This window comes from Microcoleus sp. S13C4 (assembly GCF_036700865.1).
In the GTDB taxonomy this organism is placed as follows: Bacteria; Cyanobacteriota; Cyanobacteriia; order Cyanobacteriales; family Microcoleaceae; genus Microcoleus.
On record NZ_JAUBPS010000050.1, the window covers coordinates 1 to 50,014 of the forward strand.

The 50,014-nt window shown below is 45.9% G+C and carries 24 protein-coding genes; 16 read left to right on the top strand and 8 right to left on the bottom strand.

Translation table 11 applies throughout. The features are described 5' to 3' along the window. The first annotated feature begins 137 nt into the window (after window positions 1–137). The gene (locus QT996_RS19845; RefSeq protein WP_333048480.1) at window positions 138–1,148 is read left to right on the top strand and encodes a glycosyltransferase family 4 protein; all 1,011 of its coding nucleotides are present in this window, start codon (window positions 138–140) and stop codon (window positions 1,146–1,148) included. Between the two features lie 167 nt (window positions 1,149–1,315). Here the strand turns inward: QT996_RS19845 and QT996_RS19850 are convergent, their stop codons facing one another. The 3 genes from QT996_RS19850 to QT996_RS19860 all read right to left on the bottom strand — a co-directional run bounded on the left by QT996_RS19850 (window position 1,316) and on the right by QT996_RS19860 (window position 3,778). Next, window positions 1,316–1,669: a DUF1257 domain-containing protein gene (locus QT996_RS19850; protein WP_006635781.1), complete on the bottom strand. Its 354-nt coding sequence runs from the start codon at window positions 1,667–1,669 to the stop codon at window positions 1,316–1,318. Window positions 1,670–1,799: 130 nt separating this feature from the next. Beyond that, window positions 1,800–3,320 (bottom strand): stress-responsive protein Ycf46, encoded by a 1,521-nt coding sequence (gene ycf46, locus QT996_RS19855; protein WP_333048481.1) that lies wholly within the window; start codon window positions 3,318–3,320, stop codon window positions 1,800–1,802. Window positions 3,321–3,427: 107 nt separating this feature from the next. Next, window positions 3,428–3,778: a hypothetical protein gene (locus QT996_RS19860; RefSeq protein WP_190737673.1), complete on the bottom strand. Its 351-nt coding sequence runs from the start codon at window positions 3,776–3,778 to the stop codon at window positions 3,428–3,430. Between the two features lie 727 nt (window positions 3,779–4,505). Here QT996_RS19860 and QT996_RS19865 point away from each other — a divergent pair. Then, window positions 4,506–4,970, top strand: coding sequence for a hypothetical protein (locus QT996_RS19865; protein WP_333048482.1), 465 nt, complete (start codon window positions 4,506–4,508; stop codon window positions 4,968–4,970). Between the two features lie 136 nt (window positions 4,971–5,106). On the opposite strand, the gene sds is transcribed toward QT996_RS19865, so the two are convergent. Next, complete coding sequence (gene sds / locus QT996_RS19870) at window positions 5,107–6,078, bottom strand: solanesyl diphosphate synthase (RefSeq protein ID WP_333048483.1); 972 nt, start codon at window positions 6,076–6,078, stop codon at window positions 5,107–5,109. Window positions 6,079–7,696: 1,618 nt separating this feature from the next. On the opposite strand from sds, the gene QT996_RS28695 reads away from it, so the two are divergent. The 9 genes from QT996_RS28695 (at window position 7,697) to QT996_RS19910 (ending at window position 21,065) form a co-directional block, all read left to right on the top strand. Continuing rightward, window positions 7,697–7,879, top strand: a complete 183-nt coding sequence (locus tag QT996_RS28695) for an ATP-binding protein (protein ID WP_445304582.1) — start codon at window positions 7,697–7,699, stop codon at window positions 7,877–7,879. 159 nt (window positions 7,880–8,038) lie between these two features. After that, window positions 8,039–10,576: a CBS domain-containing protein gene (locus QT996_RS19875; protein WP_333048484.1), complete on the top strand. Its 2,538-nt coding sequence runs from the start codon at window positions 8,039–8,041 to the stop codon at window positions 10,574–10,576. A gap of 68 nt (window positions 10,577–10,644) precedes the next feature. Then, on the top strand, window positions 10,645–11,043 hold the full coding sequence (locus QT996_RS19880; RefSeq protein WP_333048485.1) for a response regulator: 399 nt from the start codon (window positions 10,645–10,647) through the stop codon (window positions 11,041–11,043). Then, window positions 11,040–14,198, top strand: a complete 3,159-nt coding sequence (locus QT996_RS19885) for a PAS domain S-box protein (RefSeq protein WP_333048486.1) — start codon at window positions 11,040–11,042, stop codon at window positions 14,196–14,198. The genes QT996_RS19880 and QT996_RS19885 overlap by 4 nt, the downstream gene beginning before the upstream one ends. Before the next feature lie 286 nt (window positions 14,199–14,484). Beyond that, window positions 14,485–16,428 (top strand): response regulator, encoded by a 1,944-nt coding sequence (locus tag QT996_RS19890; protein ID WP_333048487.1) that lies wholly within the window; start codon window positions 14,485–14,487, stop codon window positions 16,426–16,428. After that, window positions 16,429–18,336 (top strand): PAS domain S-box protein, encoded by a 1,908-nt coding sequence (locus QT996_RS19895; RefSeq protein ID WP_333048488.1) that lies wholly within the window; start codon window positions 16,429–16,431, stop codon window positions 18,334–18,336. It begins immediately after the preceding gene. 319 nt (window positions 18,337–18,655) lie between these two features. Next, window positions 18,656–18,826, top strand: a complete 171-nt coding sequence (locus QT996_RS19900; protein ID WP_333048489.1) for a hypothetical protein — start codon at window positions 18,656–18,658, stop codon at window positions 18,824–18,826. Next, window positions 18,823–19,275 carry a response regulator gene (locus QT996_RS19905; protein ID WP_333048490.1) on the top strand — a complete coding sequence of 151 codons (453 nt, stop codon included), beginning with the start codon at window positions 18,823–18,825 and terminating at the stop codon, window positions 19,273–19,275. Before QT996_RS19900 ends, QT996_RS19905 begins: the two co-directional genes overlap by 4 nt. Window positions 19,276–19,403: 128 nt before the next feature. Further along, window positions 19,404–21,065, top strand: a complete 1,662-nt coding sequence (locus QT996_RS19910) for a diguanylate cyclase domain-containing protein (protein ID WP_333048500.1) — start codon at window positions 19,404–19,406, stop codon at window positions 21,063–21,065. A gap of 233 nt (window positions 21,066–21,298) precedes the next feature. Here QT996_RS19910 and QT996_RS19915 read toward each other — a convergent pair whose 3' ends face one another. The 3 genes from QT996_RS19915 to QT996_RS19925 form a co-directional block, all read right to left on the bottom strand. Next, on the bottom strand, window positions 21,299–26,320 hold the full coding sequence (locus QT996_RS19915; RefSeq protein WP_333048491.1) for a PAS domain S-box protein: 5,022 nt from the start codon (window positions 26,318–26,320) through the stop codon (window positions 21,299–21,301). Window positions 26,321–27,001: 681 nt separating this feature from the next. Then, window positions 27,002–28,207, bottom strand: coding sequence for a hybrid sensor histidine kinase/response regulator (locus QT996_RS19920; RefSeq protein ID WP_333048492.1), 1,206 nt, complete (start codon window positions 28,205–28,207; stop codon window positions 27,002–27,004). A 266-nt stretch (window positions 28,208–28,473) separates the two neighbouring features. Next, window positions 28,474–34,968, bottom strand: a complete 6,495-nt coding sequence (locus QT996_RS19925; RefSeq protein ID WP_333048493.1) for a PAS domain S-box protein — start codon at window positions 34,966–34,968, stop codon at window positions 28,474–28,476. 762 nt (window positions 34,969–35,730) lie between these two features. Between QT996_RS19925 and ppsA the strand changes: the two genes are divergently transcribed. The 4 genes from ppsA to QT996_RS19945 all read left to right on the top strand — a co-directional run bounded on the left by ppsA (window position 35,731) and on the right by QT996_RS19945 (window position 47,912). Further along, the gene (gene ppsA / locus QT996_RS19930) at window positions 35,731–38,208 is read left to right on the top strand and encodes a phosphoenolpyruvate synthase (RefSeq protein ID WP_333048494.1); all 2,478 of its coding nucleotides are present in this window, start codon (window positions 35,731–35,733) and stop codon (window positions 38,206–38,208) included. Window positions 38,209–38,658: 450 nt separating this feature from the next. Next, window positions 38,659–38,979: a DUF6464 family protein gene (locus QT996_RS19935; protein ID WP_333048495.1), complete on the top strand. Its 321-nt coding sequence runs from the start codon at window positions 38,659–38,661 to the stop codon at window positions 38,977–38,979. A 1,166-nt stretch (window positions 38,980–40,145) separates the two neighbouring features. Beyond that, entirely contained in the window at window positions 40,146–41,306 is a 1,161-nt protein-coding gene (locus QT996_RS19940) for a hypothetical protein (protein WP_333048496.1), read from the top strand. 648 nt (window positions 41,307–41,954) lie between these two features. Further along, a complete protein-coding gene (locus QT996_RS19945) occupies window positions 41,955–47,912 on the top strand; it encodes a DUF4347 domain-containing protein (RefSeq protein ID WP_333048497.1) in 5,958 nt (1,985 codons plus the stop codon). A 47-nt stretch (window positions 47,913–47,959) separates the two neighbouring features. Here the strand turns inward: QT996_RS19945 and QT996_RS19950 are convergent, their stop codons facing one another. Next, window positions 47,960–48,520: an NUDIX hydrolase gene (locus QT996_RS19950; RefSeq protein ID WP_333048498.1), complete on the bottom strand. Its 561-nt coding sequence runs from the start codon at window positions 48,518–48,520 to the stop codon at window positions 47,960–47,962. 90 nt (window positions 48,521–48,610) lie between these two features. Here QT996_RS19950 and QT996_RS19955 point away from each other — a divergent pair, with 90 nt between their 5' ends. Continuing rightward, a complete protein-coding gene (locus QT996_RS19955) occupies window positions 48,611–49,942 on the top strand; it encodes an AMIN domain-containing protein (RefSeq protein WP_333048499.1) in 1,332 nt (443 codons plus the stop codon). The last annotated feature ends 72 nt before the right edge of the window (window positions 49,943–50,014 follow it).

The following is a 50,014-nucleotide window of genomic DNA, read 5'->3' on the forward strand; positions in this document are numbered from 1 at the left end:
AGCTCGTCAGCAGGGTTTTGACATCACTGTTAGTGGTTGGCAGTATGGCTAATTGAGAATGGTGCAAGATCTCAGTTGTACCCGACACTTGGCTGCACCGGCTGCTTTATAATTACGGGCGATTTATCCCTGCAAGAGTGAATGAATTTACTTTTGGACTGCTCAGTCACCTGTACACCCAAGTGCTACAGCGTCGTATTGTCCGCCGGCTCGTGAGCGAACACCAGATTGGTATTGTACACGAAGCGATACCAGTCTCGGCAACAGTTCCTTCGTTGATGTTCGGATTGGGGGTGCCGGTAGTTATCGGGCCGATGAACACGTCGGTTAAATTTCCTCTGGCTTTTCGATCGCGCCAAAATCCTACCATTGATATTTTAATCGAGCTCGGTCACAAGTGCGTCGATTTCTTCAATCGCCTTTTTCCAGGTAAAATCAAAGCCGAGACGCTGTTAGTGGCCAACGATCGTACGAAGCAGGCACTTGCATCTGGGGTCCAGGGTAAAATTATTGAACTTGTGGAAAACGGCGTCGATTTCTCGGTGTGGCGATCGGACTGTAGCTTATCAAGAGCAGCGACCGGGCAGGTTCATTTTATTTTTTTAGGCCGGCTGATCGACTGGAAAGCTGTAGATTTGCTGCTGGAAGCCTTCGCGCCCGTCGCTGCTCAAACCGATGCAGTCTTGGAAATCATCGGTGATGGGCACATCCGAGGGGAACTTGAAGCTCAAACAGCTCGTTTAGGCATCGACAGCAGCGTTGTATTTAGTGGCTGGCTGTCTCAGGAGGAGTGCGCTATCAAACTGAAACAAGCTGATGCAATGGTTTTCCCCAGTTTGCGGGAATGCGGCGGGGCAGTGGTGATGGAGGCAATGGCAATGGGCTTGCCCGTCATAGCAACGAACTGGGGCGGTCCAGCGGATTATCTGAATTCCAGTTGCGGTATTTTAGTAGAACCAGCTTCTAAAGAAGGCTTTGTCAAGGGACTGACAGATGCGATACTCAAGCTAGCCCAGTCGCCTGAATTGCGGCAGAGTATGGGTTCTGCGGGGCGGGAGCGCGTTCGGGAGCATTTTGACTGGGAACGGAAAGTCGATCGAATACTTGAAATTTATCAACAAACGATCGACGATTGCCCGAAGCATTAGGTAGCCGACCATTAAAGCATAAAGCAGCTTTCAACCTGAAAGCTGTTGCTTGGGGGTGCTAAAAAAGTATGTGGCTGTCCAAAGACCCCCCTCTACATCCTAGCGATCGAAAAACGGGTTAACCCGTTTGTTTGGTTAACCCGCGAGCTTGGAAACCTGCAGATCAATTAGTTTTGCACTACCAGCTTAACGTTGGCATTTTGCAAACCGCGCTGCTTGACTGCGGCCAAGGTCTTGTTAACTGCGTACTTCTGGTTGATGGAGTTGATTAACTCAGTTTGATTGTGTTTTTTGGCGACGCCCCAGAGGTCGGCAATTAGGTCAAAAGAACCATCGCTATTGCGAGACCAACCTAGGTCATATTCGCCTTCGAGAATCGCTACGATGTCGGAGCGAACGCGCTGACCGTTATAGCCACGAACATCAGCTTCTGACTTGACTGAAATGCCCAAGTCGCGCAGGGAAGCTTTCAGGATTTCGGCATCGGTGATTTTGGTACGCAGAGTGCTAAAGTGAGACATTGGATTTCCTCCTAATAAAACTGAGAGAGAAACAACAACGGTCTGGATTTAACGGTGCCGCTGGGCGGCTCTTGAATCGAACTGCTAGCTGTTGCTAGCCTTTGCTCCTGTTTGGACCAGGAGAAAGCTTTTAGAATTCCATTCGCTGGTATTCAGCGACGGAAGACGCAGCGGGCCGTGCACGCTGTCTCGCCCAATCTCGGAGGGCGGTGACCTGTTCGGTCATTGTTTTAGACAGTGGCATTGTGGATTTAATGGCCGCTATAATGTCGAGCTGCGTAAACTCTCGATCTTGAGCGAAGGCTTCGTACATTGCTGCTACTAGCGCTTGCTCAATCTCTGCACCTGAAAAGCCGTCGGAAACATTAGAAAGTTGCTCTAAATCGAAGCGAGTGATTTCCCGACGCCGCTTTGAGAGGTGAATCTTAAAAATATCTTGGCGTTCTTCTTTGGTAGGCAGATCAACAAAGAAGAGTTCGTCGAATCGGCCTTTCCTCAAGAATTCTCCCGGCAACCGCTCGATTCGGTTGGCTGTTGCCATTACGAAGACTGGGGAAGTCTTTTCTTGCATCCAAGTGAGGAATGAACCGAAAATCCGGCTGGAGGTGCCTCCGTCTGAGTCGGCCGAACCAGTGCCTCCTGCAAAGGCTTTGTCTAGTTCGTCGATAAAGAGGAGGGCTGGAGAGATGGATTCTGCGGTTTTGAGGGCATTGCGGAGGTTGGCTTCCGATCGACCCACCATCGAGCCGTCGTAGACTCTACCCATATCTAGCCTCAGCAGCGGCAGTCCCCAGAGTCGGGAGGTGGTCTTGGCAATCAGGGATTTTCCGCATCCCGGTACGCCGAGAATTAACATCCCTTTTGGTTGGGGCAGACCGTATTCTCTCGCCCTTTCTGTAAAGGCGTTGGAACGCTGCCTGAGCCACCTTTTGAGTTCTTCTAAACCCCCCACTGCATCCAGGGTTTCGTCTTCTTCTATGAACTCTAGAATCCCGTTGCGCCGAATTAATTGCTTTTTCTCCGACAGAACGATGTCTACTTCTTCTTCTGTTAGGCGCCCCGTAGAAACTTGGGCTTTGCGATAAACTTTTTCAGCTTCGTCCTTGGTCAATCCCAAGGCTGCTTTTAAAAGTTTTTCTCGCGCTTCTGTGGTAATGCGTCGCGATTTCGTTTGCTCCAACTGGTTAGACAATACTTGGTTGAGTTCCTTCATGTCTGGGAGCGCGAAGTCTAAAACCACTACTTCCTTTTCTAGCTCGATCGGAATTTGCTGCAAAGGAGACATCAGTATAATTGTCTTTTGCGTTCCTTTGAAGTTGGCGATCGCATCCCGCAACAACCTTGTTACAGTGGCATCATCTTTAAAAGGATGCAGGTCTTTGAAAATGTAGATACTAGCGTTGCTGTTTGGTTCTCGCTGCCTGATCGCCCATTCCAGTGCTGCCTGTGGCGAGAGGGTGCTTTGCTGAGTGTTCGCACGAGGTTGACCGTACTCTATCATGCCCTGGGTTACAGTCCAGACAAAGACTCGCCGCTGCGGCTTGGCTTGAGCTATTGCCGATATTGCTTGCTCACACCGCTCTTCCTCGGATGTCACGAGGTAGATCAGAGGATATTGAGCTTGGATTAGAATACTGATCTCTTCTTGCATAGTCCTCGACCCACTAGAGACGGTGCTATCTTTGCTGAATCTCAATGCTGCCCTTGGCTCTGTTACTGAAAATTTCAGTTCTAGCTTTTTGGGGAAGCAAGGCATTCTTAGCAGGGAACCAATTCTTCCTCTCCCGGTTTGGCCGTGCTGGCACTGACGCCCGACACCTGCTTTACTGGAAGCTCCTGTTCAGCCAATACGCTCGGCTGACTTGTTATGGATGCCAGTTCTCCATCTCGCATTACTACTGAACCCGTGCATTCTGGACAGTTGTATACCCGATGGGTTTGTCCGTAGGACGCTTCAACTTCGTCAACCAGTTCGGGATTTCCTAGGTAGAAGACAATTGCCCTTTCTGCAATTGATGACATCGGTTCTGTTTCGACTGCGGCTCGGATTTTGAGCTGGCGATGCAGTTCTGGTGGAAGATACAATGTAACTTTTTGCTTTTCTTGCATATGACAGTGAATTGACTTACCCGGGTATGTATATCAGATTAGCCGCTTCATTCTTTGCTGTCAAGCCTCTATGCTGCTTTAGCGTCATCTTGTAATATTTCGTTACATTTGAGGTAACTCTGGGGCAGTTAACAACGAAAAAGTTAGGGGTGTAGCTGATGAGGCCGAGGTGTAGCGGCAGGTATGGGTAGCGTCAAGGACGATCGACCCATTATAAATATCAACAATAGATATATAGAACCCATTTGAGATCTATTGCTGTAAGCGTAAGCCCTGTGCGATATGGATTTGGGTTCTTTTGCCACCATCGCCCCATGATTTCTCGTCTTGTGGCTATTGAGTTATGTGAGACGACTTGTTTGTCTGCCTGATTTTTTCAGAAAAGATCTCAAATGGGTTCTATAGTGGGCGTTGCTGAATACAGGTATGAATAAAGTTTTATGGGAAGTTACAGAACTCACCATACTTGGCTTATAGCAATTCCTAAATCTTCCATTCATACCTGTATTCAGCAACGCCCTGTAGTGGAAATAGTTTGATGTGGCAAGTCTGTTTTGTAGAGCGCAGGGAATCAAGCCGTTCGTGCCGTTTTCCCGGCGCCCTCGCGAGCGAGACGCTCGTTCCCCACATGGCGTACTATCTCTATGGGGCAGTGCTGGGTAATATATACTTGGACGCGCACCTGCTAACCTGAAATTTTTAATTTTAGATATCAAAGAACTGACTGATGGATTTAGACCAACAGATTCAAGCATTGATCGAAAAAGCTCCGCCCGACGGTTCGACGCCACAAATCTTAAAGGCGATCGCCCCGGCCCTGGTGTTAATTGCCCAACAGCTACAGCACCTCGAATACTCGATCCTGCAAGCGGTAGACCAAAGTTGGGCGATCGTGGTTTTGAGCAATCTCAAGCAACCGGGACGGGAGAAGAGGGTGATTTATGCTTGGACCAGTATTAAAGATGCGTCGCAGGCTGCCGCTGCAGGGGGCGATCGCCTGAGACCGGTGGTTTTGCCTGTCACTCACATTTTATTTCAGATGATAGCTCTGGAAGGTCTTGACAGCATTGTTTTTTTTGAAAGCCCCGGCAATCAGGAAGTCGGGACGGAAATCCCTCGCGAGCAAGTACAGAGTTTAATTAACGTTTACTTGCAACAGTATCGATCGGCTCCACCGCCCGATATTGCTTAAACAAGTTAATTTCCTATTAATTGGTAATAGGGCATTAGAGACTGGGCATCGGGCATCGGGCCTTACTCATTACCCCTCCCCCATTACCAATTCCCCATTACCAATTCCTCGTAAAGTGTATGTAACTTTTTCACCTCTAATAAAGTCGGCTCAAAACGTAATCTGCCAAGTCAATCAAAGCTTGGCGGGACTCTGAATGCGGCAGCGGAGCTAAGTATTCGACGGCTTTCTGTGCGTGATGGGTGGCTAGTTCTCGCGATCGCTCTATGCCTTTAGAATCTTCTACCAATGCCAGGGCCTGCTCTATATCTCCTTCTTCGGCGAACTCGCGTTCTATGAGAACTTCCAAGTAAGGCTTTTCTTCTAAGCCAAATAGCGCTGGCGCTGTCAGATTCCCGCTTCTGAGATCCGAGCCTGCGGGTTTCCCCAAAGTTTCCGTTGAAGCGGTGAAATCTAATATATCATCTACTATTTGAAAGGCTAAACCAATATTGCGGCCGTAGTTGTACAAATCGTCTGCTATTTCCGCTGAAACCTCGCTCAGACAGCCGGCTGCTTTGGAACTGTTGGCGATTAAAGACGCTGTTTTGTAGTAACTTTTTTCGAGGTACGCTTCGATCGACAAGCTGGTGTCAAATCCATTTAGTCCCTGTTGAATTTCCCCCTCCGCTAAATCCATAATCACTTCGGAAAGCAGCTTGACTACTGGCAGGTTGTCCAGATTTGCCAAATGCCAGGAAGATTGAGCAAACAGAAAATCTCCCGCCAATACTGCCACTCGGTTGTTAAACCTACTGTGTACCGTCGGTACTCCCCGCCGCAGATCCGACTCGTCAACCACGTCGTCGTGAACCAAACTTGCTGTGTGGATCATTTCCGTGATTTCAGCGAGGCGCCGGTGTTTTTCTGTGATTGCACGATCGGGCATAGTCGCCTTGGCCATCAACAGAACGATTGCGGGTCTCACTCGTTTTCCCTTTGTGCCGAATAAGTATTCTGCAGCCGCGTACAAGATGGGATGACGGGCACCCACTAACTGTTTTAAGTTTTCTGTCAACAGTCGCAGGTCTTCTTCAACCGAGGAAAATAGGAGAGTGCTAGAGATCATGGATACGCCGACTCAAGCCGTAAAGTAACAAAATTTTACAAATCATATCTTTATTTTAAGGTAATTCTCTGCAATAGAAAAGAAAAATCTAGGCGATCGGCAGCTATTTGTCATCGGCCGCCCGATGGGAGTCACCCGCCTGCCAGAGGCGAGTAGCCGGCTGCCAGAGGGGTTGCCCCTATTGTATCGAATTGTTAAGGGCACGGCCAAAAAATCTCTAAATCCCAGAAACCCTGTGTTATTATGGGTATTAAGGATTTAAACAATTCTATACATTAAGTACAGCCAGACTGGCAGGTAGCTTTTAGGTGCCTGTAAAAGTTTCGTAGAGCCAGCCTTGTTAGTCGATCGCAGCCCAAATTTCTGGGACAGATTTTTAGTTCCTCGCGGCTAAAAGTTTTCAGAAGTTAAGAGTAGCGCATCTTATGTGCACGGTAGCTCAAAGCAGCTAAAGTGGATGGTTTTAGGCTGTTTAAGCATCTGTAAAGCAGTAAATCATTATTGATGACCGGGAACGCCTAAATGTTCCCGCAGGCTTGATATGGAAAAACAGCCTTCAGAACCAAGGCATGGTCTTGCGTGCTGACTTAATGTAGTAGGTCTTGAACTTGTCCTGCTCCTCCTCGTCCTTGACTTTTGGTTCTAATTATGATTTATCGCGATATTCCTCTAATTATTCCCATTCTGGCCGCCGGCTATGTAATGACTATTTATGTACTGCTGATGTTGGCCCAACGCAGCGCTAAAATAACTCGACTGGGCGAGTAGTGCACTGCTGGGCAGCCGAAGTCGGCAGCAGCGCCCTCGCTTCACAGTTGAGAATTCGGAATACTCAATAATAACCCTGCCTTGAATGCTTGCGCGCAAAGGCAGGGTTATTATTTACAATTGCCGGCACCGTGATTTTCTGGGCTGCTAGTTACTGCAACACATAGCTACAGTTATCGATGTTCAATGCCCACAGCCTCTGAGGCAGGATATTAGATTTAGTAGCAGCTTGTATCGCTCACAGCAAGTTTCATGTGAGGGAAACCCGGCCAATATTGCGAGAAAGCTATTAAAGTGTTCTCAAAAAAGCTGAGTTTGAAGTTGTAGATGATTGTGCCAAAACTCTCAATATTCCTATTTTGTAGGGCAAGAACTTACAGAAATAAAACGCGAATTTTCTAAAGTTAGCAACCTGCTTGCTCAACAGAAGGAATCCATAAACTTGCACTGCAATCCAATATTTCATCAAAGGGTGCTTAAATGGCTGATTCAGTCATATATTTTCTGCCATTTATTCACAGTTTACCAAGAAGAGGATTTGCTTGAGAGAGCAACAAAAGTAATTTTTAATAATTTAAAAAAACCTTGTTATAACTATAGGAGAAATAATTAATTGCGAATATTAATGACCGCATTAAAACTCTATTAACTTTTAATTAAAATAACTAAAACACAGACTATAAGTTGTCAGATATTCTCAAGCTCCACGGCCTAAAGTGTTGGGTAATCCCGACGAACTCAAACAAGTTGCCATAAATATGATGCACAATGGTTTACAAGCGATAGACAATTGCCGAGTTTTAAAAGTAGAGGTGAGAGCCGACAATCAGAGCCTGCTCGTCAGTGGCAAGTGAATTACTCGGGAATTTGGCCACGAATATTTGATCCGTTCTTTACTACAAAACCCGAGGAAGGCAGCGGGTTGGATCGGGAGATTGTTAAAAAAAGTGTGGAAAAACATTCGGGTAAAATAGAAATAACATCAGTTATCGGTCAAAGGACGTGTATGGTGTTACTTCCGATCGCCGTTTAGCGCGATCGTACTAAAAATCATACCAATACGCGACTAAAAATGCAACTCTAGACTGATGTCAAACCTGGATTGCGGTCAGGGTACCGCCACTGTAAAATCGGAAATCTAAAATGGTATTAAGTGGCGGTTCCGCCTGCATCTATCCCCCTTGATTTGCCCATGTCAACAACAGTTTCTGATACCCACAGCTTGCTAGAACAGGCGATCGACCCCAAACCGCCGGTGCTGCCTCCAGACACACCCTTGAAAGTCGCAATTGCTGCCATGAGTCAGGCGAGTGCCAGTTGCATTTTAATCGCGTTTGAGCAGCAATTGCTCGGAATTTTGACAGAGCGCGATGTTGTGAAAATAACTGCTAGCGAAATACCGCTAGCAGGGGTGGCAATTTCTGAGGTGATGACTGAAAACCCGATCGCCATTTCCCTCGATAAAGCGGGGAATATCTTCAAGGTATTGAGCATATTGCGATCGAAAACAATGCGTCATTTACCCCTCACAGACGAAGGTGGCAAGTTGCTAGGCGCTATCACCTGCGAAAGCATCCGTCAAATCCTCAAGCCGACCGACTTGCTGAAAACGTGGCGGGTTCAAGAAATTATGACTACACAAGTAATAGTTACCTCAAGCAGCGCCTCAGTTTTAGAAGTCGCAAAACAGATGAGAACCCAGCGGAAAAGCTGCATAGTCATTTGCAGTGAAAGTGACAACAAAAATCAAAAACCTGTGGGCATAATTACAGAACGCGACATTGTTAAATTCCAAGCTTCTGGGCTCGATTTCGCCAGCACTCCAGTCACCGCCGCGATGAGTTTTCCGCTGATAGCGTTGCAGGTAAAAGCCACCTTGTGGCAGGCTCACCAGTTAATGCAGCAGCACCGCATCCGCCGCTTGGTGGTGGTGGACGAGGAAGGATATTTAGCCGGAATTGTGACTGAAATTAGCCTGCTGCAAGCCTTAGATCCGGTAGAAATGCACGCAAATGTCGAGCTTTTGCAGGAAACAGTTGCCGACAAAATTCAGGAGTTGAACAAAATGAACGAAGAATTGCAAAAAGAAGCGTTGCGGAGAACAGAAGTAGAGGAAAAATTGCGAATTTTAAATGATAATTTGGAAGAACAAATCAAGCAGCGAACTTTACAATTAATTAATGCCAACAGTCAATTAAAAAAGGAAATACAAGACCGCAGCACCGCTGAAGCTGAAGTTCGCCGCCTCAACACCGAACTCGAACAGCGAGTTCTAGACCGCACAGTTCAACTAGCAGCCAGTAACGAAGAATTGCAGCAACAAATTAGCAGTAGAAAATTGCTCGAAGAAAAATTGCACTTTTCTGAAAGGAAAGTCCGCACCGTTTTTGAAGCTATGACCGACATCGTTCTCGTGCTAGACCATCAGCGGAACATAGAAGTTTTGCCAACGAATGTGGCAGCGGCTTCTGAGCCTGATTGTGATATAGTCAGCTTGACCATAGAACATTTTTTTGACGAGGAAAACCCAGATGATTGGTGGGTGTTAGTTCAGCAAGTGTTAGAAACACAACAAACTCTCAATTTTGACTACAGCTTAACAGTTTGTGGTCGCGAAATTTGGTTTTCCGCCTGCATTTCTCTGTTCTCAAAAGATGCAGTCATTTGGGTTGCCCGCAACATCAACGCCCGCAAAATAGCCGAGTCAGCGCTGTGCCAAAAAAATGCAGAATTATCTCATACCTTAGAAGAACTGAAGCGGACTCAAAAAGAACTCATTCAATCAGAAAAAATGGCAGCCCTTGGACAGTTAATTGCCGGAGTTGCTCATGAAATCAATTCTCCTTTAGGGGCGATTCGCTCTTCTGTGCAGAACATCGCCGACTTCTGGACGGAACAATTGCAGCAGTTGCCGATATTTTTTCAACAACTATCCCCGGAACGGCGGCAGGATTTCTTTGCTTTGCTACACAAGTCCAGCCAAGAAACAGATACATTATCTAGTAAAGAAAAACGTCAGTTAAAAAAAATTTTGCAGGGGCAATTAGAATCAGAAAATATTGACGACGCCGCCAGTCTTGCCTGTACTTTATTAGATATCGGTATCGGCAATAATCTAGAAGGTTTTTTGCCTTTGTTGAAAGACAGCCAAAGTCGAAATATTGTTGTACAAACAGCCTACCAATTTGCTACGGTTCAAAAAAGCACTAAAAATATTGCTACTGCCACAGATAGGGCAGCCAAAATCGTTTTTGCTTTGAAAAGCTACTCTCGTTACGACCAGTCGGGTTCCAAAGTAATCGCTAATATTACCGACGGTATTGATACTGTTTTAACGCTTTACCACTACCAAATCAAACACGGTGTGGAAGTAGTCAGAAACTATGGTACTAATTTGCCCTCTGTGCTATGCTATCCTGATGAACTTAATCAAGTTTGGACAAATTTGGTTCACAATGCTTTACAAGCGATGGGCAACAAAGGAGTGTTAAAAATTGATGTCAAACACCAAGCGAACGCAATATCAGTCAGTATTACCGACAGTGGTCCAGGCATTGCCCCAGAGATTATGCCGAGAATTTTTGAGCCGTTTTTCACAACTAAACCTCCAGGGGAAGGCAGTGGTTTGGGATTAGATATAGTTCAAAAAATTCTGGAAAAACACCAAGGTGAACTGCAAGTAGAAAGCGTGCCTGGTCAAACAAAGTTCACTGTATCCTTGCCCATTTAAATCTCTGAGTGAAATTTAAAAACTGAGATAAAACGCCCCCATTTAAAAAATTAAATAGAGGAAATACTATGCCCAAACCAGTAATTTTGTGCGTTGACGATGAAGTTGTGGTATTAAATAGTTTAAAAATTCAACTAAAAAAAGAATTTGGCGATGCTTACCTCTATGAAGTAGCAGAAAATGCAGATGAAGCTCTGGAAATAATCGAAGAAATTCAAAAAGAAGATGAAAGTAATATTTTGGTCATAGTATCTGACTGCTTAATGCCTGGTATTAAAGGAGAGGAGTTTTTGATTGTAGTTCACCAAAAATATCCAAATATTGTGAAAATCATGCTGACCGGGCAAGCCGACGACTTAGCAATAGCACGGGTGAAAGAGCAAGCCAACTTGCACAGTTGTTTGTACAAGCCATGGGATCGAAAAGAATTAGTAGAAACTATAAAATCGGGTTTGGCAAAAATATGAATAATAAACCTGTGATTATTTGCGTGGATGACGAACCGATAATTCTTGAAAGTTTAAAAATAGAGTTAAAAAAAGCCCTGGGAGAAGAACACTTATTAGAAACCGCTGAAGGTGGCGAAGATGCTTTAGAGTTAATGGAGGAATTACTGGCGGAGGGCTGCGAAATTGTGGCAGTAATTTCTGACTATTTGATGCCCAATATCAAAGGGGACGAATTGCTGAAGCAGATTCACATAATCTCGCCAAAAACTATCAAAATTATGCTAACTGGGCAAGCAGACCTCGAAGCCGTGGCAAATACTATTAAATATGCTAAATTGTACCGATACATATCCAAGCCTTGGCAGTCCGAAGATTTGAAGTTGACGGTAAAAGAAGCGATAAACAGCTATTTTAGGGAGAAGCAATTAGCGGAACAAAATGCTCAACTCCAAAAGCTGAATCAAGAATTGGAAACTTTAGTTGAGGAGCGGACTGCACAACTGCGCTTGTCTGAGGAAAAGTTTGCTAAAGCTTTTCGTTCTTCTCCTAACCCAATTACTATTACCCGACTTAATGACGGTCGTTATTTAGAAGTTAATGAGGCTTTTTGCCAGACAATCGGTTATTCGGCAGCAGAAATTCTCGATTGCACGGCGCTGGAGTTGAATTTTTGGGAAAATATACAAGCCCGCGTCGAGTTGTTTAAAATTTTAGACGAAAAAAAAATTGTTCTCAACTACGAATTTGATTTTCGCACTAAAACTGGGGAGCTCAGAACTGGGCTGCTGTCCGCAGAAATCATTGACATTCATGGCGAAACCTGCGTGATTTCTGTGATTCAAGATATTAGCGATCGCAAATTAGCTGAAGAAAAACTCCGAGCTGTAGCGGCTTCTTTAGCAGCAGCGCAAAGAATCGCCCGCGTCGGCAATTGGGAATACGATTTCTCGGCCAACACAACTACTTGGTCGGAAGAGTTATCTCGGATTTTTGGGTTCGATCCAACCCAGCCTGCGCCAACACTAACTGAGTTTTCGCAATACGTGCATCCCGGCGATCGACAAAAGTGGCAAACAACGATCGACGCTGCTATTGCTAGCGGGCAATCCTACAGTTTGGAATACCGAATCCTGCGGGCGGAACCGACAATTGGTGCCGATAATTGCCGGTCAAAAACAAGTGAAGGCGGCTTCATCCGCTACATCGAAGCCAGAGGAGAAGCAGTTGTCAACCAACAAGGGCAAGTGACAAAACTCTTCACAACTTTGATGGACATTACCCCTCGTAAACTTGCAGAAATAGCCCTAGCAGAGAGCGAAGAAAAATACCGGCATTTAGTTGAAACTTCTCAAGATATTATCTGGTCTTGCGATGCTGAAGGACACATTACTTTTGTGAACCAAGCAGTGAAACAAATCTACGGTTACGACCCTGAAGAAATGATGGGGTGTTCTTTTAGCGATTTTTTAGCGCCCGCACAAATAGACCGGAACAGGGAACTTCAGCAGCGCTTACTGACGCCAGATGCGGTGTTTCAGTACGAAAGTATAGTTTTAGGAAAAGACGGCAGACCAATTGATGTAAATACAAAGGTAATCGCGCGTTTGGACGCTGAAGGAAACATCATCGGCACAACAGGCACAGCTAGCGATATTACCGAGCGCAAACAAGCAGAAATAGCCCTGAAAAAAGCAAAAGAAGAAGCCGACAGAGCCAACAGGGCGAAAAGCGAATTCCTCTCGAATATGAGCCACGAATTGCGAACTCCCCTCAACGCAATTCTAGGTTTCAGCCAACTGCTGGCTCGCGACCCAGCCCTCGGTGCCGACCAACAGCAATACTTAGGAATTATTAGCCAGAGCGGGGAACATTTACTCGTCCTGATCAACAATATTCTACAAATGTCAAAAATTGAAGTCGGACTGCTGACGCTTAATAACAGCACCTTCGGCTTGCACAAAATGCTAAAAAATATTGAAAATATGTTGAAGATCCAAGCCGAAAAAAAAGGGTTGCAGTTAATTTTTGATTTCCCCCCCGACCTACCTCAATATGTAGAAACAGACGAAAGCAAATTGCGCCAAGTGTTGCTCAATATAGTCGGAAATGCTATTAAATTTACTGCGGAAGGTGGTGTTAATTTGAGAATCAAACATGAGCTGTTAAAAAATCCACGTCACGCCGAGATGCCGCTAAGTGACAATGGCTGTTTGCTATTTGAAGTGGAAGACACGGGTTCGGGAATTTCTCCGGAAGAAATGGACAATTTATTTAAACCTTTTGCCCAAACAGAAAGCGGAAAAAAAGCTCAAGAAGGAACCGGTTTAGGCTTGCCAATTAGCAAACAATTTGTCCAGTTAATGGGAGGGAAGATGACGGTAACAAGCACCATCGGTCGCGGCAGTATTTTTAGATTTGATGTTAAAGTTTCGCTCCCTAATGCAGTGGAAATTCAGGTGGTTCAAACAGCTCGCCGCGTTGTGGGTCTCGAACCCGGACAGCCAGAATACCGGATTTTAGCTGTTGACGATCGCCTGGAAAGCCGATTGCTGTTGGTCAGAATGCTGAAATCCCTTGGCTTTGCGGTGCAGGAGGCTGAAAATGGCGTTCAAGCTGTGGAAATGTGGTCGAGTTGGGAACCTCATTTGATTTGGATGGATATGCGGATGCCGGTGATGGACGGTTACGAAGCTACTAAACAGATTAAAGCGCATTTGAAAGGTCAAGCAACGGTGATTATTGCTCTGACTGCAAGTGCTTTTGATGAGGAGCGATCGCTGATTTTGTCTGCTGGTTGCGATGATTTTGTAGCGAAGCCTTTTCGGGAGCCAGTGATTCTGGAAAAAATGGCTAAGTATTTGGGAGTCCACTATGTTTACGATCGAGAAGCTTCGCTAAGTTCTGATGCGGTGGCGTCCAGCGAGGTTCCCACGGCAAATGAAACGGCTGATTTGGCTTTTACGCTCAATGCTTCATTTTTTGAAGCTATGCCTGCTGAATGGATTAATGAATTGTATTTTGCGGCGGATGCAGTTGATAACGAGCGGATTTTTCGCCTGCTGTTGTCGATTCCTCCTATTAATGCTAGTTTCCGCAGCGCGATTGCCGATTTGGCGAATAACTTCCGGTGCGATCGGATTATTGATTTGATTGAGGAGTTTAGAAATTGTTGAAGGAAGAAGGAAGAACGGAGAGTGGCAAGTTTAGGATTATAGATGATTTAGCTTGAGCGCCTATTTGTAGAGTAGCCCGCAGGCGATCGGCTAATTTACTTCTAGCCAAGCTGCATACCCTGATAATCATAAGTCATTCCCAATTCTTTAATCTCAAATCTTAAATCTCAACTAAGATAAGTTCTGTAAATATAAAAGGACTTGCTCCCGGAGGGAGTGCTATAATTAATATTTAAGCCGTTTTCCTAATTTCAACTATTCTTAAATTAACAAAAAATAGAGAGAGATGACCAGCACTCAAACAAAAGAGAATAAAGGCAACATATTAATTGTTGACGATACTCCCGAAAATTTGCAAGTTTTATCAGCAACGCTGTCAGATCGGGGCTACACAGTCCGAGGCGTAATTAACGGCAAAATGGCAATCAGAGCCGCGCGATCGGGTCCTCCAGATTTAATTTTGCTCGACATCAAAATGCCAGAAATGGACGGCTACGAAGTCTGTATGCAGCTCAAGGCAGATCCGCAAACATCAGAAATTCCCGTTATTTTTATTAGCGCTTTAGATGAAGTATTGGACAAACTAACCGCCTTTAAGGTGGGAGGAGTAGATTTTATTACAAAACCCTTTCATGTAGCAGAAGTTTTAGCGCGAATTGAACACCAACTGACTATCCAAAGACTGAAACAACAATTGATTGAGCGCAACAAAGAACTGCAAGAAGAAATAATAGAACGCAAAAAAGCCGAAGAACTAGCGGCTGCTGCATCCCTCGCAAAAAGTCAATTTGTTGCCAACATGAGCCACGAATTGCGGACTCCCCTGAACGCCATCCTCGGTTTTACCCAAGTCATGAGCCGCGACTCTTTACTCAACCAAGAAAATCTCGAAAATCTCCGCATTATTAACCGCAGCGGTCAACATTTGCTGGAACTAATTAACGATGTTTTAGACTTGTCGAAAATAGAAGCAGGGATAATTGGCTTAGATGAACGTAGCTTTGACCTTTATCAGCTCCTCGACACTCTCGAAGAAATGTTTCATGTCAAAGCTGAAACAAAAAAATTGCAACTGAAATTTTCCGTGGATGCGAATGTTCCCCAATATATAAAAACTGACGAAAAAAAGCTGCGCGTCTGCTTAATTAACCTGCTGGGAAATGCCATAAAGTTTACTCTCGACGGCGGCAGCATTTGGCTGCGCGCGAGCTTGGCAGACAAGCAACCACAGCCCGCCGCAGCATCGGAGATTGATCCTAACTCTACCTCGGCCCAGGAAAGTTTAATTTGGTTTGAAGTTGAAGATACGGGAGTTGGCATAGCAGCAGCAGAAATTGATACTTTATTTGATGCTTTCGTGCAGACACAAGCGGGGAGAAAAGCGGCTGAGGGTACGGGATTGGGTTTGACAATTACTAAAAAATACGTGCAGATAATGGGGGGAGATATTGGGGTAGTCAGTGTGTTAGGTGAGGGAACGAGTTTTAAATTTAATATCCGAGTATTTCCCGCTAGTTCGTCTGAAATAACAGTCGCGACATTGCAGCGGGTGATCGGACTAGAAATAAACCAACCAGTTTATCGGATTTTAGCAGTTGATGACAATCAAGAAAATCGTCGGCTGCTGGTTAAAATGTTGCAACCAATTGGTTTTGAAGTCCGAGAAGCGGAAAATGGCTACCAAGCTGTTGAACTTTGGGAAAGTTGGCAGCCTCATTTAATTTGGCTGGATACGCGAATGCCAGTAATGGACGGTTTTGAAACTGTCAGACAAATTAGAACTAAAGAGAAACAAACTCAGCGACGAACTGTAATTATTGCTCTGACTGCTAGCACTTTTGAGGAAAAAAAAGGCGAAATTATCGCCGCAGGTTGCGACGATTTTGTGCGAAAACCTTTTCAAGAACAAATTCTCTTTGATAAGATGGCTTGCTACTTGAGAGTGCGCTATCTTTATCAAGAGTTGCCCCGGCTTCCTGTCGGGGCTTTACGGCGTTATTGTGTGAGCGAAAAACCCGATTCATTTTTCCGAGGGCTGCTGGCTCAGATGCCTCAAAGTTGGGTGCAGGAACTCTACGACGCGGCTAATGATGTTAATGAAGAGCTGGCGATTCAAATTGTCGATCGCATCTGGGAAAGTCATCCAACTTTAGCTGATGCTTTAAAAGATTTGCTTGCCGATTACCGACTCGACAAAATCATGGATTTAACTCAATCGAGTTTAAAATAAATGGATAATAGCGAAATTAAAGTATTGGTGGTTGATGACCAACCAAGCAATCTGCGGTTCTTATCCAAGCTGCTAATATCTCAGGGGTATCAAGTTTATCGAGCTATTTGCGGTCAACTGGCGTTGAATGTTGCGATCACCCATTGCCCGGATTTAATTTTGCTCGACATTAGAATGCCGGAAATGAACGGTTATGAAGTTTGTCGGAGACTGAAAGCGAAAGCTGAAACTGAACAAATTCCGGTGATATTTTTAAGCGTATTAGATGAAATGAGCGATAAATTACAAGCTTTTCGTGTTGGAGGTGCCGACTATATTACTAAACCATTTCAAGTAGAAGAAGTTTTAGCGCGCATCGACAAGCAAGTCGGTTTGCAAAAACTGCAACAGCAATTAAAAGAGCAAAATTATCAACTGCAACAGTCGCAGTCGCTGCTTGCTAGCATATTAAATAGTTCCTTAGACTGTGTGGTGGCTTATTCTGCCGTCCGCAACAGTGAGGGAAATATTGTAGATTTCGAGTGGCTGTTGATCAACCCAGCAGCCGAAAAATTTTATGGTCGGCGATTAAACGACATAGTTGGCAAGAATTTGTTGGCGGAAATTTCCCAAGTTAGCAATAACGGGTTATTTAATTTGTATGTTTCTGTAGTAGAAACAGGAGAAACTGTAGACCAAGAATTTTATTACGAACACGAGCCAGATACAAGAGCTTGGCTGCACCTTGTTGCGGTGAAATTAAACGACGGTCTGGCAGTCACCTTTCGCAACATTACCGAGCGCAAACGAGCCGAAATTGCCCTGCGAGAGAGCGAAGAACGCTTCCGCGCGATATTCGAGCAAGCGGCAGTCGGCATAGCTAAAACCGCGCTTGGCGGTCAATTTATGCGGGTAAATCCTGGCTTTTGCCAGATTGTCCGCTATGCAGAATCGGAATTGCTACAGCAAAATTGGGAGGCAATTACTCACCCAGATGATAGAGAAGCGGACAGAGAATACCTGCGATCGCTGTTATCCGGAAAGATTCAAACTTTTTCTGTGGAAAAGCGTTTGCTGTGCAAAGATGAGGCAGTGCGCTGGGCGAATGTTACTGTTTCGGCAATGCGTGATGTCAAGGGGACACTGCAATATTTGATTTGTGCGATCGAGGATATTTCCGAACGCAAGCTGGTACAAGAACTGCTGCAAGCTAGTTTAGACACTCAAACCCGCTACGCTCAAGAATTAACTCGTTCTAATGCCGAACTAGAACAGTTTGCCTACGTGGCTTCTCACGATTTGCAAGCGCCTTTGAGCACGATTTCCGGCTACGCTCAACTATTAGAAAAACGCTCTTCCAACCAACTTGATGCCCAAGGGAATAAATTTATCCGCAATATTGTTAATTCTTGCGAGCGGATGCAGGCGCTGATTGATGACTTGCTGGAGTATTCGCGGGTCGGTCGCAGTCAGAAACCTTTTGAGATCATAGATTGCAATCGGGTTTTTGAGGATGCTTGTGCTAATTTGCAGTTGGCCATCCGCGAGAATCAAGCTTCTGTTACTAGGGGCAATTTGCCAAGGGTAACAGGTGACTGTTTTCAACTGCTCCAACTGTTTCAAAATTTAATTGGTAACGCTATTAAGTACCGCAGCAGTGAGGCGCCGGTGGTGCAGGTGGGCGCTTCGCGTCAGGGGGATAGCTGGGTGTTTTCAGTGCAGGACAACGGTATTGGGATTGCCGAAGAGTACCATCCGAGAATTTTTCAGATTTTTCAGCGCTTGCACACCCAAAAACATTATTCGGGAACTGGTATCGGTTTAGCTATTTGTCAAAGAATTGTCGATCGACACGGCGGCACCCTTTGGGTAAAATCAGAACCGGATCGAGGCTCGACTTTTTATTTTTCTATTCCTCTACCAAAATGAAGTCAGCAGTCCGGCAGAAGCACTTACCTGCCCTTTACTTAAGCTTGAAATCTCTTTATCTTTTCTTTACAAAAATGCTTCTAAAGTGTAGCATATTCACTGATGACATCGAGCTAAAAATATATAAATATAAATATATTAGCTCGATCCTTATACAACTTAGAAATCAGCGGTGCGCGCAAGACTTGTGAGTTTTTTTCAACTTTATCCAGAGCATCTTGCTTTGGGATGCAGTAGTTTCCCTAGTAGTTCCCGAATCAAGATTTGTGATGTGTTTGCAGTTTGTAGGTTCTCGGACAGACTGCAAAGTGAAACAAGCATGATTCCCCAACCTTTGCAAATCAACGAAAACGGTAAATTGCTGCAACACAAATTCAGTGTTCTCAGCCAGATTTACCGGATGATCGCAACAGATGCTGTGCAGGTACTCAGACATGGCTCAAAGTCCAGCAACCTCACAAAAGCCGTTGGTAGTGAGGCAAAGCCGTGAATTATAAAAAGAAAAAATTTACTCTTTTAATAGCAAACGATGACGAGGATACGCGCTTTTTGATGGAGGAAGCACTGCGAGAAGTTCGATTAGCAATTACGAGCGAATTTGTGGAAAATGGAGAACAAGTGCTAGACTACTTGTACCGTCGTGGTCAATATTTTGCTAGCAGCAATTTGCCTCAGCCAGACTTGATACTTTTGGATCTGAATATGCCGAGACTGGACGGACGAGAAACACTAATTTCAATCAGATCTGACCCCCATTTGCAACAAATTCCGGTTGTAATGCTCACAACTTCGCACCGCAGAGGAGATATCTTGCTTTGCTACCGCTTGGGAGCCAATTCTTTCATATCCAAACCAGTCACTTTTGAAGGATTGTTAGAAGTAATGAAGACTTTATGTGAGTATTGGTTTGAAGTCGTTTCACTCCCGCCGGATATGTAAACTTTAATGGAGGGCTAAATCCATAGTTTGAGTGTATAGTGAATTTGATAAGCCGAAATATTTGCCGATCGCAAGTATCGCTCTCAAAACAAAAAAGTCGCCTTCGACCCGATCCCAACGCTATAGTTGTGTTAACACGTAAGCAATGTTTGAAAATTTTGTTGGTTGAGGATGACCTCGCAGCTCCGACAATGATCGAAGATCTTTTAGGGTCATTCACCGACTCTCTATTTCTCGTTCAAACTGTTAAGTCTCTGGAGATAGGAGCCGGATATCTGGAAGTAGAAAAGTTTGACGCCGTACTATTAGATTTGTCAGGGTCAGACAGCTTGAGAGGAAGCGAGGAGATCGCAGTTTTGAAAACGCGATGGCCCACATTGCCAATTGTGGTGCTGACAGATATCAACGATGAAAATAGGGCGCTGTCGATATTGCGCTGGGGCGCTCAAGATTGTTTGGTAAAGGGAAGATTTCACAGAACTCTGCTGGTGCGGGCAATCCATTACGCGATCGAACGCCAGCAAATCGAAGAACAATTGCGGCAGCAGGCTCTCCGACAGCGGCTGTTGGGCAAAATGATCGAAAATATTCGATCGTCAATAGATCCAGCAAGCATTCTCCAAAGTACCGTTGCAGAAGTGCGCCAATTTCTCCAAACAGACCGCGTTTTAATTTATCGCTGTCAGGAGTGGGTGTCTCAATTGGACGGGGAAGAGCAAAAAGGTGCGATCGTCGCCGGTGACGGTTTGCCAGAAGGTTATATTGAAAACCAAAATATTAGTGCTGCTTTGGCGGTGTCATGCTTTGTTTTAGTCGAATCACAGTCGGTACAAGCAATAGCAGATGTCAGCACTGCCCCCTTGGCTGGCAGTTGCAAAGAATTGCTGGCAGATTGTGAAATTGCAGCAGTTATCAGCGTGCCAATTTGGCAATCAGGCGACTGGGAAACGGCAAAAGAAACACAAGAAGCTACTGTTTGGGAAGTCGATAAAAATCAAGAGGCAGCGGAAAATTATATCTGGAACCAGGCGAGTGGCAAACCGCAGGCGCAGGGTAAAAATTTGCCGGATTCGATCGCAGAAAATGGCAATATTTTGTGGGGAATGCTGACAGCATACAATTGCAGCGGTGTCAGGGAATGGCAGCAGTGGGAAATAGATTTCTTACAGCACTTGGCAAATCAAGTGGCGATCGCGATCGAACAATCTCAACTTTACCGCAAGCTAGCAATAGCGAATCAAAAATTGCAGCAACTGGCAACTACTGACGGACTGACTGGCATTGCCAATCGCCGCCAGTTTGATCGCGTTTTGAGCTTAGAGTGGCGCAGATTGGCCAGAGAAGAACTGCCGCTGTCTTTAATTATGTTTGACATCGATTTTTTTAAACTTTACAACGAGTTTTATGGGCATCTCGGCGGGGACGATTGTTTGCGCCAAGTTGCCGGGGCGATCGCCAGAGGAACCAACCGGGCTGGGGATTTGACTGCCCGCTACGGTGGCGAAGAATTTGCCCTAGTGCTGCCCAACACTAGCGCCGAAGGGGCAAACGCTGTCGCCCGGAAAATTTGCGACGGCATAGCCAGCTTGAAACTGCCCCACGCGCGATCGTCGATCGGCCCCTACGTTACCCTCAGTTGCGGCATTGGGACAGCGATTCCTTCTGCCCAGGAATCTCCCAACACCCTAATTCGCAGCGCTGACAGCGCCCTTTATCAAGCCAAAACCGAAGGCAAAAATCGTATTTGTCACGCCACCAGTAACTCGGAATCTTCCCCGATTTTTATGTAAAATTTGAAGGTAATTGGTAATTAGTAAGATGGTGTTTGATTTTTCACTCACAACTCATAACTCATATTGTTGACGTTAGCATCGGAATAATAATTTTTTGAGTGCAGTGTCAGCGGGATGCGATCGAGTGACCCGGAGCAAAGATAATGCTCGCTTGCAGGGTATAATTCCGATGTTACAGTATTTAATATTAGCCATTTCCGCTTCCTAATTTCCAATTACTAATTGCTAATTTATTGCCCCAAATTTGAATTCCTACCTGTTAAATTCGGTCGTACTGGAATTTCAATCAAAAACTCCGCTCCCTCACCTGGTGTCGAAGTACAACTCAATCTGCCGCCGTGGCGATCGACTATAATCGAGTGAGAAATCGACAATCCCAAACCCGTGCCCTTGCCCACAGGTTTAGTCGTGAAAAACGGGTCAAACAGCCTCGATCGCACCGACTCCGGTATCCCCCGCCCGTTATCCGCAATAGATACTGCTACGAAGCCCGCACCAGCCTGATAACTGCGAATAGCGATCGTGCTGGGATGTCGATCGCACTCCTCGATCGGACGCTGCTTGTCCCGTTCTTCCAAAGCATCGATCGCATTAATTAAAATATTCATAAATACCTGATTCAACTCGCCCGGAAAACATTCAATTTGTGGCAATATTTGGTAATCTTTAACTATCTGAATTTCTCCATGACTGCTGTGAGATTTTAACCGATTTTGCAAAATCATTAAAGTGCTATCAATTCCCTCGTGAATGTTGACAGACTTCCCAGCGGACTCGTCCAATCGCGAAAAGTTACGCAATGATTTCACGATCTCGACAATTCGCTCGGTTCCTACTTGCATCGAATTAAACAATCTGGGGAAATCCTCAGCAATATAATCCAAGTCTATTTCATTAATTTTATCCAAGACTGGGGCCGGAGGATTAGAACAGTAATGCTGGTACACTTTAATCAACTCCAGCAAATCTAAAGTGTAATTGCGAGCCGGAGTGAGATTGCAGTGAATAAAGCTAACAGGGTTATTAATTTCGTGAGCAACACCAGCAACTAACTGACCCAAACTCACCATTTTTTCATTTTGAACGAGCTGAGCTTGAGTAGTTCTGAGTTTGTTAATAGCTGCTTCTAACTCTAAGGCTTTTGAACGTTCTCGTGCTTCTGATTCCTGCAAAGCTGACTCGGCTTGTTTGCGATCGGCAATTTCAATTTGTGCTTGCTCAAACAGCATCGATTGCTGGATAGCGATCGCCAACTGCACGCTAATTTGTTTGAGACACTCGACCTCAATTTCCAGCCAGTGGCGGGGGCCCGCGCACTCGTGGGCAATCAATAGCCCCCACAACTTGTCGCTTTGCAAAATTGGCACTACCAAATTAGCTCGCACCTGAAATTGACTTAATAAATTAATGTAGCACTCGGAAAAATTAGCTTGGTAAATATCATCGACAGCTACAGCACGACCGTGTTCGTAAGCAGAAGCATAGCTGTCTTCAAAGCAGGAATCGTTAATAGTTATTCCCTGAATAGCCAGCCAATTTATCCCCACCGACTCGACATTTACAAAACCGCTCCAATCGGGATTAAACTGATAAATAACTGTCCGATCTGTTTGCAAAAATTGCCGTACTTCAGCAACAGTTTTTGTCAAGATTTCTTCTAAATTTAGAGAAGAGCGAATGCGTTCCAGCATCGCTACCACCAGGCGTTCCCGCTTTAATTGCTGGCGCAAGATAGCTTCGGCAAGTTGGCGAGTGCTAATATCTTCAATCACAGCAATTACATAGCTAGGTTCCCCAAACCCATCCCGCACTAATGATACAGTCATATTAGTCCAAACAAATGAACCTTCTTTGCGAATAAAGCGTTTTTCAAGGGAATAATTAAAAATTTCCCCAGCTAACAGTCTGTCGCGCGACTCGACATCGGCTGCTACATCTTCGGGGTGAGAAATATCTCCAACATTTCGCGCTTTCAGTTCCAATTCGGAGTATCCGACAATATTGCAAAAGCCTTGATTTGCATTCAAAAATTGACCGTCTGGCCACACTTTAACAATGCCGATCGCCGCTTGTTCAAATACAGCTCGAAATCGCTGTTCACTTTCTTGCAAAGCAGTTTCGGCTTTTTTGCGATGGGTAATGTCCATTGCCGTGCCAAACAGCCTCACCACCTGACCCAACTCATTTTTAACAGATTGTCCTTTAGCGTTAACGTGCCTGATTTCTCCTGATGGAACATAGATGCGGTGGTCGATGTCGTAAGCTGTCCCTTCAGTCACTGCCTTTTGCACAACTTGTGAAAACCTTTCTTTGTCATCGGGATGAATTTGCTCTAAAAGTTCTTCCATTGTGGGCGGCCGATTCAATTCTCGACCGTAAACTCGAAACAGTTCTTCCGACCAAGTAATAATTCCTGTCTCCCTATCGGATTCCCAATTGCCGATGCGGGCTATTTTTTGCGCTGCTTGCAACTGTTCGGCCAGTTGTTGCAGAGATGCGATCAACTGCGTTTTTTCGGCTTCTGCTGCAACGCGGGCGCTGATATCTTTATGAGTGCCTGTTATCCGCAACGGCGCACCCCATTCATCGTACTCGACTACCTTGCCCATCGCCAGAATCCACTGCCAATTGCCCGCTTTGTTGAGCATCCGAAATTCAACTTCATAGATATCAGTCTCACCTTCCAAATAGGAATTTAAACATTCCATTACCTTCACTCGGTCTTCTGGATGCAGCAACCTTTCCCAACCTTTGAGGTTATTTTCAATTTCGGTTTCTGCATAGCCTAGCATTGATTTCCAATAAAAGTCGAAATAAGTTTCGCCCGTAGCTATATTCCAATCCCACAGCCCCAAAGAGCTGCCTGAAACCGCCAACTGCAATCGCTCTTGACTGAGTTTTAATGCCGATTCGGTGCGTTTTATTTCTGTGAGGTCGGCAATTATGGCTATCATTCCTATCGGTTGAATAGCGCTATCTTTAATGCAGTTAGCTCGCAAAAAAGTTTCTCTAATGTCGCCATTTTTACTCTTAATTTCTATTTCACTTTCCCAGGAAAAACCTTTCCGCATCACCCTAAATAACTTTCTCAAATCTTGAGATTTTGGGTACATTACTGCTGGGCCACCGGCATTATTTAGTTCCTCAACTGTATAGCCGTAGCGCTGAATAAATGCTTGATTGTGATAAACGGAATAACCGTCCAAATCTGCGATCGCGATCGCATCACTAGCGCTGTCTACAGCTTGAGTTACCAGGCACAGAGTCAGTTCGGCTTGTTTGCGATCGGTAATATCAAAAATCGCTCTGTCGAGCCACAAAACTAGCCCTTCTAGATTGTAAGTTGGTCTACCTCTTTCCGACATCCACCGCACCGCGCCGTCAGCGCAAACAATCCGGTATTCTAGATTATACGGCTGTTTCGACTCTACTGCTGCCCTGATTTGTCGATCGACCATTTCGTGGTCGGCCTCATGGATAATGCTAGTAAAATTCCAGCGGTTTTTGCCAATAAAATCCTCGGCAGGATAACCACTAATTGCCTTAATTTCATCGCTAATAAATACCATCGTCCCATCAGCATCATACAAGCTGCGGCAGATAGCGCCGGGGATATTCTCAACGAGCGAGCGAAATCTGGCTTCACTCTCCCGTAAAGCTGCTTCGGTCTGTTTTAAATCAGTAATATCCAGCACCATGCCTTCCCAAACTATATCGCCTTCCTGCCCTATTTCTGTGGGATCATCAACTCGTTCCGGTCTCGAAACCCCTTGCAGCCACTTAATTTTTCCCGACGGCACAATCGCGCGCCATTCCTGCTGCCAGGGCTGCATATTCGCCGCAGAAACAGCAATAGATTCTTCAAATCTTTGGCGGTCGTCTGGATGAATACAACTAAAAAATAGTTGGGGATTTTGCTGAATATTTTCAGGTTCCAATTCATATAAATCGCGGCTGCCCGAAGAAATGTAAGGAAAACTTTTTTGACCGTCGCTTGAGAGACGAAATTGATAAATTATTCCCGGCAAATTGGCAGCAAGTTGTCGCAGTCTAGCTTCGCTTTCTTGCTGCGCTAATTGTTTGCGCCTATCCTCAGTGATATCTCGAATTATTCCCACGAGAATTTTACTGCCCTCGGTATTTTCAAAGACAGCTTTTTTAGTAGACAGAATGTGCTTTGTACCGTGGGCGTCCGTAAATATTTCCTCACTCTCGTTTCCTTGCCCCGTCCTAAACACTTGTTGGTCAGTATGCCAAAAAATCTCAGCTTCTTGTTTTGGGAAAAAGTCATAATCCGATTTGCCCAGTAGTGCCTCGCGCTGCTTCCCGATCAGCTTGCAAAAAGCATCATTTAACAGTATCCAACGGTGCTGTTCATCCTTGACAAAAAGTGGGTCTGCAACTGCATCGATTGTATAATTCAAAAACTTTTTACTAGCTTCTAGTTCGGAAAGTGCTAAAACTTTATCTGTAATATCATTGATAGTTCCTGTCGTCCCCTGCGCCTCGCCGTTCCAGCCAAAAATAAAAAATTCTTGCACTTCCACCCAGCGAATTTCCCCATTTTTGGTAACATACCGACTTTCGTAACAACAGGATATTTCTTGATTTGGTCTCCGGCCTCTAAACAAATTTAAATATTGGTCTTGATCCTCAGAATGAATGTAACTCAAACAGGAAGTTCCTAAGCTTTCATCAACGGTAAATCCGGTAACTTCCGTCCAAGCCGGATTGAGAAAAGTCCAATTGCCAGCAGTATTTGTTTCAAAAACGACTTCTTTGATATTGCCAACAACCTGGTGGTATTTTTCTTGACTTTTTTGCCATTCTGCTTGCCGTTTCTGGCGGGCGATCGCGCACCTGAGCGTCCGCAACAGCAGCCGACTGTCTACTTGTCTTTTCACCAAATAATCTTGAGCGCCCGCAGCAATTAACTCGACGGCTAGTTCTTCGTCCTCGGCGGCTGTCAGAATGACGATCGGAATATTTATACCGCAATCTTGAAGTCGGAAAAAAGTATTAAATTTTAGGCTGTCAGGAAGTGAAAGATCTAATAAAATCACATCAAAAATTTTGTCGCTTAAAATTTCTATAGCTTCCCGGAGGCGAACTACATTGGTCAGATCAATTGATTTTCCTCGTTGGGGCTCAGACAGCAGTTCTTGAATGAGTTCTGCATCCTCTGCACAGTCTTCTACTAAAAGAATTTTCAAACAAGCAGGCGTTAAAGTTGACTCAAAAACAGATGTCATACCATTTTATATTTTATATTTTTGATTTGAGATTTGGAATGACTGATGACTATCGCCGTTTGGTTCTTGCGTACAGTGGCATTTTTTTCACTGCTATCCTTTTGCTATTTTTTAGTAATTATAAAATCTCAGCAGCGGATGCAGCTACCTAGCTCATGATTGGGGAACTTGAACCGCACGCTTGAGAGTGCGCTGTGTGCTTGCAGACCCCGCAGATTTATTTGTAGAATTGAGTTGTTCGCTGCAAGTTTTCCGCCTCGCCCCAAACCTAGTGGCCCAAAACTATCATACTCTTACCAATATTGCAACTCAACTCTGTTTTAATTTACAACCTTTGGCAGGGGAATAGCAAGAGGCAAGTCAAAAGAGCGCGGAGTAATCAAGATTGGCATTAGTGATAGCCTGTGAAATTTTAGATGATAAATTGCCGTTTAAAGCTTGCCTAAAGTGGCATTTTTTTTCAAAAGGGTATCACTACTAAACTACGAGAATTACCGTTGATTTACAAAATCCGCTCTGAGATTGTCTTCGGTTAATGACCCGGAATTAGCGCCTATTTGTATTGAGCAATGTAAGTCCTCTCTTGAGTGAGGAACCAAGACTTGCATTCCTTGCTACAAATTTAATTACAAACTTAAGTATGGTTGTCTACCCGGACACAATTTAACTCAGTTGACTCGCTCAATTCTTCTGCGGTTTGGGCAGCACAACTGTAAATACGCTGCCTTGACCCACATTGCTGCTAATAGCAATCTCACCGTTAAAAGGTTTTAAAAGTTCAATACAAGTATAAAGTCCTAGACCTGTTCCTGTCGGTTCGCCTTCGGTTTTTTCCTCGCCTTTAGGGGGCTTGGAAGTGTAAAAAGGGTCAAAAATTTTTGACAAATCTTCAGATGATATGCCGCATCCCGTATCTGCAATATCCATGTATATGTTCGAGTCGTCTTGCCGAGTCACGATAGTTATTTCTCTACTTTTCTTTTCCCACATAGCATCCATTGCATTATTAATTAAATTATAAAATACTTGAGAAACATAGGAATAAATTAATGGAATACTGGCAATTTCTTCGTCATAAAAGTATTTTTTTCTAATCTTATTTTTAAAATACAGATTCCCTTCCAATAGCTGAATTTCTCTCTGCACTAAATCGTTGATATTCACCGGGTGCAAATCTTGCTTTTGCTCGTTTCGGCTTTTCATCATCAGAGTATCCATTATCTGATTGATTTTTGTGACAGCTTGAAAAATATACTTAGTATAATTAAACAGAGAGTCTTCTTGAATTTGTGTGGCTTTTGTTTCAATCAAATCGACGCTAGTCTGGATCACTTGCAGGGGACTTTTGAGGTTGTGAACCATTCCCTGGGTCAAACGTCCGATGATGGCTGTTTTTTCCTGGTTTATTAATTGCTTGGTTTTTTGTTCAACAAGTCTTTCCAGGTTTTGGTTGAGGTGGGCAAGTTCGAGGTTTTTTTCTTCGAGTTTTTTTTGCAAGCTGCGGATTGTCAAGTGGGTTTGAATCCGGCTCAAAACTTCTTCGTGCTGGAAAGGCTTAGTGATGTAGTCAACAGCTCCTGTCTGAAAGCCTTTTACTTTATCAGGCGTATCGGAAAGGGCGCTCATGAATATGATGGGAATATCTTGCGTTGAGGGGTCTGCTTTCAAACGGCGGCAAGTTTCAAAACCGTCAATTCCTGGCATCATGATATCCAAAAGAATCAAGTCTGGATGGATGTAGTCAATTTGCTCGATCGCACTTTCGCCGTCTAGAGCCACTAATACTTTAAACCCGTAATTCCTTAACAACTCGAAAAGTACGTCAAGATTTGTTTGGTTGTCATCGACAATTAGTATGATGCTTCTTTCGGAATTCTTATCGTTCATATTCAAGGGAAATATTCAAATTTTTGATTTTTGAGTTGTGGGTTGTGACGTTAAATCGGATTCAATGAATTTTCGGCGGCTTTAGAAACCCGGTTGCTTCCTAGATGCTTCTATTTGCAATAACCCTTTAAGGAGTCGGCTGCGAGCCCGGGCCGTCCAAGCAAATTAAGTTGTCGTTTCCCGGGAGGCCAGAACCCCTGATTGAGAATGGTACTCTGGGCGCGAGATTTAACTGATTTTGAGTTGTCTGTTAGCTACCGTCAATTTTAGGACAAATGTTGCTTCAAAAAATCTCGAATTTGCTTGAGCTGAAATCCTTTAGCAAGTTGGCGCAGGTGATGAACGAAAGGCACTAATGTCGGGTCAGAATCTTCGAGTTTAGCAGTTTCTTCCAGAATAGCTTCAATATCGCCCATTGCAGCCAATCTTAACAACGCCAAGACTGACTCTGAGGCAGGAGACACCATCGTTGAGTCAGCAGCAGCAATCTCAGAAGATGCTTTGGCAGTTTGATCTGTCCGCTTTTTGGTTTGTGATCTTTCTTCGTAAACCCATTCTAGTCTCAAATGCAGGCGCAATAATTCTAAAAGCTCGTTAGTTTGAATCGGCTTGGTGAGAAAATTATCGCAACCTGCAAGTATGCTCTCTTGCTTGGTAGTCTCGTAAACGTTAGCAGACAAAGCAAGGATAACAGTATCTTTTACTTCCGGCAACTCTCGCAGCCGCCTAGTAGCTTCCCAACCGTTCATTACGGGCATCAGCAAATCCATTAAAATTATATCCGGTAGAAATTCCTGTGCTTTGTGCAAGCAGTCTTCGCCGTCTGTAGCTTCTACAATTTCAAAGCCTAAATGAAAAAGCAGCCTGTGCAACATGGCGCGATTTACTTCGTGATCGTCCACTATTAGCACTTTCCGCTGGGGGCCAGTAAAACCTACAAGCTGCCTTTTTTCTTGCCGGGAGGCGAGTTCCGAAGACGGGGCAACTGCAGGCAAGTCTAGATCCACCCAAAATATGCTGCCTTTGCCGGGGGTACTTTGGACGCGAATTTGGCTGCCCATCATTTTGACTAATTTTTGGCTGATGGAAAGTCCCAGTCCGGTACCTTCGACGAAATTGTTATGATCGCCCACTTGATGAAAAGGCAAAAATATTTCTTCTAATTTATTCTGCCCGATGCCAATGCCGGTATCTTCGATTTGAAAGCGAATTTTAGGGGTAAGGGCATGATCGCTGGTATTTTCTGCTGTTATCACCTCGCGCGCTTCTGTTGTTCCCAGCGGCGGGTTCGACATTTGCTGCGCGTCTAAATTCGCGGTCAAATTGATCGTTTGAGTGGCAATTTCCGCTGTCAAACTAGAATTTTCGCAGTTGGTTGGAGGATAGTTATCGGAGAAATTTTCTGCATAACCGACTTTGAATGTAACGCTGCCGCTGTTCGTAAACTTAACGGCATTGCTGAGCAAATTAATCAAAACTTGACGCAACCTTTTTTCGTCTGCCAATATTCCGTCTGGAAGCGCTGAAACCTGCTCGTAATTAAAGGGAATTCCTTTTTGAGCAGAGCGCATCTGGAACAAATCAATAATACTTTTCACAAAACTAGAAAAATGCACGTTTGTCACCGACAGATCCATTTTACTAGCTTCGATTTTTGAGAGGTCTAAAACATCATTAATCAGCATCAGCAGGTGGTTGCCGCACTGGTGAATGTTGTTAAGACTTTCCTGCTGATCTGCGGTAAAATTTTTATCGACTTTGAGCAGTTGAATGTATCCCAAAATTCCGTTCAAAGGCGTCCGCAATTCGTGGCTCATGTTAGCGAGAAAGTCGCTTTTAGCGCGGTTGGCGGATTCGGCGGCTTCTTTAGCTAATTGCAGGGCGGTTTCTGCAAGTTTGCGATCGGCAATTTCAGTTTGTGCTTGTTCAAATAGCATCGATTGCTGAATGCCGATCGCCAACTGCACCCCCAATTGTTTTAGGCACTCTCCCTCGAATTGCTGCCAAAGACGCGGGCCCGTGCAGTGGTGGGCAATTAACAGCCCCCACAAGTTTTCGCCTTGCAAAATCGGCACTACCAGATTCGCTCTCACATCGAGCCGAGTCAACAAAGCCAAGTGGCAGTCTGCCAGACCGGCATTGTAAACATCTTCTGTGGCTCTAATTCTGCCGTCTCGGTAAAGAGTAACGTAGGCTTCCCCAAAACAGGGGTCATAAATTTCCATTCCTACAATTGGTCGGGAATTTTCGGCAACCGACTCGACAGCGATAAACCCGCTCCAATCCGGCTTGAATTGGTAAATAATAGTGCGGTCTACTTGCAAAAACTGCCGCACTTCTTCGACACTTTTAGTAAGAATTTCTTCGAGATTGAGAGAAGATCTAATGCGTTCCAGCATGGCGACAACCAACTGTTCGCGCTTTAATTTTTGGCGCAAAATTACTTCTGATTCTTTGCGTTTGGTGATATCTGTAATTACTCCTATTAAGCCGATGGAATTACCATTAATATCTTGAATGCTATCGGCTCGCACCAGAGCAGTTACTGCTTCGCAGCTTTTAGTTCGCATGGCCACTTCGCCGCACCACGAGCGACCTTGGCGAAGGCTTTTATAAATTTGTTTGTAATTTTTATGCCGGACGTAAAGCGCGGCCATATCGCCAATATCGTTAAGTTCTTCCACGGTGTACCCGTAGCGCTGAATGAAGGCTTGATTGTGGTAAAGAGACCGCCCTTTCAAGTCGGCTATCACGATCGCGTCGCTGGTACTTTCGACGGCTTGAGTGACCTGCAGTAAAGCTAATTCTGCTGCTTTGCGATCGCTGATATCCGTCATCGAACCCACCATCCGCAGAGGGTTTCCGGCTTCGTCCCACACTGCTTGAGCGCGGGCGAGTACCCACTTATAGCTGCCGTCTTTGCACTGCAAGCGGTATTCCGTGGCGTAATTCGGGATTTGGCGATCGAGATAACCTTGGATCGCTGCTTGCACTCTTGAGCGATCTTCTGCATGGAGGCGATCGATCCATGCGCGGTTGGTGCTGTCTATTTCGCCCTCTGCGTAACCTATAATTTCGTGCCAGCGGGCCGATCGAAAAGCTTCATTTGTTTGAAGATTCAGATCCCAAATTCCGTCTTGATTGCCTTTGAGAACTAACTGCCAGCGTTCTTCACTTTTACGCAATTCTTCTTCGGCTTGTTTGCGCTGAATATGAGCGCCCAACTGAGTCGCTACCGCCTTGACCAACTCTACTATACGCGGTTCCATAATCGATCGGTCGCGCTTGCAGAATATTAAAACTGCCAGCACCTCTGATCGAGCGCGAATTGGCACTCCGAAACAACTTTTCAATCCGAGTGCTGCCGCCATTTTGGTTCTGGTAAAAAAATGATTATTGGCTATAGAAATATCTTCTATCCATTCTACATTTCGGGTTGACCAAATCCGTCCCGGCACTCCTACTCCAGAGGCGAATCTAATTTTTTTACTTTCGTGACCGAACCTATCTAAATCGCGATCGCTAGCGTACCAATTTTTGCTGTGTTCCAAAAAAGTACCGTTAGCAGCCGGTATCCAAGCTTCCGCAAAATTCCAGTCGATCGCATTGCACAGCAACCGCAGGATATCTGAGAGGGCACTATGCAAATCTGCCGACTGACTAATGGCTTGAGTTGCTGCCAGCAACAGCTTTATTTCATCTTCTGCTTGCTTGCTTTCTGTAATATCAGTTCCCGTGCCCAGAATTTGTTTTAACTTACCGTCTGCTGTTTTCGCAAATACAGTATCTCGGCTAACCATCCAGCGCCAAGAACCATCCTTGTGCCTAATGCGGTATTCTATTTCAAAGATATCCCCTTCGCTGCCTGTTTCGACTTGCAGTAAATAATCCGGCATTTTGATTGAATCTTCGGGGTGGATTAAAGTTGACATCATCCACGGCCCCATTGCCTGAATCTCCTCTACTGTATAGCCGAGAATGTGGTATATAGAAGCGTTAGCATAGATATTTTTTTTTTCAATTAAGTCACAAACATACAAAATATTAGGACTTGCCCCAGCAATTTGTTGAGTGAATCGCTGGCTCTCTCGCAGTGCTGCTTCTGCTTGTTTTCTTTGGGAAATATCGCGAACAACGCAAATAGTTTCTCCGTCGGCCAGCATTGTCAGTGATACATCTATAGGGACTTTCGAGCCGTCGCGGCGGCATCCTACTGATTCGGTCATGTACCAACCTTTCTTCACTAAATTGGGCATAACTTCTTGCTCAAACCTTTGCAGTTCTGCATCTTCGTAGAATACTTGCCAACTTTTGCCTAACACTTCTTCGATAGAGTCGTAACCGTAAATTTTTAGTCGGGCTGCGTTGCAATAAATCAACTCTCCGTTGGCATCGAGTATAGCGATACCTTCGGAAGCGGCAGCCATTGCCGCTGCTTGCCTGTGGAGTTTTGACTCGAAACGTTTGCGATTCGTGATGTCGCGGACTATCGCGATAATTTCGTCATCTGTGCAGAAAACAATTCTCGCTTCAAAATCGTAGAGTTCACCATTAACTGGCATTTGATATTCTACGACTTCAATCTCGTCGGTGTCGATCGGTTGTTGATTGCCCGACAAGATTTTGTCAGCAAAAGCAGTCGGCAATATGTCTTGTACTTTTTGGTCGATTAGTCTTTTTTGCGGTAGGAAATCCTCGAAATATTTGGCAGATTTGAAGTCTACAAAAGTGCCGTCTGCCCGACAGCGAAATATCATGTCTGGGATCGCATTTAAAAGAGCGCGGTTGGTGGCTTCGCTCTTGCGTAATTCAGCTTCAGCTTGCTTGCTAAATGTAACGTCCCGAGCAACGGCATAAATCAAACCTTCTTCTGCAAACGGCGATGCCGTCCACGACAGCCATTTATAAGTACCATCTTGGCAAATATAGCGATTTTCTAAGCTAATAACGGGGTTGCCTTTTTTAAGTTTTTCTAATTCAGCTAGAGTTATTGGTCGGTCTTCTGGATACACAAATTCAATCAAAGGTTGGGCTAGCATTTCCTCGCTGCTGTAACCGAATACATTTGACCAAGCGGGGTTTAAGCGTTTGAAATAGCCGTCAAAACCTGCAATGCAAAGTAAATCCAGCGAGAGATTAAAAAATCGATCGCGGTCTTGCTGGGTTTGTTTTAATTCGGTGACATCCATCACCAAACCGTCCCAAACTATATCGCCGTTGGCTTGTTTTTCCGGTCTCGACGCGCCTTGCAGCCACTTCACTTTGTCCGGCATAATTTGCCGCCACTGGTGCTGCCAAGCTTGCTGAGTCACCGCTGAAGTTGCGATCGACCGCTGCAAATCTGAGATGTCGTCTGGGTGAACTGTTGCAAAAGCCAAAGCGGCATTTTCTTCTATTTCTTCTGGCTTTAAATTGTATATCTGCCAACTGCCCGAAGAAACGTAAGTAAAAGATGTTTTACCATCTACATAAAGCCGATACTGATAAATCATTCCCGGCACGTTGTCGGTCATTATTTGAAAGCGAGCTTCGCTTTCCTGCAACGCTATTTGCTGGCGCTTGTAATCCGTCACATCTCGCATTGTCCCGACCAACATTTTAGTGCCGTCGGTTTTGGTGAACACAGTTTTTTTAGTAGATAGAATGCGTTCTTTGCCCACGCTATCTATAAAAGTTTCTTCGGTTTGCTCAGGAATGCTTCTTTGCAATACTTGCTCGTCTTGTTGCCAAAACAAATCGGCTTGTGCTGGGGGGAAAAACTCATATCCCGAGTTGCCTATGAGTTCCGAGCGCCTTTTTCCAATCAAGTCGCAAAAAGCGTCGTTTAATACGACCCACCTGTGCTGCTCGTCTTTGACAAAAATTGGATCGGGAGTAGCATTAATCGTATGATTTAAAAACTCTTCTGACGCTTTTAATTGAGCTTCGTAATGGTAGCGATCGCTCACATCCAAGACTACTTTAATCATCCTATCGATCGAGCCATCGCGACCGCGAATACAGCGCAGAGAAACTCTAGTGTAAACTGTTTCTCCGTCTTTTCTACGCCACCTTTTGTCTAAAACATAGCCTTCGCTTTCCCCGGCTAAAACTTTTTTTAACGGCTGTAAGCTGGCCTGCAAGTCATCAGGAAAACCCCACTGATCCCAATTGTTGTGCAAAAACTCTTGGCGATCATACCCCAGCAAATCGCACAAAGCATCGTTAACTTCCAAGCACTTGCATTTTTCGGGTTCTGAGGGGGAAATTGGAGGAGCAATAATCGCAATTCCGACGAGAGAATTCTCGACTACCGAGCGATATTTTTCTTCGCTTTTTCGCAAAGCTTCTTGGTTGTGCTGGCGCTCGACTGCGTAGCGGAGCGATCGAATTAACACTTCGCTGTCGATGTTTCGCTTGACTAGATAATCCTGAGCTCCGGCTTGAATTGACTGCACGGCAAGCTCTTCATCGTTGCGGGCCGTCAGTACGACAATCGGAGTATTTAGGCTGTATTCTTGTATTTTGACAATTGTACTTAAGTCTTGGCTGTCGGGCAACGAAAGGTCTAGTAAAATCACATCAAAATGTTCACCGACCAAAAGTTGCTGCGCTTTGCTGAGACGGTCTGTACAGTTTACTGACAGCCTTTGAGGCTCGGCTCGGCTAACATTTGTTTCTAATAATAATTCTTCGATCAGATCGGCTTCGGCTTGATTGTCTTCGACTAGAAGAACTTTAAAGCCGTTTCGCTTTGCGGCTGAGCTCAAAACTGATATCATATACCTTGTTTTTTGTCATAAGGCAGTCGAGCTAACTATTATAGCATATAAATAATTGCCTCGCCCCAAATCCTGCCACTCCAAGTTAAAAACTCGGTGGTTCAACAATTACAATCCACTCTATGCGACTGTTTTTTTGCTCTAAGTAGATCCACGCAATCAGAGGCAAAAATTTTATGGTTTTTAGGAGTTCAGTTTGCGGAGGAAACTAAGCTGCTTGGTGTTGTGTTGTTAGGGCTAGCGCCCCGGTCAGTCGATTTTAGATTTTAGATTTACTCCAGAGATTAATCGGGAAGGTCGAACCTTAGTCTCAAATTTTTGCCGACTCACGACTCCTGTAGGAAACTTGTATCCGTTATTGGGCGGGTGCAGCCGAGCGCGCGAGCGAACCCCACCCTTTGTTGTCCTTCAATTCCCCTAGCAACACCATCCAAGCCATATCCCCGCACCAATGAGCGCTCAACGCAAAAAAAGCGGTGCGAACTATCTTCACTATTCATATTTTTACCACTTCTTTTATAATACCTTACATAAACTCATTACTGCGATTTCTTTACTTTTTGCAATCAAATAAATTTTCTCCATAGGTCTTGCTATTTACCAAAAAAGTGATAGTCTTTAAATAGAGGCAATCGAAAACTCGGTTGATACAGCCTAGGAAAAAATCAGAGAATTTTGGTAACAAAAATACAATTCCAAATAAACCGTATTTTGTTTACTGTCCTTTGACCGAACTGAGATGAAGTTGAGAGGAAAAAAGCAATGATAGAAAAATTAGAGATAGCCCCAAAACCCGTTTTAATTCCCAAAGAAAAAGCCTTAGTATTGTGGTTTGATGAAGTCGGCATCGCCGACATCCCATTAGTAGGTGGAAAAAATGCTTCTTTAGGCGAAATGATTCAACAGTTAACCGCGCAAGGAGTCAGAGTTCCCAACGGATTTGCAACTACAGCACACGCTTACCGCTACTTCATTCAGTCAGCGGGTTTAGAAGCTAAATTGCGCGAAATTTTTGCCGATTTAGACGTAGAAGATTTGCAAAACCTGCGACAAAAAGGCAAGCAAGCGCGGGCACTGATTCTGGACACACCGTTTCCGCGAGAACTGCAAGCGGCGATCGCGGATGCTTACGAGAAATTGTGCGATCGCTACGGCGACAGTACAGACGTAGCAGTGCGTTCCTCCGCCACCGCCGAAGACTTACCAGACGCGAGTTTCGCGGGACAGCAAGAAACCTACCTCAACGTCCAAGCTTGCGCTGGTGTCCTCGAATGCTGTCACAAATGCTTTGCTTCCATATTCACCGATCGCGCGATTTCCTACCGCCAACAGCGAGGTTTCGACCACTTTGAAGTCGCCCTATCAGTCGGCGTCCAAAAAATGGTGCGATCGGACTTAGCATCCTCCGGCGTCATGTTCAGCATCGACACCGAAACCGGATTCAAAAACGCCGTATTAGTAACCGCCGCCTACGGATTAGGCGAAAACGTCGTCCAAGGCACCGTCAACCCCGACGAATACTTCGTCTTTAAACCAACCTTAAAACAAGGTTTTCTCCCGATTTTAGACAAACGCCTCGGCAGCAAAACACTCAAAATGGTGTACGATATCGGCGGTTCTAAATACACCAAAAACGTCTCCGTCATAGCAGCAGAAAAAAATAAATTTGCCATACAAGATGATGAAATTCTGCAACTAGCCAAATGGGCAGTAGTCATAGAAGAACACTACTCTAAAGTGCGTGGAACTTATACCCCGATGGACATTGAGTGGGCGAAAGACGGCAATACGGGTGAATTGTTTATCGTCCAAGCGCGACCCGAAACGGTACAATCTCAAAAGTCTGCTAAAATTTTGCGAAACTACAAATTGCAAGGTTCCAGTGCAATTTTGGCAAAAGGACGCGCCGTTGGCGAATCCATCGGACAAGGCAAAGCCCGCGTGATTTTAGATGTGCACAAAATCGCTGAATTTCAATCAGGAGAAGTTTTAGTTACCAACAAAACAGACCCGGATTGGGAACCGATTATGAAAAAAGCAAGTGCGATCGTCACCAATTCCGGCGGCCGTACTTGTCACGCCGCGATCATCGCCCGAGAAATGGGAATTCCCGCCATTGTCGGCACCGGCGACGCCACCCAAATCTTGAAAAACCATCAAGAAATCACTGTTTCTTGTTCCGAAGGAGACGAAGGCAAAGTTTATGCCGGTTTGCTTCCTTTTGAAATTCAAGAAACTGCGATCGCGAATTTACCCCGCACCCGCACTCAAATTTTAATGAATGTCGGGAATCCAGAAGAAGCCTTTGGTTTATCAGCAATTCCTTGCGACGGCGTAGGCTTAGCACGGCTGGAATTCATCATTGCCAATCACATTAAAGCACACCCGCTGGCACTAATTCACTTTGACGAATTGGTAGATGAATCAGTAAAAGAAGAGATTGCAGAACTGACAGCACTTTACCCACACAAACCAGATTTCTTCACCGACAAACTCGCCCACGGAATAGCTACAATTGCCGCCGCATTTTATCCCAATCCAGTCATCGTGCGGATGAGCGATTTCAAGAGCAACGAATATGCTAATCTTTTGGGAGGACGGCAGTTTGAGCCCAAGGAAGAAAACCCGATGATCGGGTGGCGCGGCGCCTCTCGCTATTACGACCCCAATTACCGCGAAGCTTACGCTTTGGAATGCAAAGCATTAAAGCGAGTTCGGGATGAAATGGGCTTGACAAATGTGATTCCGATGATTCCATTTTGTCGCACCCCCGATGAAGGACGAAAAGTGTTAGCCGAGATGGCAAAAAACGGTTTAGTTAAGGGCGAGAACGGCTTGCAAGTGTATGTGATGTGTGAATTGCCTAGCAATGTGATATTTGCTGACGAATTCGCGCAAGTTTTTGACGGATTCTCGATCGGCTCTAACGATTTAACTCAGTTAACATTAGGATTAGACCGGGACTCTGCTTTAGTCGCGCACATTTTTGACGAACGGAATGAAGCTGTCAAGCGTATGGTAGCAATTGCCATTAAAGCCGCCAAGAAGTACGATCGCAAGATTGGGATTTGCGGTCAAGCGCCCAGCGATTATCCTGAGTTTGCTCGTTTCTTGGTTGAGTTGGGAATTGATTCGATTAGTTTGAATCCCGATTCGGTTTTGAAGACTTTGTTAGATGTTGCTAAGGTGGAAGGTGCGGGTTCGTTGATGGATTTAGCGGGGGAGGTTGCTAAAGTGTAACCGTTTTAGTTTTTGAGATAAACCGGGTTTTTTAAACAATAGCTGCGCCCTTTCCCGGCTTGGTTGTTTGTGAACTCGACCCGGTTTCTCATATCTAGTCATGTAAAATAACCGAGCTCGCGTTTGTAGTGAGGAATCCAAGTTCTGTGATTTTTATGAGGGCTTGCATTCGTCACTACCAAACTATTTTATTGCGGGTAATTGACCGGGCATAATATCACACCATACCTTCGCTTCTGACTTTGTTGGGCCCGGGCGATGCGCTTTACGAAGAAACTGGCGCCAAAAGCGATCGCCCTCCGAACCCGCCAGCTAACGGTTAACACACGGGCGGCTTAGTTTGAGACTTACTCGGGAACTTTTCTCCTTTAAAACCGTCGTTTCTGAGATAATTTTCTGTTGCCGATCGCCTAAATCAAAAAACATATTCTCCACATAAGCTCTCACAAAGTGCTAACTGTTCTCCTGATTATTTTCATAGGTTTAGCTCCGTCGCTGCTGTCTTTGTGGGTGATGCGCTCTGCTCAGAGCCAAGCCCGCGATAGAATTGCAGCGGCTAGGCTTGCGGTAGCGAATAGAGCCATGCGAACTCAACTACCAACTGCCGATCGCACTTACATACAAAGCCTCGGTTATTCGATCGGCGATATCACTTGCGAGTATAACGCCCGCTCTAATTACATTCGCTGCGCTGTCAATCCTTCGGGGCCCTGTCAGGATTGTCGGTACTACCAAGCCAGAACTCTTGACGTTCGCGGAGAAAAGATATAGCTTGTATTAATGCTTATATCTATGCCTATTTGCGGATGTAGTAATCAATGAGTTAATATGTACTTACGTGTAAGGATTATTGGTGAAGCTTGTTTTGGACGACCCACGCCAAAACTCAGCAATTAAAACCTAATCGAGCATTATTGCTTGGTTACAGTTGCCATAACGGGCGGATTGCGATCGCTGTTTTTTTAGTTTAGGATTTACGATCCGAAACCAAGTTTAGACCATAAATTTTGGTTGGGTGGCCAGAAAACTCCGAATAAATTGGGTTTCTCGTCTCTTGGGCGTGACTCCAGCAGTTAAAAAAATTAGCGAACCAAAATCGCAAGTAGCTGATGGGAAAATCTCCAAGCCAGTTTCTCCAAAACATCCTAAAAAATGCTGCACGAACAATAGTCCCGAGCATTTACCTTAAACAGAAACCTGCTCGAAGACTCGCTTGTTGACAGTTTGAGAAGTTAGTTGTGGGCGACACTAATCTGTTTTTGCGATCGCAGCAAAACAGTCTCAAACCAGGATTGCTGTCTTCAGACTGCAAGTCATGAATTTTTAAGACGCCTCGTCGATACAGGGTATGTATATTTTAATTTAAGGACACGCCTTGGGTACTGCTGGCCTAATTATGTCACGGCCAACACTCCCTAATTAAGGTCGGGTTACTATTGTTAACAGGGCTTGCCCATCAAAACCAAAGAAACCTAGTTTTTTACCGGGAGCGAGGGCTGTCACGAAGTCTTTTCGTCCATCAAACCCGGTTTCTGCGTCAATAAATGCTGAAATTTCTCTGCAAATAAAGTGCCTTAGACGATGACAAAAAACCTCATTAAGTAAATTTTTGAGAAGTCGTGTTATTGTCTAGTGCCTGGTGTAAGAGATATGCGTGTCACCGATACACTCGCTAACACAACAGAAAGCTGAAGGCAAAAAATCACCCGATAGATGCTCGGGATTTAAACTCCCACTTGTCAGAGCTTCTGCAGGCGATATTTGCAATGCTATTAAATATCAAGATAGCACTGCTTTTTGCTGAGTAAAATTTGCTTCTTGCTCTTTCTATAAGTCAAGAATCAGAGCCTCTTACTCTGCTATTTCAGCTTTTCCATATGTGATAATTAGCATCTAGCAGTGGGTACATCATCTACAATCCGTGAAACAATTTGACCATGCAAAGCATCTGCCACAAACCAATTATAACTAAAAAAATAGGTGACTCCAGCGCAAGGATTGCGGGCGCAAACTCCCGAACAAGAGCAACTTATCATCAGAAAAAACAAATAAAACAAGTAAAAACACAGGAGTATTTCCTGTCCCACAAACTCCGTGGCGGCGGGGGAATTGGGCATCCCCACAGAGAATTTTTGCTCTCCACCAAGTCGAGTGGCAGCCGGAGTGTAAAAAATGTACTATTCGTCGATTCGAGGGTAGACTACCTAGTGACCACGAGTACCAGGGGGCAAGACCCGGCGACCGACGTGACCATCACTGACAGCATTGTTTGGGGTTTAACAAAAGTCACCGTATTGGACGGCAATACTTACGATCTTGTGGCGGGCATTGTCACCTTCGGACCCGTGGCAATCGCCAACGCGGAGACAGTCACCCGGACGATCGACTTCACAGTACCGCCCACCCTAACTTCCATCGGCAACACGGCCAGAAGTATCTCCATCACTCCCAACTCGACTCCGGCCAACAACAACGGTACAAACCCCAACGCCACCGTCACCACCTCGATCGATGCTGTGGTCGATGTTGTCACCCAAAAAACGGCGGCAGCGAGCATCAACGCGGGCGCGATGCTCATTTATACAATTACTACTAGCAACAACGAGCCGAGTCCCGCTGCCAATGTAGTCATCACCGACAGCCTGATTCCCAGCTTAAGGGGAGTCACCCTGTCCGACGGCGGAACCTACAATCTAGCCACTGGAGCGATCGATTTCCCAGTGATCGCGAATTTAGCGATCGGCACCAACCAGAGCCCCACCATCAGCTTTGTACCGTCGCCTACCCTGACGAGGATCACCAACATTGTATCGAGCCGATCGCACACTCCAGACCCCGACTTGACGAACCACAACTGCTCGACAGTCGCAGCGCCCGGTGAGGCGGGGGGTCGAGTCACTACCTTGCTCAATTGTGAAGTAGGAACTGATAAGTTTGTCCTCGCCGACGGACTAAGTTTTGAGGTCTTGCGAATTAACTCGACAGCGAATGGCACACTCTTGCAAGTTGGTGCCACTGGGGAGGTTTTTGCTCAGGTTTTTGAGCCGCATAATTCTCTGAATGCTCGGGATTTTCTGACTCTGGCTCCGTCAGGATAAAAGCCCATTTAATTCCATGGGTTTCACGATATTTTCTAAATTCGGTTAGTTTCCTAATCCTGATTCTTTTAAAGAAAGTTTAAAATCAACAAGCATCAAGCTCGTGACTTATTTTCTTTCGGAGCAATCGACTACCAAAAACTACGTTTTTATTAAGTAATTTACTTCTAATGATACCTCAATAAAAGGAGTTTATGTCTACAGAAATAGAACGTTATTGGGTCTCAATATATTAACAAATATTGGGCAGTTTTACTCCCCTAACAGTGGTTGTTGTTCAGGAATTTAGTCCTACTAAAAATCTGATTACTCAAGCCATTAACAGTACAAACATGAACAAACTTTAAGTGTATTTCACAAAGAAAGCTGCCAACCCACGGCGTTTTTCCGTACATCGCGCCGCTTTTTTTCATTTTAAAATAATTCTGGCTACAGTCATACTTGGCTAAAAAAACGCCTAATTTTCAGGTAAATGGAGCTAACTGCTACTTTGGGAAGATGTCAATTAAAAAATAATCGCCGTAAATGGAACTGGTTAACTATTATGCGAAGCCGATCAATTAGGAATTATAAATTTCCTAGTAGCAATTAATAATAAAATCGGTCGCTGAAGGTTAACAATAAACACGTCAAGGAGCTATGTAACTCATGAAAAAATTAGGGTGCAACTACTCTCGCCAAATTCAAAAATTAAGTGGCGTTCCGCGCGACAAAGAATCCATAAAATTTCCTGTGATTTGGAGGCCATTAGCGGGCGATAGGGCGATCGATATTGACTGTTTAAAAAAAACGAGTTTTGGCGTCAAGAGCGAGCATAAAAAATATTTAGTTTGCATAGATCCGAGGGTAGATAATTATCAGCATCTTGCCAGCGGAGTCAAACCGGGAACAGAGATAATTGTCCTCGATAGAACGCGGGACGGAGTAGAACAAATTACCGAGATTCTAGCTAAACGCAGCTTTATTGCTAGCCTTCAGATAGTTGCTCACGGCGACGAAGCTTCGCTACAACTGGGGTCAACTGTACTGAAGGATGAAAACTTGCCAAAGTACGATCGGCATTTGCAGCAGTGGCGCAATGCCTTCAGCGAAAAAGCCGATATTTTATTACTAGCGTGCAGGGTTGGGGCTGGACAATCCGGGATTGCTTTCGTGCGGAAGCTAAGAGAATTAACAGGCGCAAATATAGCGGCTTCCAACAATCTAATTGGCAGTGCAAAATTAGGAGGAAACTGGCAATTAAATGTAACAGCAGGACGAGTAAAAACCGCCATAGCTTTTGAAACAAAAACGCAGGAAACTTACAGCGCTGTCCTCGTGACTTTAGTTGACGAAAGTTTTCAAGAGGTAAATCTAACAGGGCCTTGGATATCTGGGGTCAGCGGCACCTCAGACGCTCCAGCTTTAACATCAGGAACCGGATCGGAGAGTTTTCCGGGTTTGAACATCGACCCGCCCGGTAGCGGGGCTTTGAGATTAACTTCAAGAAGTTTTGACCAATCTACTTTTGCCATCTATAACAATCCGGTACCAGTCAGCAGCGGCCTTAAAATAGTCTTCGATATATTTGCCTACAACGGCACTGTACGTCCGAATTTACCCAGTAATTTGACAGGGGATGGCATAAGTTTCTTTTTAATTGACGGTACTGTGACGCCAACAGTAGCTGGAGGCTATGGAGGGTCTCTCGGCTACGCCCAAAATGCAGATACAAATCAGTCCGGTTTACGGGGAGGTTATTTAGGAATTGGATTGGATGAATTCGGAAATTTCTCAACTACAAGTTCTGGGCGAGTAGGCGGAATTTCGGGGGGAATTAGACCTGATTCGGTAACGCTTCGAGGTAGCGAAGCTACGCAATATCAGTTTTTAACTTCTAACTATTTGCCGGGGGGAGTAGATAATATTCCCAACCCCGTAAGTCCGCCGATCAACACCATTACTAGCACGCGGGAACCAGCCAGAAGAAGAGTTCAAGTTATTTTGGAACCTCCCAGTTCGGCAACGCCCAACCGTCTCACTGTTAACTTTGATCTCAACAATAATGGTTCGTTTACAGATGTGGGCGAGACAATTATCAAGATTGACAATTTAGCGACAATAAACGGGCCAATTCCGGAAACATTCAAATTTGGTTTTGCTGGCTCAACGGGAGACGCAACAAATATTCACGACGTTCGCACTTTGTCTATCCAAACTATAGAGGTGCCGCCTACTACAGCAGATGTTGCGACAACGAAAAAAGGCCCGCCCGCTGCGGCACCGGGCAGCAGCATTACTTACACAATTACGACAGTAAATAACGGCCCGAACGTGGCCGAAAACGTGCTGGTTGAAGACCAACTGCCCCGAGGGGCAGTGTTTGGCAGTGCCGACAACGGCGGCACTTTCAACCCGACAACGAGACTGGTCACCTGGCCAACTATTCCGAATTTACCTCTTGGGGCCAGCGTCACCCGCACCGTAACTGTTACGACCCCAACTACACTCGGCGCTATTACAAACAGTGTATTCAGCAGCAGCAACACGATCGATCCCGTACCCGCCAACAACAGCGGCAGCAGCCCCGAAGCACGAGTCACCACCACTATCACGAACGATATTGCCGATGTAGTGACGGTCAAAACCGGGCCCGCTACTGCGGCGGCAGGCTCGACAGTCACCTACACAATTACGGCGGCTAACAGTGGGCCGAGTGCGGCAACCAATGTGGCGATCGCCGACACCATCGTTCCGGGTTTAACAGGAGTCAGCGTCTCCGAGGGCGGAACTTACACGGCAACTACAGGTATTGTGACTTGGCCAGCGATCGCATTAGCCAGCGCAGCCAGCGCCAACAGAACCGTCAGTTTCGCAGTTCCCGCCACCATCGGCCCGATCGCCAACACTGCTAGCAGCACCTCAACGAGCCCAGACCCCAATCCTGCCAACAACAACGGCAGCAGCCCCCAAGCGCGAGTCACCACCACGATCACCGATAGCGCCGATGTAGTGACGGTCAAAACCGGGCCCGCTACTGCGGCGGCAGGATCGACAGTCACCTACACAATTCTCACCGAAAACAGAGGGCCCACTACCGCCACCAACATCACCGTTACAGACACCATCGTTCCCGGTTTAACGGGCGTTACAGCATCCAACGGCGGTATTTACGACCCAGCCACAGGCATTGTCAGCTTTCCGCCCATTGCCACCTTAGCTGACGGCTTGACCGTCAGCCGGACTGTCAGATTCCCAGTCCCGGCGACTGGCACTGTCAGCAACACGGCAAGAAGTACCTCAAACACGAATGACCCGAATCCCCGCAACAATAACGGCATCGAGCCCGGCGCAACTGTTACAACCAGCATCGCCTCTGCCCCGACTCCGACTCCGACTCCCGCACCGACTCCGACTCCCGCCAATCAACCGCCGACAGCTAACAACGTCAACCTCGAAATCGCCCCCAGCAGCGCTGTGGCGATCGCAGGACTTGGAGGAACCGACCCCGACGGGTCGATCGCATCTTTCACGATCAACACCGTCCCAGCAGCCAATGAAGGGCTGATATTTTTAGGCAATCCCGAGACTGGTGGCCGGGTTGTCACCGCTGGTCAAATTCTGACGCCTGCTGACATTAACCAATTATTTTTCCAATCGACAGCCAACTTTACCACAGCCAATTTCACCTACAGTGCTACAGACAATCAGGGTGCTACCAGCCCGGCTAGCGCTACTGTATCGGCGCTGCTGCCACTGCCAAACCTACCGCCGACAGCTAACAACGTCAACCTCGAAATCGCCCCCAGCAGCGCTGTGGCGATCGCAGGACTTGGAGGAACCGACCCCGACGGGTCGATCGCATCTTTCACGATCAACACCGTCCCAGCAGCCAATGAAGGGCTGATATTTTTAGGCAATCCCGAGACTGGTGGCCGGGTTGTCACCGCTGGTCAAATTCTGACGCCTGCTGACATTAACCAATTATTTTTCCAATCGACAGCCAACTTTACCACAGCCAATTTCACCTACAGCGCTACAGACAACCAGGGTGCTACCAGCCCGGCTAGCGCTACTGTATCGGCGCTGCTGCCACTGCCAAACCTACCGCCAGAAGCAGCCCCGGTCAATCTTGATATCGCCCCCAGCAGCACTGTCTTGATCGCAGGACTTGGAGGAACTGACCCCGACGGGTCGATCGCATCCTTCACCATCAACACCGTCCCAGCAGCCAATGAAGGGCTGATATTTTTAGGCAATCCCGAGACTGGCGGCCGGATTGTCACCGCTGGTCAAATTGTGACACCTGCTGACATTAACCAATTATTTTTCCAATCGACAGCCAACTTTACCACAGCCAATTTCACCTACAGCGCTACAGACAACCAGGGTGCTACCAGCCCCGCCAGCGCTACTTTAACAGCCATTCCAGTTAACGAACCGACACCAACGCCAACACCACCCGTCCCACAACCAACACCAACACCACCCGTCCCACAACCAACGCCAACACCCGTCCCAGAACTAACACCAACACCACCCGTCCCACAACCAACACCAACACCACCCGTCCCAGAACTAACACCAACACCACCCGTCCCACAACCAACACCAACACCACCCGTCCCACAACCAACACCAACACCACCCGTCCCACAACCAACACCAACACCACCCGTCCCACAACCAACACCAACACCAAGTGCAACTCCAACGCCAAGGACGGAACCAACACCAGGGACGGAACCAACACCAACACCAACTGCAACTCCAACACGAGGGACGGAACCAACACCAACACCAACTGCAACTCCCACACCAACACCAACACCAACGCCTATATTCGGCCCAGTGCCCGAACCGGATACCGGTTGCGGTTGCGACCCCTTGCCCCAGCCACCGAACATCACATTTATCCCACCCCAGCCTTCCCCAATACTCAACTTCGACTCCGACGCCGCACAACTCATTGACATCCAAAACACGATGAGAGGCACTCCCGGAAACGATTCCTTAACAGGGAACGAAGCTAACGAACTGTTAATCTCCAGAGGCGGCGACGACACACTTTTAGGTGAAGGTGGCAGCGATATCATCTTCAGCGACCAACAGCGAGACTTCATCGCAGCAGGCAAGGGCAACGACATCGTTTACGGCGGCAAACAAACCGATGCCGTATTTGGCGGCAAACAAGACGATCGCATTTTTGGTGATCGCAATTCCGACACATTGTACGGCGATCGCGGTGCCGACACGATCGTCGGCGACAACGGCAACAACATCGACTTGACCGACAACGACGGCGACCTGATTTTCGGCGGGTCTTCAGGCGACGCCATTGCCGGCACTCAAGGCAACGACACCGTTTACTCCGGCAAAGGCCCTGACATCGCCTATGGTGGCATCGACAACGACCTGATTTGGGGTGACAAAGGCCCGGACACCCTTTCCGGGGACAAGGGAGACGACTCTTTGTTTGGTGGCGTACTCAACTCCCTAGACAGTGACTCCGACGGCTTCGATTTGCTGTTGGGAGGCGATGGCAACGACTTGATGAACGGCCAAGAACAAGACGATACCCTGGTGGGCGGCAACGGCCCGGATGTGGTGTTTGGAGGCAAAGGGGGTGATCAAATTTTTGGCGAAACTGACTCGGATACTCTCTACGGCAATCAAGGTTCCGACACCATACTCGGTGACTACGGCACTGCAGCAGGTAGCACAATTGCGACCTCTGAAGGCGATTTAATTTTCGGTAACGATAGCGGCGATATCATCGGCGGCGGTTGCGGTAACGACAGCATTTTTGCCGGCAAAGGTAATGACTTAATTCACGGTGGCAAAGATAACGACTTAATTCGGGGCGAACTCGGTTCCGATACCATTGTCGGCGATGAAGGAGACGATTCGCTTTATGGTGGTTTGCAAAACCAGTTAGTGTCGGATGTTGACGGTCGCGACTTGCTATTTGGAGGAGATGGAAATGATTTTCTCAATGGTGGTGAGAGTTCCGACTCTCTGAGTGGGGGTTTTGGTAACGATACCCTTCGTGGTGGCAAGGATGACGACTTGGTAAATGGAGATGCGGGCGATGATTTGATCTACGGCGACTCCGGCAGCGATATTTTGTGTGGTGATGAGGGTAACGATACCATTAGTGGCGATCGCGGGGAAAATCTGCGAGGCGCTGTGGGCCAAGACGGTCAGCAAGACTGTATTAATGGTGGCAGTGGCGATGACCTGTTATATGGCAATGAAGGTCAAGATACTCTCAATGGTGATGATGGTAAGGACACTCTTTACGGAGGGAAAGATCGCGATATTCTCAATGGGGGTGCAGGAGATGACTGGCTGTTTGGTGATGGCGGAGATGATACTTTGATTGGGGGTATGGGGAACGATCACTTTGTGTTAAACGCTAACAGTGGTATGGATACTATCCTCAATTTTTCTGTAGGAACTGACAAGTTTTTCCTGGCTGACGGCTTGACTTTTGAGGCTTTGCAAATTAACCCAACGGCGAATGCCACACTGCTGCAAGTTGCTGCCACTGGGCAGGTTTTAGCTCAGGTTTTTGGCGCTGATAATTCTCTGACTTCTCTGGATTTTCTGAGTCTTTCTCGTTAAGACCAAAGCGCAATAAACAGCGTGTAAGGTTCCATTTCCACAGCACCTTACCGCTGTTTATTCAAAAATTCTAATCCTAAAAAAATAGCTGCGATGCTTCCGGATACACAAATTTGTCGGTTTTTGATTTTCAAAAAAACTTCGGCAATGGGGACTAAAACTACTTCAATATCTTCGGTAATATCTAATTGGATTTTGCTGCTGGCAAGCTTGACATTTTTAGCAAAGTATAGGTAGATAGAATTGGTGTCTTTGACGGGGTTATCATATAAAGTTGCTAGTTCCAAAATTTCTTCAGCAACATATCCCGTTTCTTCGGCAAGTTCTCTGGCTGCTGCCGATTCCCCGCTCTCTTCAGCAGGGTTGAAAGATCCAGCAGGCAGTTCCAGCAAAATTTCGCCTACTCCGTGCCTGTATTGGCGCACTAATACAAGTTCTTGCTGCTCGGTCGTGGCAAAGACTAGGGCGATATTGGGTCGGACATTAACAAAAAAGTCGTCTATAATTTCTCCGCTTGGCAATTCTATTTCATCTTGTCTAACCTGACACCACTTGTGGTTAAGAACGAAGCGCGATCGCAATAATTTCCATTTAATTAAATTTTTCATATCGCCATAATGCTAAACTTTCAGCGTCATCCGAAGGCAAAATTTTCCCATCCATAATTTATTTCAGATCAAAAATTTCACCCAGCCGCCATGCCATACAAAAAATTACTCACCAGATTTGGGGAAGACTTACAAAAATTGACTGTTAATTCTCTAGCAGCCGGATTGTTTGCGATCGAGTCACTGAGTCTGAGTCTAGCAGTCGTCGCCGCAGTTGCGACAGTGCCCGCAACACTGGAGCCAGTAAATGCTTCTACAGTCACCAGTTGGAAATTCGATCCGGCGACAAATCAGCTAGAAATTACTCTCCCAGAGGGAATGACGCCCCAGTATTCTCTACTAAATCTCAGTCAGATTGCTGTGGATTTGCCCAATACGGACATCGGAGTAGATGCAACTCAGCTATACCCAGAAGGCACAGTGCGTTCTGTGGGGGTTAGTCAAGTTCAACCGGGAAGGGCGAGAATTCTGGTCAATTTGGCTCCCGGAGTCGGTTTTAGCGGGGGGAAAGTGCAATTCCAAAGAATTGGGGTAGAAAATCGCTGGGTGTTACGACCTTCGATCGAACCGACTACGAGTATGGAAACTCCCGAAACTCAACCCCAGCCTGCAATACAAGTACGGCAAAACCAGCGACCGATAGATCCCAAGTCAACTGCTGCCACAGAGGTCGATCGACCAGAATCTCCTACTTCCTCGAATCCCGGTACAAATTTTTCGCCGCGGTCAACTTCAAATGACCAAATCCGGCCGCTAAGAGTGCCTTTAGTCAATGTTCGCCTTGATGAACGCCGTGTTGTACAAGCTGCGGCTGTACCCGGCCTAGCCTCTCAAATAACGCCTGCTGCTGCACCTCAACAGCGGACGCTTACTTTTGGTGAACCACTTCCTCGCGCCGGATCAAATGCTCCTTTGCAGGCTGCGACTCGGGCGAATGTCTTGTTGCCGGCGGGCACGGAGATCAGTTTGCTCTACCCCGGTGCTCAGGCTTTGCGGCTTGCCCGTGCGAAGCCCAGCCGAGAGGAAGTGCTACTGCTGCAAGGGGGAATTCTCGACAGTCTCGGCAATACGATCGTACCTGCTAATACGCCGGTCATCGGTCGATTTGAAACGACTAACCTCGGCAGTAGATTTGTAGTGGAAGCTATTAGTCTCAACGGCCGCAATATCCCTCTGGTGGCTCGCTCGGAACCCGTGGAAGGCCGACGGGCTCAGCCTTCCGATCGCAGTTTGTTGCGAAATACTGGTATTGGTGGCTTAGCTTTGTTCTTGCTGAGCGGCTTTTCCGGTATCGGTTTGTTGGCGGGAGCAGCCGGTGGTGTTGCTACAACTTACGTCGCTGCTCCTCAACCTGCTACGATTCAACCCGGTCAAATTTTGCAAGTTCAGTTAACCGAAGATTTACCCCAGTTCGGTTTTTGAAGGAAGAAGGAAGAAGGAAGAAGGAAGAAGGAAGAAGGAAGAAGGAAGAAGGAAGAAGGAAGAAGGAAGAAG

Excerpts from the sequence above, each read along its gene's own strand:
- QT996_RS19850 (WP_006635781.1), bottom strand. The coding sequence starts at position 1,669 with ATGTCTCACTTTAGCACTCTGCGTACCAAAATCACCGATGCCGAAATC.
- ycf46 (WP_333048481.1), bottom strand. The coding sequence starts at position 3,320 with ATGCAAGAAGAGATCAGTATTCTAATCCAAGCTCAATATCCTCTGATC.
- QT996_RS19860 (WP_190737673.1), bottom strand. The coding sequence starts at position 3,778 with ATGCAAGAAAAGCAAAAAGTTACATTGTATCTTCCACCAGAACTGCAT.
- QT996_RS19865 (WP_333048482.1), top strand. The coding sequence starts at position 4,506 with ATGGATTTAGACCAACAGATTCAAGCATTGATCGAAAAAGCTCCGCCC.
- sds (WP_333048483.1), bottom strand. The coding sequence starts at position 6,078 with ATGATCTCTAGCACTCTCCTATTTTCCTCGGTTGAAGAAGACCTGCGA.
- QT996_RS19875 (WP_333048484.1), top strand. The coding sequence starts at position 8,039 with ATGTCAACAACAGTTTCTGATACCCACAGCTTGCTAGAACAGGCGATC.
- QT996_RS19880 (WP_333048485.1), top strand. The coding sequence starts at position 10,645 with ATGCCCAAACCAGTAATTTTGTGCGTTGACGATGAAGTTGTGGTATTA.
- QT996_RS19885 (WP_333048486.1), top strand. The coding sequence starts at position 11,040 with ATGAATAATAAACCTGTGATTATTTGCGTGGATGACGAACCGATAATT.
- QT996_RS19890 (WP_333048487.1), top strand. The coding sequence starts at position 14,485 with ATGACCAGCACTCAAACAAAAGAGAATAAAGGCAACATATTAATTGTT.
- QT996_RS19895 (WP_333048488.1), top strand. The coding sequence starts at position 16,429 with ATGGATAATAGCGAAATTAAAGTATTGGTGGTTGATGACCAACCAAGC.
- QT996_RS19900 (WP_333048489.1), top strand. The coding sequence starts at position 18,656 with ATGATTCCCCAACCTTTGCAAATCAACGAAAACGGTAAATTGCTGCAA.
- QT996_RS19915 (WP_333048491.1), bottom strand. The coding sequence starts at position 26,320 with ATGACATCTGTTTTTGAGTCAACTTTAACGCCTGCTTGTTTGAAAATT.
- QT996_RS19920 (WP_333048492.1), bottom strand. The coding sequence starts at position 28,207 with ATGAACGATAAGAATTCCGAAAGAAGCATCATACTAATTGTCGATGAC.
- QT996_RS19925 (WP_333048493.1), bottom strand. The coding sequence starts at position 34,968 with ATGATATCAGTTTTGAGCTCAGCCGCAAAGCGAAACGGCTTTAAAGTT.
- ppsA (WP_333048494.1), top strand. The coding sequence starts at position 35,731 with ATGATAGAAAAATTAGAGATAGCCCCAAAACCCGTTTTAATTCCCAAA.
- QT996_RS19940 (WP_333048496.1), top strand. The coding sequence starts at position 40,146 with ATGCAAAGCATCTGCCACAAACCAATTATAACTAAAAAAATAGGTGAC.
- QT996_RS19945 (WP_333048497.1), top strand. The coding sequence starts at position 41,955 with ATGAAAAAATTAGGGTGCAACTACTCTCGCCAAATTCAAAAATTAAGT.
- QT996_RS19950 (WP_333048498.1), bottom strand. The coding sequence starts at position 48,520 with ATGAAAAATTTAATTAAATGGAAATTATTGCGATCGCGCTTCGTTCTT.
- QT996_RS19955 (WP_333048499.1), top strand. The coding sequence starts at position 48,611 with ATGCCATACAAAAAATTACTCACCAGATTTGGGGAAGACTTACAAAAA.